Annotated in this window: 49 protein-coding genes and 1 pseudogene (1 of these 50 running past the window's edge); 27 read left to right on the forward strand and 23 right to left on the reverse strand. The window is 66.5% G+C overall.

Annotated elements, in window-relative coordinates; genetic code table 11:
* From ACIPVK_RS12775 to ACIPVK_RS12795, 5 genes and pseudogenes are all read left to right on the forward strand, one after another.
* Positions 1–215, forward strand: a pseudogene (locus ACIPVK_RS12775) (serine hydroxymethyltransferase); the annotation flags it as partial.
* A 157-nt stretch (positions 216–372) separates the two neighbouring features.
* Entirely contained in the window at positions 373–1,782 is a 1,410-nt protein-coding gene (locus tag ACIPVK_RS12780) for an L-serine ammonia-lyase (RefSeq protein ID WP_407612358.1), read from the forward strand.
* Between the two features lie 131 nt (positions 1,783–1,913).
* Positions 1,914–2,435, forward strand: coding sequence for a GNAT family N-acetyltransferase (locus ACIPVK_RS12785; RefSeq protein ID WP_407612359.1), 522 nt, complete (start codon positions 1,914–1,916; stop codon positions 2,433–2,435).
* Positions 2,436–2,930: 495 nt separating this feature from the next.
* Entirely contained in the window at positions 2,931–4,289 is a 1,359-nt protein-coding gene (gene mgtE / locus ACIPVK_RS12790; RefSeq protein WP_407612360.1) for a magnesium transporter, read from the forward strand.
* A gap of 199 nt (positions 4,290–4,488) precedes the next feature.
* On the forward strand, positions 4,489–5,634 hold the full coding sequence (locus ACIPVK_RS12795) for a hypothetical protein (RefSeq protein WP_407612361.1): 1,146 nt from the start codon (positions 4,489–4,491) through the stop codon (positions 5,632–5,634).
* 92 nt (positions 5,635–5,726) lie between these two features.
* On the opposite strand, the gene ACIPVK_RS12800 is transcribed toward ACIPVK_RS12795, so the two are convergent.
* The gene (locus ACIPVK_RS12800; protein WP_407612362.1) at positions 5,727–6,866 is read right to left on the reverse strand and encodes a metal ABC transporter solute-binding protein, Zn/Mn family; all 1,140 of its coding nucleotides are present in this window, start codon (positions 6,864–6,866) and stop codon (positions 5,727–5,729) included.
* A gap of 134 nt (positions 6,867–7,000) precedes the next feature.
* Positions 7,001–8,308, reverse strand: a complete 1,308-nt coding sequence (locus tag ACIPVK_RS12805) for a YibE/F family protein (RefSeq protein WP_407612363.1) — start codon at positions 8,306–8,308, stop codon at positions 7,001–7,003.
* A 246-nt stretch (positions 8,309–8,554) separates the two neighbouring features.
* Here ACIPVK_RS12805 and ACIPVK_RS12810 point away from each other — a divergent pair, with 246 nt between their 5' ends.
* Complete coding sequence (locus tag ACIPVK_RS12810; protein ID WP_407612364.1) at positions 8,555–9,214, forward strand: class I SAM-dependent methyltransferase; 660 nt, start codon at positions 8,555–8,557, stop codon at positions 9,212–9,214.
* Here the strand turns inward: ACIPVK_RS12810 and ACIPVK_RS12815 are convergent.
* From ACIPVK_RS12815 to ACIPVK_RS12830, 4 genes are all read right to left on the reverse strand, one after another.
* Entirely contained in the window at positions 9,201–10,685 is a 1,485-nt protein-coding gene (locus ACIPVK_RS12815) for a gamma-aminobutyraldehyde dehydrogenase (RefSeq protein ID WP_407612365.1), read from the reverse strand. The genes ACIPVK_RS12810 and ACIPVK_RS12815 overlap by 14 nt on opposite strands.
* Positions 10,682–11,080, reverse strand: coding sequence for a cupin domain-containing protein (locus ACIPVK_RS12820; RefSeq protein ID WP_407612366.1), 399 nt, complete (start codon positions 11,078–11,080; stop codon positions 10,682–10,684). Before ACIPVK_RS12820 ends, ACIPVK_RS12815 begins: the two co-directional genes overlap by 4 nt.
* Positions 11,077–12,543 (reverse strand): NAD(P)/FAD-dependent oxidoreductase, encoded by a 1,467-nt coding sequence (locus tag ACIPVK_RS12825; protein ID WP_407612367.1) that lies wholly within the window; start codon positions 12,541–12,543, stop codon positions 11,077–11,079. Before ACIPVK_RS12825 ends, ACIPVK_RS12820 begins: the two co-directional genes overlap by 4 nt.
* An 85-nt stretch (positions 12,544–12,628) precedes the next feature.
* Entirely contained in the window at positions 12,629–14,296 is a 1,668-nt protein-coding gene (locus ACIPVK_RS12830; RefSeq protein ID WP_407612368.1) for an amidohydrolase, read from the reverse strand.
* Between the two features lie 133 nt (positions 14,297–14,429).
* Here ACIPVK_RS12830 and ACIPVK_RS12835 point away from each other — a divergent pair, with 133 nt between their 5' ends.
* Complete coding sequence (locus ACIPVK_RS12835; RefSeq protein WP_407612369.1) at positions 14,430–15,128, forward strand: TetR/AcrR family transcriptional regulator C-terminal domain-containing protein; 699 nt, start codon at positions 14,430–14,432, stop codon at positions 15,126–15,128.
* 76 nt (positions 15,129–15,204) lie between these two features.
* Here ACIPVK_RS12835 and ACIPVK_RS12840 read toward each other — a convergent pair whose 3' ends face one another.
* Together ACIPVK_RS12840 and ACIPVK_RS12845 are read right to left on the reverse strand one after the other, a co-directional pair.
* On the reverse strand, positions 15,205–15,690 hold the full coding sequence (locus ACIPVK_RS12840) for a hypothetical protein (protein WP_407612370.1): 486 nt from the start codon (positions 15,688–15,690) through the stop codon (positions 15,205–15,207).
* 10 nt (positions 15,691–15,700) lie between these two features.
* The gene (locus tag ACIPVK_RS12845) at positions 15,701–17,617 is read right to left on the reverse strand and encodes a primary-amine oxidase (protein WP_407612371.1); all 1,917 of its coding nucleotides are present in this window, start codon (positions 17,615–17,617) and stop codon (positions 15,701–15,703) included.
* Between the two features lie 176 nt (positions 17,618–17,793).
* Between ACIPVK_RS12845 and ACIPVK_RS12850 the strand changes: the two genes are divergently transcribed.
* Together ACIPVK_RS12850 and ACIPVK_RS12855 are read left to right on the forward strand one after the other, a co-directional pair.
* Entirely contained in the window at positions 17,794–18,405 is a 612-nt protein-coding gene (locus ACIPVK_RS12850; protein ID WP_407612372.1) for a TetR/AcrR family transcriptional regulator, read from the forward strand.
* A gap of 133 nt (positions 18,406–18,538) precedes the next feature.
* The gene (locus tag ACIPVK_RS12855) at positions 18,539–19,468 is read left to right on the forward strand and encodes a helix-turn-helix domain-containing protein (protein WP_407612373.1); all 930 of its coding nucleotides are present in this window, start codon (positions 18,539–18,541) and stop codon (positions 19,466–19,468) included.
* Here the strand turns inward: ACIPVK_RS12855 and ACIPVK_RS12860 are convergent.
* Positions 19,429–20,061 carry a TetR family transcriptional regulator gene (locus tag ACIPVK_RS12860; RefSeq protein WP_407612374.1) on the reverse strand — a complete coding sequence of 211 codons (633 nt, stop codon included), beginning with the start codon at positions 20,059–20,061 and terminating at the stop codon, positions 19,429–19,431. The genes ACIPVK_RS12855 and ACIPVK_RS12860 overlap by 40 nt on opposite strands.
* 179 nt (positions 20,062–20,240) lie before the next feature.
* On the opposite strand from ACIPVK_RS12860, the gene ACIPVK_RS12865 reads away from it, so the two are divergent.
* The 9 genes from ACIPVK_RS12865 (at position 20,241) to ACIPVK_RS12905 (ending at position 31,157) form a co-directional block, all read left to right on the forward strand.
* Entirely contained in the window at positions 20,241–21,929 is a 1,689-nt protein-coding gene (locus ACIPVK_RS12865) for an amidohydrolase (protein WP_407612375.1), read from the forward strand.
* 83 nt (positions 21,930–22,012) lie between these two features.
* Complete coding sequence (locus ACIPVK_RS12870) at positions 22,013–23,011, forward strand: ABC transporter substrate-binding protein (protein WP_407612376.1); 999 nt, start codon at positions 22,013–22,015, stop codon at positions 23,009–23,011.
* Entirely contained in the window at positions 22,983–23,819 is an 837-nt protein-coding gene (locus ACIPVK_RS12875; protein ID WP_407612377.1) for an ABC transporter permease, read from the forward strand. Before ACIPVK_RS12870 ends, ACIPVK_RS12875 begins: the two co-directional genes overlap by 29 nt.
* Positions 23,816–24,595 (forward strand): ABC transporter permease, encoded by a 780-nt coding sequence (locus ACIPVK_RS12880; protein ID WP_407612378.1) that lies wholly within the window; start codon positions 23,816–23,818, stop codon positions 24,593–24,595. The genes ACIPVK_RS12875 and ACIPVK_RS12880 overlap by 4 nt, the downstream gene beginning before the upstream one ends.
* 59 nt (positions 24,596–24,654) lie before the next feature.
* The gene (locus tag ACIPVK_RS12885; protein ID WP_407612379.1) at positions 24,655–25,443 is read left to right on the forward strand and encodes an ABC transporter ATP-binding protein; all 789 of its coding nucleotides are present in this window, start codon (positions 24,655–24,657) and stop codon (positions 25,441–25,443) included.
* Positions 25,440–27,038 carry a sulfatase gene (locus ACIPVK_RS12890; protein WP_407612380.1) on the forward strand — a complete coding sequence of 533 codons (1,599 nt, stop codon included), beginning with the start codon at positions 25,440–25,442 and terminating at the stop codon, positions 27,036–27,038. The genes ACIPVK_RS12885 and ACIPVK_RS12890 overlap by 4 nt, the downstream gene beginning before the upstream one ends.
* 43 nt (positions 27,039–27,081) lie before the next feature.
* Positions 27,082–28,053, forward strand: a complete 972-nt coding sequence (locus ACIPVK_RS12895) for a formylglycine-generating enzyme family protein (RefSeq protein WP_407612381.1) — start codon at positions 27,082–27,084, stop codon at positions 28,051–28,053.
* Between the two features lie 98 nt (positions 28,054–28,151).
* Positions 28,152–29,645: an APC family permease gene (locus tag ACIPVK_RS12900; protein ID WP_407612382.1), complete on the forward strand. Its 1,494-nt coding sequence runs from the start codon at positions 28,152–28,154 to the stop codon at positions 29,643–29,645.
* Positions 29,646–29,720: 75 nt separating this feature from the next.
* Positions 29,721–31,157 carry an aldehyde dehydrogenase family protein gene (locus ACIPVK_RS12905; protein WP_407612383.1) on the forward strand — a complete coding sequence of 479 codons (1,437 nt, stop codon included), beginning with the start codon at positions 29,721–29,723 and terminating at the stop codon, positions 31,155–31,157.
* Between the two features lie 149 nt (positions 31,158–31,306).
* Here the strand turns inward: ACIPVK_RS12905 and ACIPVK_RS12910 are convergent, their stop codons facing one another.
* Positions 31,307–31,900 (reverse strand): hypothetical protein, encoded by a 594-nt coding sequence (locus ACIPVK_RS12910; RefSeq protein ID WP_407612384.1) that lies wholly within the window; start codon positions 31,898–31,900, stop codon positions 31,307–31,309.
* Positions 31,901–32,370: 470 nt separating this feature from the next.
* On the opposite strand from ACIPVK_RS12910, the gene ACIPVK_RS12915 reads away from it, so the two are divergent.
* Positions 32,371–32,868 carry a hypothetical protein gene (locus ACIPVK_RS12915; protein WP_407612385.1) on the forward strand — a complete coding sequence of 166 codons (498 nt, stop codon included), beginning with the start codon at positions 32,371–32,373 and terminating at the stop codon, positions 32,866–32,868.
* A gap of 82 nt (positions 32,869–32,950) precedes the next feature.
* Here the strand turns inward: ACIPVK_RS12915 and ACIPVK_RS12920 are convergent, their stop codons facing one another.
* Positions 32,951–34,324 carry an aspartate aminotransferase family protein gene (locus ACIPVK_RS12920; RefSeq protein WP_407612386.1) on the reverse strand — a complete coding sequence of 458 codons (1,374 nt, stop codon included), beginning with the start codon at positions 34,322–34,324 and terminating at the stop codon, positions 32,951–32,953.
* 34 nt (positions 34,325–34,358) lie between these two features.
* Positions 34,359–35,852: a CoA-acylating methylmalonate-semialdehyde dehydrogenase gene (locus ACIPVK_RS12925; protein ID WP_407612387.1), complete on the reverse strand. Its 1,494-nt coding sequence runs from the start codon at positions 35,850–35,852 to the stop codon at positions 34,359–34,361.
* Between the two features lie 119 nt (positions 35,853–35,971).
* Here ACIPVK_RS12925 and ACIPVK_RS12930 point away from each other — a divergent pair, with 119 nt between their 5' ends.
* Positions 35,972–37,618, forward strand: coding sequence for a PucR family transcriptional regulator (locus ACIPVK_RS12930; protein WP_407612388.1), 1,647 nt, complete (start codon positions 35,972–35,974; stop codon positions 37,616–37,618).
* A gap of 86 nt (positions 37,619–37,704) precedes the next feature.
* Here the strand turns inward: ACIPVK_RS12930 and ACIPVK_RS12935 are convergent, their stop codons facing one another.
* From ACIPVK_RS12935 to ACIPVK_RS12945, 3 genes are all read right to left on the reverse strand, one after another.
* Positions 37,705–39,054 (reverse strand): purine-cytosine permease family protein, encoded by a 1,350-nt coding sequence (locus ACIPVK_RS12935; protein WP_407612389.1) that lies wholly within the window; start codon positions 39,052–39,054, stop codon positions 37,705–37,707.
* 272 nt (positions 39,055–39,326) lie between these two features.
* The gene (locus ACIPVK_RS12940; protein WP_407612390.1) at positions 39,327–41,324 is read right to left on the reverse strand and encodes a hydantoinase B/oxoprolinase family protein; all 1,998 of its coding nucleotides are present in this window, start codon (positions 41,322–41,324) and stop codon (positions 39,327–39,329) included.
* A 2-nt stretch (positions 41,325–41,326) separates the two neighbouring features.
* Positions 41,327–43,381: a hydantoinase/oxoprolinase family protein gene (locus ACIPVK_RS12945; RefSeq protein ID WP_407612391.1), complete on the reverse strand. Its 2,055-nt coding sequence runs from the start codon at positions 43,379–43,381 to the stop codon at positions 41,327–41,329.
* A gap of 190 nt (positions 43,382–43,571) precedes the next feature.
* Between ACIPVK_RS12945 and ACIPVK_RS12950 the strand changes: the two genes are divergently transcribed.
* Positions 43,572–45,134, forward strand: coding sequence for a PucR family transcriptional regulator (locus ACIPVK_RS12950; protein ID WP_407612392.1), 1,563 nt, complete (start codon positions 43,572–43,574; stop codon positions 45,132–45,134).
* Here the strand turns inward: ACIPVK_RS12950 and ACIPVK_RS12955 are convergent.
* The 8 genes from ACIPVK_RS12955 to ACIPVK_RS12990 all read right to left on the reverse strand — a co-directional run bounded on the left by ACIPVK_RS12955 (position 45,089) and on the right by ACIPVK_RS12990 (position 52,930).
* Positions 45,089–45,340, reverse strand: coding sequence for an FCD domain-containing protein (locus tag ACIPVK_RS12955; RefSeq protein WP_407612393.1), 252 nt, complete (start codon positions 45,338–45,340; stop codon positions 45,089–45,091). The two genes, ACIPVK_RS12950 and ACIPVK_RS12955, sit on opposite strands and share 46 nt — an antisense overlap.
* 117 nt (positions 45,341–45,457) lie before the next feature.
* Positions 45,458–46,750 carry a M20 family metallopeptidase gene (locus ACIPVK_RS12960; protein WP_407612394.1) on the reverse strand — a complete coding sequence of 431 codons (1,293 nt, stop codon included), beginning with the start codon at positions 46,748–46,750 and terminating at the stop codon, positions 45,458–45,460.
* Positions 46,751–47,065: 315 nt separating this feature from the next.
* Positions 47,066–47,938, reverse strand: coding sequence for an ABC transporter substrate-binding protein (locus ACIPVK_RS12965; RefSeq protein ID WP_407612395.1), 873 nt, complete (start codon positions 47,936–47,938; stop codon positions 47,066–47,068).
* Between the two features lie 163 nt (positions 47,939–48,101).
* Complete coding sequence (locus tag ACIPVK_RS12970; RefSeq protein ID WP_407612396.1) at positions 48,102–48,776, reverse strand: RraA family protein; 675 nt, start codon at positions 48,774–48,776, stop codon at positions 48,102–48,104.
* 51 nt (positions 48,777–48,827) lie between these two features.
* A complete protein-coding gene (locus ACIPVK_RS12975) occupies positions 48,828–49,652 on the reverse strand; it encodes a carbon-nitrogen hydrolase family protein (RefSeq protein WP_407612397.1) in 825 nt (274 codons plus the stop codon).
* Positions 49,649–50,482: a creatininase family protein gene (locus tag ACIPVK_RS12980; protein ID WP_407612398.1), complete on the reverse strand. Its 834-nt coding sequence runs from the start codon at positions 50,480–50,482 to the stop codon at positions 49,649–49,651. The genes ACIPVK_RS12975 and ACIPVK_RS12980 overlap by 4 nt, the downstream gene beginning before the upstream one ends.
* A gap of 230 nt (positions 50,483–50,712) precedes the next feature.
* A complete protein-coding gene (locus ACIPVK_RS12985; protein ID WP_407612399.1) occupies positions 50,713–51,639 on the reverse strand; it encodes a LysR family transcriptional regulator in 927 nt (308 codons plus the stop codon).
* Between the two features lie 628 nt (positions 51,640–52,267).
* Positions 52,268–52,930, reverse strand: a complete 663-nt coding sequence (locus ACIPVK_RS12990; protein ID WP_407612400.1) for a GntR family transcriptional regulator — start codon at positions 52,928–52,930, stop codon at positions 52,268–52,270.
* A 167-nt stretch (positions 52,931–53,097) separates the two neighbouring features.
* Here ACIPVK_RS12990 and ACIPVK_RS12995 point away from each other — a divergent pair, with 167 nt between their 5' ends.
* The 6 genes from ACIPVK_RS12995 to ACIPVK_RS13020 form a co-directional block, all read left to right on the forward strand.
* The gene (locus ACIPVK_RS12995; protein WP_407612401.1) at positions 53,098–54,138 is read left to right on the forward strand and encodes a Rieske 2Fe-2S domain-containing protein; all 1,041 of its coding nucleotides are present in this window, start codon (positions 53,098–53,100) and stop codon (positions 54,136–54,138) included.
* Positions 54,139–54,143: 5 nt separating this feature from the next.
* On the forward strand, positions 54,144–54,593 hold the full coding sequence (locus ACIPVK_RS13000) for a hypothetical protein (protein ID WP_407612402.1): 450 nt from the start codon (positions 54,144–54,146) through the stop codon (positions 54,591–54,593).
* Positions 54,590–55,633, forward strand: coding sequence for a succinylglutamate desuccinylase/aspartoacylase family protein (locus tag ACIPVK_RS13005; protein WP_407612403.1), 1,044 nt, complete (start codon positions 54,590–54,592; stop codon positions 55,631–55,633). The genes ACIPVK_RS13000 and ACIPVK_RS13005 overlap by 4 nt, the downstream gene beginning before the upstream one ends.
* A 67-nt stretch (positions 55,634–55,700) precedes the next feature.
* The gene (locus ACIPVK_RS13010; RefSeq protein ID WP_407612404.1) at positions 55,701–56,627 is read left to right on the forward strand and encodes an ABC transporter substrate-binding protein; all 927 of its coding nucleotides are present in this window, start codon (positions 55,701–55,703) and stop codon (positions 56,625–56,627) included.
* Positions 56,628–56,643: 16 nt separating this feature from the next.
* Complete coding sequence (locus ACIPVK_RS13015) at positions 56,644–57,579, forward strand: amino acid ABC transporter permease (RefSeq protein ID WP_407612405.1); 936 nt, start codon at positions 56,644–56,646, stop codon at positions 57,577–57,579.
* Positions 57,576–57,671, forward strand: partial view of an amino acid ABC transporter ATP-binding protein gene (locus ACIPVK_RS13020; RefSeq protein WP_407612406.1) — the 5' portion only. It continues 708 nt past the right edge of the window; 96 of the gene's 804 nt are visible here — the first part of the coding sequence; its start codon is at positions 57,576–57,578; the stop codon falls past the right edge of the window. The genes ACIPVK_RS13015 and ACIPVK_RS13020 overlap by 4 nt, the downstream gene beginning before the upstream one ends.

The raw sequence follows: 57,671 nt of genomic DNA on the forward strand, positions 1-57,671 counted from the left end.
CGATGGTCACCTCCGGGCTGCGCATCGGCACCCCGGCGCTGGCCACCCGCGGCTTCTCCGAGGCGGCGTTCGTGGAGGTCGCGGACATCATCGCCGAGACCCTCATCGCCGGAACCCAGGCAGACAACGAGGCGACGCTCGCGGCCCTGAAGGACCGCGTCCACGCCCTGGCCAACGCACACCCGCTGTATCCGGATCTGGCCAAACTGGTCTAGTCCCGGACTCCATGCATGAAGCCGCGAGCCCGGGGCCCGAACGGTCCCGGGCTCGCGGTCTCTGCACCGTCCGTCGTGGCGCGCATCACACGCCCGGTCGTTCCTCCCTCCATCACCGAGACCCACCACTGCAGTACTTATGAAGGAAGTTCGTTCAATGGCTATCAGTGTTTTTGATCTTTTCACCGTCGGCATTGGGCCATCGTCATCACACACGGTGGGACCCATGCGCGCCGCCCACGCCTTCGCCGCGAAGCTGGTGCGCGAGGAACACCTCGGGCAGTTGGCCTCGCTGCGGGTTGATGTCTACGGGTCGCTGGCCGCGACCGGCCGCGGCCATGGAACCTTCACCGCGATCATGCTGGGGCTCGAAGGCTACGAGCCCGAGGCCATCCTGCCCTCCGAGGTCGATGAGCGCCTGGACGACATGGCGGCGACCGGCAAGCTGCAATTGTGCAAGGCCCTGGGTGGCGGCAAGGAAATCGACTACAAGGTCGAGGACATGATCCAGCACCCGCTCACGGTCCTGCCGCGGCACACCAACGGCATGAAGATGGCCGCCTTGGATGCCGAGGGCAACGTCCTGGCGGAGGACACCTATTATTCGGTGGGCGGCGGCTTCATCGTGCGCGAGGGCGCCGAGGAAAAGCTTGCTGCCAACCTTGAGGAAGCAGTCAACGCCCAGCCCTACCCCTTCCGCACCGCGGCCGAGCTGCTGGAGCACTGCGCCACCACCGGCATGTCCATTGCCGGGGTGATGGCCGCGAACGAGGAAACCTACCGTTCCAAGGAGGAGATCCGCTCCGGGCTGATGCACATCTGGCAGGTCATGGAGGATTGCAAGGATGCCTCGCTGGAACGCGAGGGGATCCTGCCCGGTGGCCTCAAGGTCCGCCGCCGCGCCCCGGAATGGCACAAGCGCCTGGCCAAGGAGGACAAGGACCGCGACCCGGTGTACTGGCAGGAATGGGTGAACCTGGTGGCGCTGGCCGTCAACGAGGAAAATGCCTCCGGCGGACGGGTGGTCACGGCCCCCACCAACGGAGCGGCGGGCATCATCCCGGCCGTCATGTTCTACGCAACCCACTACGCGCCCGGCGCCAAGTACTGGAACCAGGAGGAGCGCGAGGACGTGATCGTGCGCTTCCTGCTCACCGCCGCTGCCATCGGCGTGCTCTACAAGGAGCAGGCCTCGATCTCCGGCGCGGAGGTCGGCTGCCAGGGCGAGGTCGGTTCGGCCTCCTCGATGGCCGCCGGCGGCCTGGCCGAGATCCTCGGCGGCACCGTGGACCAGGTGGAGAACGCCGCGGAAATCGCGATGGAGCACAACCTCGGGCTGACCTGCGACCCCATTGGCGGCTTGGTGCAGATCCCGTGCATCGAGCGCAACGCGATCGCCGCCTCCAAGGCCATCAACGCCGCCAAGATGGCGCTGATGGGCGACGGGCAGCATCACGTGACCCTCGACGAGGTCATCATCACCATGCGCGAGACCGGCAAGGACATGAGCGACAAGTACAAGGAAACCGCCATGGGCGGGCTGGCCGTGAACGTGATCGAGTGCTAGCGGCATAGCCGCGCCTGCGAGCGGCCCGGTGTGCGCCAGGTCCCGGGATTCCCCGGGTGCCCCGGCACTCGCCGGGCCGTTGCGTGTATCCGGTGCCGGAGGGAAGGAAACGGGCTGGTAGCCTTCAAAGCATGCTTGAGATCCGACCGTTCACCGCCGCCGACGCCGCGGCAGCCCTTGATGCGCGCACCGAACTGGACGCCGACGACTTCGACTTCCTGCTCGGGTACTCGTCCCGGCGCGGATTCGATTCCTACCTCGAGCAGCTCGCGGCCCACGAACAGGGACTGGGCTTGCCTGCCGGCTGGGTCCGCTCCGCGCTCTGGGGCGCCTTCGACGACGGCATCTTGGTGGGCAGGACCTGCATCAGGTTCGAGCTCAACGAGCACCTGCTCTCGGTCGGCGGGCACATCGGCTACGCGGTCCGCCCCGAACACCGCAGGCGCGGCCACGCCACGGGGATCCTGCGCCTCTCCCTGGCGCAATTGGCGCAGCGCAACATCGCCTCGGCCCTGCTGACCTGCCGGGAAGACAACGTCGGCTCGGCCCGCACCATCGAGGCCAACGGGGGAGTGCTGGAGAACGTCGTCGAGGCCTCCGACGGTCCCACCCGGCGATACTGGGTTCCCACCCGTCCGGCCCCGCGAAGCTGAGCACCCCGCGTACCGCGGGCGCGGACCCGCATTGGCCGTTTGCCTTGCCCGTGGCCTAGCATGGGACTAACGCCCGGGCCCCGGTGCGGCAACGCGCGAGAGCGATGCCGGCCAGGGGATGTACCGGCCCCAGCACGGATGGAGGTGACCGCACGCATGGACGACGGACCTAGCCGATCTACCGCGCCGCGCGGGCAACACCTCAGCGCCCGGGAATCCCTCACCATTTAGCCATGACCGTCCTTTCCTCCGGCAGGTGCCAAGCACCGGGTCCGTGAAGGCAGGCAAGTCGCGCCCGGCGCCCCGCGCCGGGAACGGATCCGCTTCGGCGGGTCCCTGCTGCACGTCCGTGAGGAATTCCCCGAAGGGTTTGGCAGGTGCTGCGCGGCTGCGGTTCCACGCACTGCCCAAGCACACATCACCCACTGCAGGCACGCGCCGCCGGTACCCGCCGGTGCGATGCTCGCGTGCGTGTCCACCGGAGGGAACCGGAACATGATCAAGACTCCCGCGAGCTCGTTCGACACCAGCTCGGAGCAACTGGCCAAGGCCCTGGCAGCCAACGACATTGCCGCAACGTCACGGGTGTTCCACGCCCTGGGGACCACCGAAACCCTTGAGCAGCTCGAGCGACTGAACACCATTGACAGGGCCCTGGCCTACCGCACGCTCCCCAAGGACCGTGCCATGGGGGTCTTCGAGCGCCTTGATGCCTCGCTGCAGGCCGACCTGGTGTCCGGCCTGCAGGAGGAGGACGTCGCCGAGGTCTTTGCCTCCCTGAGCCCCGATGACCGCGTCGCCCTGGTCGACGAGCTGCCGGCAGCGGTCGCCAACCGGCTGATCCTGGGCCTGGACGCGAAGGAACGCGCACTGACCGGCACGGTGCTGGGCTACCCGCAGGGCGCGGTGGGACGCTGCATGAGCCCGGAGTTCGTGACCACGCGTCCCGGGAACAACGCGGGGCAGACCCTGGCGCGGGTGCGCGCCCTGCTCGATGACGCCGAGAGCGTGTACACCATCCTCGTCACCGATGCGGGCCGCCGCCTGGTGGGAGTGGTGTCGTTGCGTGATGTCCTGCGTGCCGAGCCCGGGGAGCTCGTCGAGGGGATCATGAAGAAGCCCATCTCCGTGGGGGCATCCCTGGATGCGGAGGAAGCCGCCCGCTACTGCGCCGACGCGAAGGTCCTGGTGCTGCCGGTGGTGGACGACGAGGAGCGCCTTGTGGGGATCCTGACGGTGGATGACGCGCTGGGGATCCTGGAGGAGGCCGAGTCCGAGGACGCCGCCCGGTCCGGCGGCTCCGAGCCGCTGCGCCGACCATACCTGGCGACCCCGGTGCGTTCGATCGTGCGGGCCCGCGTGGTGTGGCTGCTGGTGCTGGCGCTCGGCGCGACGCTGACGGTGCAGGTCATCGGCGCGTTCGAGGCCACCCTCGAGGCGCAAGTGGTGCTCTCGCTGTTCATCCCGCTGCTCATCGGCACCGGCGGGAACACCGGCAACCAGGCCGCGACCACCATCACCCGCGCCCTGGCGCTGGGGGATGTGCGGCCGCGGGACGTGCTCAAGGTGTTCGTGCGCGAGGTGCGTGTCGGTGCCCTGCTGGGACTGCTGCTCGGGGCCCTCGGCTTCTCGATCGCGGCGCTGGCCTTCAGCGTGCCCCTCGGGTTGGTCATCGGGCTGACGCTGCTGGGGGTGTGCACCATGGCCGCGAGCATCGGCGGGCTGATGCCGCTGCTGGGCAAGGCGGTGCGCGCGGACCCGGCGGTCTTCTCCAACCCCTTCATCTCCACGTTCGTCGATGCGGCGGGGCTGGTCATCTACTTCCTGGTCGCCACCGCCGTCCTGGGACTGTAGCAACCGGTGCCAACCGGGGTGCGACGTGCGGGTTAAGGTACCCGTCATCGCGGTCCGCGACGGGGCACGGATCGCACCATCGTACCTAATGAAATCCCTTTTGAGCAGACCCTTTCGGCGGGGCGTCCCGCGGTGCTACGGTGAGCAGACGGATCGAATCGGCACGCAGGGGCTTCCCCGCGTGGGAAGGAGTTCCCCCATGGCATCACGCGCAGGTTCCACAGGAATCGACGCCTCGCTCTACCGTCGAGAGGGCCAATGGTGTACCGCCCTCGTCGACGTTTCGCTAGGAACAACCGCGGCACAGGAAGCGGTTGACGCACTCCCCGACCAGGTGGGGAAACTTCTCGGCTCGCAACAGGCCGCCGAAGCAGACATCGGCGCCCTCAAGGGAGCCCTGCTGCCGGCCGACGGACACGCGGCACCGGTTGCCCGCTTCGTGGCGGTGAACAACGGCGAGGTCGTTCTCGACGAAATCATTGATGGCCTGAAGGTCGAAACCGCGGATGTCGACTGCGGCCCCTTCCCGAACCTGGTGGCCCTGGCCCGCGCCCGCGGCGGGCAATTCCCCTACCTGGTGGCCGAGGCGGGCCGCGACGGCGGCGAAGTCAGGCTTTACCACTCCGCGGTCCAGGGCGTCGAGGCCAGCCGCGGCGTCGTCGGGGACCCCGAGGAAGCACACCATGCCCGCAAGGTCCCGGGGCGCTACGACGAACCGAAGAACCGCTCCTCGACCGAGGAGATCTGGCGGCGCAATGCCGATGAGCTGGCCAAGCAGATCGACGAGCTGGCCCGCGAAAACTACGTGAAGCTCATTGTGCTGGCCGGCGACGTCAAGGCCCGGGAGCTGGTCGCCAGCAAGCTCGGGGCGGCGAACAAGCCGATCACCAGCATCCTCGAGCAGCACACGCGCACGGGAGGCGCGGACCAGGCCGCATTCGCCGCGGCCGTGCAGGAACAGGTCGATGAGGTGCTGGGCAGGGACGTGCAGGAACTGTCCGACCGCGTGGCAAACCGCAGCGGTAACGGCCGGACGGAACTGGCCCTGGGCTTCGACGAGGTCGTCGCCGCCCTGCAGCAGGCACAGGCCGAGACGGTGCTGGTGGGCCAGTACCAGGACGATGAGACGCTCATCGCGCTGGACGCGGACCCGTGGCTCTGCGGCGAGGACTCGGAGGAACATTCCGACTCGGTCATCGGGTCCTGGCCGGCACCGGAGGTGCTCCTGCGGGCGACGGCGCTGACCGACGCGACCATCCGGTATGTGCCCGAGGGCGTGCTGCCCGACGGCGTGGGCATTGCGGCGCTGCTGCGCTGGCCCAAGACCACGGAGGCGGGTGCCTGAGCGATAGGCGGCAAGCACAAAAAGTCGGCCCGGTGGCTGGCGAACCAATCGGTTCGCCCGCCACCGGGCCTCTTTTTGCCTGGGGGATCGCGCTACTTGGCCAGGGCCTCCACGGCCTGGATGTTGGAGTCCATCCAGGACACGTAGTCGGTGTTCGGCGGCAGGGTTTCGGTGAAGTCGATGACGGGCACCTTCGCCGCGTCGGCCTGCTTGCGGATGCGTTCGGTCTGCGGGCTTTCGGTCTGGGTGTTGTAGGCCAGCATGTCGATGTCCCCGGCGTCGAAGCGCTTGCCCATTTCGTTGAAGGCCTGCGGGGAGACCTCGCCGCCGCCCTCGATGGATTCGCTCAGGCCCTCGGGGGTCGCGTCGCTCATGCCCAGGTCCTCCAACAGGTGGAAGGGCACCGGCTCGGTCATCGCGAAGTGCTTGCCGTCCAGGGAACCATGCAGCTTTTCGACCTTGGCTTCGAGGTTCTTCAGGTCCGAAGTCAGCGATGCGGCGTTGGCGGTGAAGGTGGCGGCGCCCTCGGGCTTCAGCACGGCGAGGCGCTTGGCGATCTCGTCGGTGAGCAGGCGCATCGATTCGAGGTCGTACCAGACATGCTCGTTGTAGGAGGCGTGGCCGTGGCCCTCGTGTTCGTCGGCGGTGGCTTCCTCGGCGGCGTGGTCGTCGTGCGCTGCGGCTTCGTCGGCGTGTTCGTCGTGCGCTGCGGCTTCGTCGGCGTGTTCGTCGTGCGCTGCGGCTTCGTCGGCGTGTTCGTCGTGCGCTGCGGCTTCATCGGCGTGCTCGTCGTGTGCGGCGGCCTCATCGGCGTGCTCGTCATGCTTGCCGGTGTCCTCGGCCTTTTCCCCTGCGGCAATCGGCGAGGTGTCGACGGCGTTGATGACCGTGGACTCGGACAGCTTGAGGTCCTTGGCCAGGACGTCCATGAAGGCGTCGTATCCGCCGCCGTTGGCGACCACGAGCTGGGCCTTGGACAAGGCGAGCTTGTCCCGGGACGTGGCCTCGTAGGAGTGCGGGTCCTGCGACACGGAGTTGATGACGGGGCTTGCCTCCACCAGGTCCCCGCCGATCCGGCTGACCAGGTCGGCGTAGACGGTGGTGCTGGTGACCACCTGCAGCCTGCCCTGTTCGGCGGCGGATTCCTGGCCGGAAGCGTTTCCGCCGCAGGCCGCCAGGGCGAGCGTGCCGGCAACGGCCAGGGGGATGAGGCGAAGTGTTCGACGATTCATGGGTGAAGCGATCCTTTGAGGGCCAGGGAAGGTTGCGTACGACTACTCAGTCTAAACTAAACAAGAACCATTATCATTAATTTGTGACGAACGCGGTGTTGGGCGTGCACGGACGGAAACCCGTCCGTGGGGGCCTAGTCGACGTCGGCCGAGAGAGGCTGCCGGGCGCGTCGCCCCGACGGCCTGGGGTTGCCGGCCGCGGCGGGGGAAGCGGTGTCCGCCGATCCGTTGCCCGATCCGTTGCCCGAGCCGACGGCCTTGACCACGGCCACGGCGATCGCGGTGGTCACCGGGATGGCCAGGACCAGGCCGATTGAACCGACCAGGATCCGGATGACCTCTTCGGCCATCTGGCCCGTGGTGAGGGTGTCGATCAGGGGGCGGTCGTACAGGCTCACGAGCACCAGGATCGGCAGGGCGGCACCGGCGTAGGCGAAGGCGATGGTGTAGACGGTCGAGGCGATGTGGTCGCGGCCGATGCGCATGCCCGAGGCAAAAAGCTGCCGTGCCGTGGAATGCGGGGCGATTTCCGCCAGTTCCCATACGGCTGAAGACTGGGTGATGGTCACGTCGTTGAGCACGCCCATGCCGGCGATGAGCAGGCCGCACAAGAGCAACCCGGAGAGGCTGAGCTCGGGCACCACGGTGCTCAGGGTCAGGGCGGAATCCTCGGTGGCCCCGGTCAATGCCGCCGCATCGGTGGCCCAGGTGGCGATGGCCGCGGTGACCCCCAACCCGAACAAGGTCCCCAACAGGGCCGTGGAGGTCCGGGCCGAGAATCCGTGGGCGAAGTAGAGGGCGGCAAACATGACGATGGTGGAGGTGGTGAGCCCGACCAGCATGGGGGACTTGCCTTCGAGCAGTGCCGGGATCATGAAGCTGACGATGAAGACCAACCCGCCGGCGAGCCCCGCCAGGGCCCGCAGCCCGCGCCATCGCGCAACCCAGCACACGACCACCGCGTAGGCGATGCCCAGCAGGGCCAAGGGGGTCGAGCGCACGAAGTCCACGAAGACGTAGGGGGCCGAGGAATCGGAGGTGTGCGACAGGTCGAGGTACTTGATCTTGTCCCCGGCCACCAGCGGCCGGGACTGCGTGGTTTCGGGCGGCACTTCCAGCGCGAAGGATGCGCCGCCGGTTTCGGGGGTGACATAGGAAATGTCGCACAGCAGTTCCTGGCCGCCTACCTCGTCCAGCCCCTGGGTGGAGGGACAGGTCTCGCTCACCGTCCGGGTGACGGTTCCGGTGGACAGTTCCACCCCGTTGGCGGTGTCGAAGACGTCGTTGAGGGGCGACTTGGTGATGCCGCCGCTGGGCCAGAGCATGAGGGTTGCCACCAACGCCAGCACCCCCACGGGGGCGAGCAGGATCCAGAGGATGAGGTTGGCGCGCCGGCGCCGGGCCGGGTCAACGAGTACGTCGGCGTGGTGGTGTCCGCCCATGAAAGGTTCAGCTCCAGATCGATTGCGTGCCGTGTCTCCCCAAGAGACCCCCAACCAGAACAGTGTAGCGATTCGGCGGGGGCGCGGGGCCCCGTGGCTTCCGCCGGGGTGTGGAGATTCGTCGCGGCGTGGGTGCGAATTGCGCTCGAAGCGGCCGCAAGCCACGGAGGTGTCGCGCCAAGGGGCCCTCGACAAGGCCTCGACGGTGCGCGGACGCGCCCCGTGTCCGGGATTAGACTCGATGCCATGTCGATTTCCCGCATTCGGGACGCCTACTCGGACCGGGCCGATGAATACATCGAGGCTTTTGGATCGATAGGGGATGTCCATCCGAAAGATCTGGCTCTGGTGCACAGCTTCGCGAAACGCGCCGGCGGCCCCCTTGTCGATGCCGGGTGCGGCCCGGGCCATTGGACGGCCTTGCTGCATGAGCACGGGTGCGAGGTCGAGGGGGTCGATCTTTCCCCGGCATTCATCGAGCGTGCGCGGCAAAGATTCCCCCACGTCCCGTTCAGGGTCGGGAACCTTGAAGCCTTGGGCAGGCAGGACGGGTCAGTGGCGGGCATCCTGTCCTGGTACTCGATCATCCACACGGAACCGCGGGATGTGGGCCCGGTCTTGCGGGAATTCGCCCGCTGCGTCACGGCCGGTGGTCTTGTTCTCCTGGGGTTCTTCGACGGACCCGCCGTGGAGGCCTTCGAGCACAAGGTCGTGACGGCTTACCGGTGGCCGGTCACAGGCCTTTGCGGGGAACTCGAGGATGCCGGGTTCGCCATCCTCGAGGTTCACATGCGAACGGATCCCGGCCACCGGCCCCATGGCGCGATTCTCGCGCGCAGGGCGGGTTCCGGCGAGGCCGGTGAGCCGGCAACGGCCCCGAGGTCTGGAACGATCAACGCTGCCTGAAGACGGTGTCCTGCCATTCCTTGTGCACGTCGGTGTCGTGGGAGATGAGCACGTGCTTGACGTTGGTGTACTCCTCGAAGGAATAGCTGCTCATGTCCTTGCCGAAGCCCGAGGCCTTGTAGCCGCCGTGCGGCATTTCCGAGACGATCGGGATGTGCTCGTTGACCCACACGCAACCGGCCTGGATCTGGGCGGCGGCTCGCATGGCGAGGTTGAGGTCGTTGGTCCAGGCGGAGGCCGCCAGGCCGTACGGTGTGTCGTTGGCCAGTTCGATGGCCTCGTCCTCGGTCTCGAAGGGAAGGGCGACCAGCACGGGCCCGAAGATCTCCTGCTGCACGATTTCGCTGTCCTGGGTGGCGCCGGTGACCAGGGTCGGGCGGTAGAACGCTCCCGGGTGCTCGGGGGCAAGCCCGCCGGCCAGCACACTGGCACCGGAGTCCCTCGCGCGCTGGACCACGGAGGCGACCTTGTCGCGGTGGCCGAGGGAGATCAGCGAGCCCATGTCGGTGTCCGGATCGGTGGGGTCCCCGACGACCATTGCGTCCATGAGTTCGGCGACCCGTTTGGTGAATTTCTCGAACAGCGAGGAGTGCACGTAGGCACGAGTCGCAGCGGTGCAGTCCTGGCCGGCGTTGATGGTGGATCCGGCCACGGCGCCGTGGGCGGCGGCCTCGACGTCGGCGTCCTTGAAGACCACCAGCGGGGCCTTGCCGCCGAGTTCCAGGTGGACGCGCTTGCCGGTTTCTGAGGCCATTTCCATGATGCGCCGTCCGACGGCGGTGGAGCCGGTGAAGGAGCTCATGACCACCTGCGGGTGGCGGACCAGGGCCTCGCCGATCTCGCGGCCGGTGCCGACGACCACGTTGATCACGCCGTCGGGGATTCCGGCTGCGGTGGCGGCCTCGGCAAAGAGCAACGTGGTGCCGGGGGTCAGCTCGCTGGGCTTGAGCACGATGGTGTTGCCTGCGGCGATTGCCGGCAGGATCTTCCAGGCTGCCATCTGCAACGGGTAGTTCCACGGGGCGATGGAGCCGATCACGCCGATGGCCTCGCGGCGGATCATCGAGGTGGAGTTTCCCGCATAGTCGCCGGCGGCCTGTCCCTGCAGGTTCCGGGCCGCACCTGCGAAGAAGTTCACGTTGTCGATGGTGCCCGGCACGTCGAACTCGTGGGACATGCGGGTGGACTTTCCTGTCTGTTCGGTTTCCAGGGCGGCGAGTTCGGCGGCGCGGGTGCCCAGTTCGGTGGCGAAGGCCAGCAGGTGGTCGGCGCGGGCTCCCGGGGTCCGACGCGACCAGGAGTCGAAGGCGGCGGAAGCGGCGCCGACAGCGTCCTCGACGTCGGCGACGGAGGCATAGTCGAGACTCTGGGCGACCCGGCCGGTGGCCGGGTTGATGCGTTCTGCGGTCCCTCCGCGGCCGAGCCGGTATTCGCCGTTAATGAATTGATGGCCTTGGGTGGTGGTGTTCATGACGAGCTCCCGGAAGGTTCGGTGGGTGTGAAATAGATCTTGCGCAGGGGTTCGGTGACGGTCCAGGTGGTCTTCATGCCGGCGCTCAGCCGCATGACGGTGCCGGGGACAAGCCCGGCGGTGCGTGCCGGGTGGCCCTCGAATGGCTCGATGACCACGGTTCCGTGTCCGGCGGTGACGAAGAAGACCTCCTCGGCTTCCACGTCGTACATTGATCCGGTACCCATCTCCCAGATGCCGAACTCGGTGCCTGCGAGGCTGCCCAGCGGCACCGTGCCCGTCGTGGCGGATTCGCCGGCGGCTTGGTCGGCCGGGAGAGGTTCGCGGACCAGTGGCACCCGGTTTACACGAAGGGTCTGGCCGCCGCTAAGCTGCGGGAAGCCGGTGTCGCTCATGAGTCGAACCCCATTCCCACAGCATCCATGGCCTTGAGGAACGGTCCGCGACGGCCCTGGTTTCGATCGGCCTTGACCAGGGCGTTGGTCATGAGCTTCACGCCCAGCCAGGCAGCCGGTTCCGGAGGGAAGGGCAATGGCTTCTTCCTGACCATTTCCAGCTCGGTGAGTTCGGTCTTGTAGCCCGAGAGCAGGTCAAGCATGACGCGGGCGCCGAAGCGCGTGGCCCCCACGCCCAGGCCGGTGAACCCTGCGCAGTACGCGACCTGGCCGGCATGGGAGGTGTCGAAGAAGGAAAAGAAGCGGCTGCAGGTGTCGATGGCCCCGCCCCATGCGTGGGAGAACCTGATTCCTTCCAGCTGCGGGAAGGTGCCCAGGAAGTGCGCGGCCAGCTTCCTGAAGGTCGCATCGTGCCTGTCGTATTGGGCCTTGATCTCCCGGCCGTAGTGGTAGACGGCGTCGTAGCCGCCATAGAGGAGGCGCCAGCCGCCGTCCTTGTCGAGGGTGGGGCGCGAGTAGTGGAAGCGGTTGTTCATGTCCGCCAGTCCCATGTTTTCCTTCCAGCCGATGGCCTCGCGCTGGGCGGCGGTGAGCGGCTCGGTCATCAGGGCATAGTCGTAGACCGGGATGGTGTGCAGCCGATGGCGCTTGAGCAGGGACGGGAAGGCGTTGGTGGCCAGGGCAACCCGCCGGGCGGCAACCTGTCCGGCACCGGTGCGCACCTGGATCCCTGTGCGGGTGGCGCTGAGCTCCTCGCCCCTGGTGTGCTCGAAGACCTTCACTCCCAATTCGAGGCACACCCGCCTCAGGCCCCAGGCGAGCTTGGCCGGGTGCACCAGCACCGTGGTCTCCCTGTCCCAGATTCCGGCCTCGAAGAGCGGGGAGTTGATATGGGTGCGCACCTCGGAGGCGTCCATGGCACCAAGCTCCGGATTCCCTGCTGCCTCTTCTTCCAGCCATGGCACCTGGTGCTTCTCGGTGGCGACGGTCAGCACGCCGCTGGGGGTGAGGTCGCAGTCGATATCGTATTTCTTGACGGTCTTGATGATGCCGGCGAGGTTTTCGGCACCGAGCTCGGTCAGCCGCTTGTTTTCCCTGGGCAGATGCTTTTCGCCGTTGGATTCGCCGTGGACCAGGGAAGCTTCGCAAAATCCGCCATTGCGCCCCGAGGCTGCCCAGCCCACGGTCTCGGCCTCGATGAGCACGACCTCGCGTCCGGGGTCTTTTTCCTTGGCCAGCAGGGCGGTCCACAGTCCGGTGTAGCCGCCACCGACGACCAGCAGGTCGGTGGCGACGTTGCCTTCCAGCGCGGGCAGGGCCATGGGACGGTCCGGATGCCGGAGCCAATAGGGGGAATATGCGGTGCCGGACAGGGAGGCATCGATGGCGGAGCCTGATGCGGCCGCCTCCAGGCGGTCGAAGGAGACGGGGCTGCCGTTGGAGGTGGCAGGGCTGCTGCTCATGGGGGATCCTTGCATGAAAGTGGGGGAAGGGTGCGGGCGCGTGCACATGGCTTGCGGGGATCGGGCGACGGGGAACGGGCGGGGCCTACACGCGCGCGGTGGCACGGGCAAAGACCACGTGCCCGGCGGCGAGAGTGAGTTCCACCCCCACGGCATGCAAATCGCGGGAGTCAAGGGCGAACGGGTCCGAGTCCAGCAGGACCATGTCGGCGCGGGACCCGGGGCCAAGGCTTCCGCCCTCGGCATCGCGGTTGATCCAGGCGCTGCCGGCCGTGTAGCCGCGCATGGCCTCCAGCAGGGTGATGGCCTGGCCCGGCACCAGCGGCTCGGCGTCGGGGTGGTCCGGGTGGCTGCGGTTCACCGCGACGTGGATGGCCTGGAAGGGGTTGGGTGTGGAGACCGGCCAGTCCGATCCCATGACCAGGTGCGCCCCGGCATCGATCAGGGAACGGAAGGGGTACTGCCACCCGGCGCGCTCGGCCCCGAGGAACGGGGTGGTCAGCTCCGTCATTTGGTCGTCGTTGCAGGCCCACAGCGCCTGGGCGTTGATGCTGAGCCCCAGCGCTCCGAAGCGGGCGACGTCCTCGGGGTGGATGACCTGCAGGTGCGCGAGGTGGTGCCGTCCGGAGCCGACGCCGTTGGCGGCGCGGGCCGCTTCGAGTGCATCGAGTCCCATGCGGGCTGCGCCGTCGCCGATGACGTGCAGGTGCAAGTCGAAGCCGGCGGCATCCAGGGCGATCGCCACCGCGCCCAGAACCTCCCGGGAAAGGTAGCGCAGCCCGGTGGACCCCGTGGAGTCGGGTCCGCAGGCGCAGGTGCGCAGGTAGGGATCGAGCATCGCGGCGGTTTGGTTTTCCGCGACCCCGTCGACCATGATCTTGGCGGTGGTGGTGCGGAACCCGGCCGCGGCGTTTTCCTGCCGGCGGGCCAGGAAATCCTCGACCAGGTGCGGCACGTCCCCGAGCGTGGTTTCGCGGGGGACCCAGAGGGCGCCGGCGGCCTGTCCGCTCACGAGCCCCTCGGCGTACAGGGCGCGGTAGGTTTCCGATCCGTCGCGGTACCCGGCGTAGTTCCCCAGGATTGCTTCCTGCCAGCCGGTGATCCCGAATGAATGAAGATACGCCTGGCCGGCGAGCAGCCCCGCGCGCAGGGTTGCGGTGTCGGGGGAGGGGAGAAGCGCGTTGACCAGGTCCATGGCACCTTCGTGCAGCGTGCCGGTGGGATTTCCCCGCCCGTCGCGTTCGATGCGCCCGTCCTCCGGGTCCGGGGTGGACGCGGTGATCCCGGCCAGGTGCAGGGCGGCGGTGTTGACCCAGGCACCGTGGTGGTCGCGGTTGATCAGGTAGGCGGGCGTCCCGCCGGTGACCGGGTCCAGCAGTTCGGCGGTGGGGGTCCCTCCGGGGAAATCGCTCATGGACCAGCCGCCGCCGGTGATCCAGTCCTTCGTGTTGCCTGCGGCGTAGGACTCGACGGCGGCCAGGGTGGCAGCGATGCCGGCGGCGCCGGTGAGGTCGCAGGCCAGCGACTCGACCCCGCCCATCAGGGTGTGGACGTGCGCGTCGGTGAATCCGGGGGACAGGGCACGCCCTTCCAAGGAAACGTCGTGCTCCGGTGCCGGCAGTGCCTGGCGGACCTGCGCCTCGGGTCCCACGGCCAGGATGCGGCCATCGCGCACGGCGACGGCGCTGCCCGGGTCCAGGATGGTCTGGCCGTCAAAGATGGTGCCCGAATGAAATAGCCAAGTCTCGCTCACAGGTGCCCTTTCGGTGTGGAAGCGTGCGGGTGCCGCCGAACGAATGAAGTGTGTTCCAGTTCATAAAATCGCAGTCATGGCCTAAAGTCAACGGTGTTGACTTTAGTGATCGGCGAGGGAGCTGAACCAGGCGATGGACACCAACGAGCCCGCAAACGAGGCGGGGAACACGGCCCCGGCACCGCGCCGGCGCGCGCAGGGACTGGGGCGGGAAGTCATTCTCGAGGCCTGCCTGAAACTTGCCCATGGAACCGAACCCGACGCGCTGTCCTTCCGCAAGATCGGCAAGGAGCTCGGGGCGGATCCCACGGCGTTGTACCGCCACTTCGCCGACAAGGACGAGCTGCTGCTGGCGCTCGCCGACCGCGTCATTGCCAAGGGCATGGAGGGCTACCGCCCGGGCCCGAGTTGGGAAGCGTCGCTGCGGGACCTGATGCTGCGGACCCGGGCGAGTTTCCTGCGCTACCCGCAAGTCGCAACGCTGGCCGCGCTCCGCGTGACGCGGCAGGAGGGCGAGCTGGAATTCATCGAGGCCATGCTCGGCGCCCTGGATCGGGCGGGCTTCGAGAGGCGGGAAGCGGTGCGGGTGTACCGGGCCTGCGGTGACTTCATGTTGGCGTGGACCGGTTTCAGTGCGGGACTGGTGCTGCTGGGTGAGAAGTCGGCCCTGGACGACGAGGCCTGGGTGAGCCGTTATGCGGAGGTCTCGGCGCAGCAGTACCCGTTGGCGGTGTCGTCGGTGGAGATGATGGCCGCGGTGCAGGACGAGGACAACCACCGCTTCGCCCTGGACCTGCTGCTGGGAGGGATCGCCGCGCGGCTGGCCAACTGAGTGCCGAAACGGCATCGGCGGGGTACCGGGAAATTTCCCGGCACCCCGCCGATGCCGACGTCGGATTCTCCGCGGACTACCGGTGCGCCTCGTCGCCGCGGGTGGCGGTGCCGGAGGCTGCCAGCCGCAGGCCGATCCCGCAGAGCAAGACCAGCGCCAGCTCGGCCGCGGCGATGCCGAGCATCGCGGCGGCTCCCGCGCCGGCGGCCGCAACCGCGGTTTCTCCGCCGTGCCGGTGCTCGTGGATGCCCAGCGCCATGAAGGTGTGCGCCAAGGCCATGAGCGAGGACATGGCCAGGAGCTCGATCAGGGCAGTCGGCCTGTTCCAGGACCGGTGCGCGCACTTGAGGCACAACAGAACCATGGCGCCCAGGACGGCGCCGACCCACGGCCCGTGGGGGAACGCAACCATGACCCACACGTGCCCCACGCCCATGCCGACCGCCAGGGCGGCAACGACCCGCGCAAAGAGCTGCGGTCCCGGGGCCCGGCGGGTGCCAGGTTGCACTGACGTCGCGATCCGCGGTGCAGGCCGGAAGATGGCGGCTGGATTCGTGCTCATGGCATGGCGCCTATGAGTGGCAGGATTTGCCGGTTGCCGGGGCCGGGACATCGAGGACCGGCGAGCGGTCGAAGAAGCCCTCGGGACGCAGCTTGAAACCGACGGTGTCCACCGGCATGATGGGCCAGTCCTCGGGGCGCGGGAAGTGCGTAAGCCCGAAGGTGTGCCAGAGTACGATGTCCTGCCCGTCGATGTTGCGGTCGGCCTTGACCCACTCGGGCAGGCCCGCGCCGCCGGTGTGCTGGTTCACGAAGTCGCCGGTCGGGTAGCGCTGGTCCTCGGTTGCCGGGGTGACCCACAGGGCCTTGGCGGCGAAGGTGGCGCGGCGGTGGATCGAGGAACCCTCGTCGGCCAGCAGCGTGGGGTTGCCCTGCGGGTGCAGCTTGTAGCCCACCGGGTGGCCCAGGCGGTTTTCCGATTCCGGGTTGGAGACCACCCAGGTGCGGCCCTTGGCCATGTCCGCGTCGCGGATCGCCTCGGACTCGCGGGTGAAGACCGTGCGCTTGCGGGAGAAGGCATTGCCGCGCAGGTTCTCCGGACCGGTGGCCACACGCACCACATCCTCCTCCTCGACGCGGCCCGGGCCGCCGTCCAGGGCGAAGTCAAGACGGGCGCCGAAGAGGTGCTGGTGGAAGGGGGCGCCGAGTCCCGGTGCGAGTTCGGATGCGTAGGGCGTTTCCCCGTCCGGCAGGGCGCTGGTGAACACGATGCCGGTGGCCTTGGCCTCGAACTCGATGGTGCCGTCGAGGTAGAGGTACCAGTAGAAGCCGTAGTCGTAGTTTCCCACGGTGGTGAAGAAGGAGATCACCAGGCGGCGGTTGCGGCGGGTGTAGTTGATCCCGCTCCACAGATCCGAGTGCTTGGCCAGGATCGAGTGGTCCTCCTCGTGCATGCAGATGCCGTTGCGGATGGTGCGCGCCTCGCCGCGGGCGTTCGCGACCACGGGGGAGATGTAGTGGATTTCGCCCAGGCAGTCGCAGCCCAGCTCGAGCGAGTTGGCGAACTGGCCCACCAGGTATTCGCCGGTGTCGAAGTAGTTCTGCCAGCTGCGCACCGGGGACGGGTCGCCGTAGGGGACGACCATCTCCGCGATGGAGGCGCGGTTCAGGATGCGGCGCGGGGCGCCCTTGTCCTCGAAGGAGATGTTGTGCAGCACCAGGCCCTCGCGCACGTCGAAGCCCACATCCAGGCTCCACTTTTCCCATTCGACGCGGTTGCCGCCGGTGACGGTGAAGCTGGGGCCTTCGGGCTGGGTGATGGAGATCGGCTTCTGCGTGGTGCGCAGCGGGCCGGTCAGTTCCGGGTCGGTGTAGTTGCCGTGTTCGGCAGGGATGGCCACGACGCCCAAGTCGATGACCTGGTCCACGCTTCGGTTGCCCACGTCCACGTAGCCGACCAGCCCGTCGACGGGGTGTGCCCAGGCCGAGTCCTCGGGGTGGTCCTGCACGAAGGCCAGCCCGCGCAGGATGCGGCGGCCCGACTCCTCCGGGTACTCGAACACGCCGGCCGAGAGCGGGGCAACGCGCACCTTCGCCACGTCGAGGTTCCGCTTGGCCAGGGCCTCGAGCCAGCGCGGGTCCTCGGCAAGCAGCTGCTCGACGACCTCGAATTCCTCCTCCAAAACCGGCAGCTCGCCGCTGGTGGTGGTGTCCAGCTCGATGACCGACTCGACAACGCGGTTGGTCACGGAGACCACCACGTCCTTGGGCCGGGCACCTGCCGTGTCCAGGATAAAGACGCGGAAGCGGCGATCCACCTCCACTGCGTCGCGTCGCGGATCCTCGAGACCCAGGTAGGCCACCCGGGCCGAGTCCGGGAAGTGGCCGTTCTCGGCGAGGATGGCGCGAACTGCAGCGATTTCCTGTTCGGTGGCCAGCGAGTAGGCGCTGAGGCCGATCTGCTGGTCGGTGGCGTTGCTGAGGGTCATGGCTTTGCCCTTTCAATGGACGAGGGTGCGAGACGTGCATTACTGGAAGCGGTGACGTGCACCACGTTTTTATTCTCTAGCTGTAGAGAATAACCACGTTTCGCCTCCATGGCAAGGGGTCGTTCATTGGCGGGGCGCTGCGCCCGGGGCGGCGGGGGATCCGTAGGATGGGTGGCATGCCAAAGATTGTCGACCATGATGCCCGCCGCCTCGAACTTGTCGAGGTCACCTGGAGGGTCATCGCCCGCCGGGGCTTCGACGGGGTGACCCTGCGGGACATAGCCGCCGAGGCCGGATTCGCCAACGGGGCCCTGAAGCCCTACTTCCCCACCCGGGCCAGCCTGATGCGGGCGACCTTCACGCACGTCTTCGGTCGCACCAACGAGCGCATCCGGGTTGCCACCGAGGGGCTCGAGGGGCTCGCAGCGTTGCGGAGGTTCGCCATGGAGGTGCTTCCGCTGGATGTCGACCGGCTGGACGAAGCGCGCGTGGTGATCCCGTTTTGGCAGATGGCCATCCATGAGCCGGAGTTCGCCGAGGTCAACGACGAGGCCATGGCCCAGTGGCGGTCGTGGATCGGCCACTGGGTCGACCGCGGTGTTGAGGCAGGGGAGATTCGGCCGGAGGTCGGGTCGGCGGCGGCCGGCGAGGCCCTTTTGACGTTTCTCATGGGAGCGCAGGTGGTGGCGGTCCTTGATGCGGAATTCAACAGCCCCCGGCACTTGAATGAGCAGCTTGAGGCGCACCTGCGCATGCTGGGGACCGACGCGGCCCCGTGTGCGGGGTAAAACCTCCGACCAGAGAAAAAACGTGACTTTGGGGGCCATTCCGCGTACATTGGCAACAATGTGACGCCACTCACCCCGCACTGGTTTGTCCGCCGAGCGGGGCGTGGCCGTATTGGGGAAAGGTCGCTAGCTCGTGTACCAGGTGCAGCATGTTGATTCGTTCAGCTCGTGGAAGACGCTCGTTTCGAGCGCCTTCGTGCCGCTGTGTTCCGAACCCATTGGGGCCCAGCCGTTCGAAGGGACGGTCTCCGGGGCCCAGCTGGGCCAGGTTGGTGTCATGGAGGTCGCGGCCTCGGCCCATGTGATCCGCCGGACGGAAGAGCTGGTCGCGGCGGGGGATGCCCCCCGATTTAAGATCAACCTGCAGCTCGCCGGCCACGGACTGCTCCTGCAAGGTGGCAGGGAGACCGTGCTGCGCCCCGGGGAGCTGGCCATCTACGATACCCAGCGGCCCTACACGATGATTTTCGACGGGGACTTCCGCACGCTGGTACTGATGTTTCCCCAGCACCAGCTGGGGCTTCCGGTCGGCGACGTCGCGGAACTGACGGCTGTGGCCTTCGGCTCGGGGAACCCGCTGGGGCGCGCGGTCACGCCGTTCCTGGCCCAGTTGGCCCAGATGCTGCCGCAATTGGCAGGCCCCGTGGGGCGGCGCCTTGCCGCCAATGCCGTCGACATCGCCGGGAGCATGCTGGCCAGTGAAATCCACGAGCGCAACGCCCTCGGCGACGGCGCCCGGTTGCGCCAGGTCCTCGCGATCCAGGACTACATCGAGGACCATCTTCCGGACCCGGAGTTGACGCCGGGCTCCGTGGCCGCCGCGCATTTCATGTCATTGCGGAGCCTGCACAAGCTCTTCGGCGAGACGGGCCACACCGTGGCCGAACTGATCCGGACCCGTCGTCTCGAGCGGTGCCACCGCGACTTGGAGGACCCCCTGCAGGTGCACGTTCCGGTCGGTGCCATCGGTGCGAGGTGGGGACTGCCCGACGGCGCCCATTTCAGCAGGGTCTTCCGCGCGGCCTACGGCTGTTCGCCCACCGCGTTGCGCTTGAGTATCTGAAAAACCACCGAGTCGATCAGGATCTCGAGCAGCTGCCATGACCGTTCCTCGTTGGGATCCGAGAGGTGCTGGAGGCTGATGCCATCGACGTTTGCGATGAAGGAACGGGCAATGATGTCCATGTCTTGGGGGTCGCCCACCCCCGAGACCCGTGCACCGTCGGTGAAGATCGCGGCCGTCGAGTCGATCCATCCCTGGTACATCGAGCGGTTGATGGCAGCTGCCCGCTCCACCTCGTCCTCGGATTTGAGCCGGTTGCGGCGCAGCAACAGTTCAAACGTCGTGACCTGCTCGTGCGGGGTGTTCAGCATGCGGCGCCAGATCCGCGTGGCGTGGGTCCGGACGGACTCCTCCAGGGACAGGCCACTGTCCATGGGCTCCAATTCACGGGCATAGTCCCGACTCAGGAAATTGTAGACCTCGTCAAGGAGCTCGTCCTTGCTGCGGAAGCAGTAATGCAGCGCAGCAAGGGGCGCGTCGGCCTCCGCGGCGATCCTGCGCGTTGTAGCCGCGGCGATCCCTTCACGCGCAATCACCCGCGCGGCCGCCTCTACAAACTGGTGACTGCGATCTTTTATGGAAACGTGGGCCATTTTGGTGGATGCCTTTCTGAGCAGCTTTCATTCCATCCTACGGATCCCCTCGACGGGACGTGGAAAGAAACTTTTCCAAACTTCTGGTCAAACGACTAAGTCATGCGACATACTCTAGTTGTCACGTTAGCTGAATCACATCCAGATGCGGGAATTCCAGGAAAGGGGGCTGCTGTCACATGACCAAGACCAGCCGCGCCGCAGACATCGTAGTAGTCAACGGGCAGCTTCACGGCGTCGGCCCGGAGGCCGGGAACGCCACTGCCGTTGCCATCACGGGCGAACACATTTCGGCCCTGGGCGATGCAGGGATGGCGGATCTTGTCGGCCCTTCCACCCGCGTCATCGACGCGCAGGGCGGAGCCGTCCTGCCCGGCATCAACGACGGCCACCTCCACTTCGTGGAATCTGCGGTCTCCGAGCACGGAACGCTCTCGGTGGGAAGCAATGTCGCGGCGAACTGGGACCAGGTCGCCGCCATACTCCGGGACGCTATTCCCGGCAGCGACGGATGGATCCGAGCCCACGGCTGGGACGAAGCGGTCCTGGGACACGGCGGTCCCGACTTCATCTTCGGCCTGCGCCCGGATGCCCCGCTGGTCGCCTACGACCAAACCGGGCACCAGTTGCTGCTCAACGAGACCGCCGCACGCCTGGCCTCACTGGACTCCTGGGCGGGTGGATATCCCGACGGAGTAGTCGGCACCTTTGCAGACGGCCGCGTCAACGGCCTTCTCGTGGATGCCGCGGTGGAACTCGCCGGAAGGGTCGTTCCCGCCCTGGGGAAGGCCGAGGTCCGCCAATGCCTCATCAAGCACCAGCGGCGCCTGCATGCGCTGGGCATCACGTCCCTGACCGAACCGGGCCTTGGCCCCGGAGGCGCTGGACTTTTCGGCGGCTCAAGCGCGACGCGCAGCCTGGAACTGCTGGCCGACATGGCCGTCGCCGACGAACTGAGCATGCGCATCAACGTGTTGCTGCTCTTTTCCTCCACCGGGGGCGCCAACGAGCAGGACGTGCGGGCCGGACTCGCCTCGGACCTGCCCGGTTCCCTGGCACGCCGCGGCATCAGCGAGCAGCTTCTGCGCATCGCCGGGGTCAAGGTCTTCGCCGACGGCATCCCGCGTTCCGGAACCGCTTGGATGTCCGAACCCTATGAAACACCATGCGGCCACTCGCACGGTTCCATGGTCATCGCCGGGAACACCGAGGCCGAACGCGAGGCAGAACTGAATCGGATCATCGCCCGCATCCACGAGGCCGGGTACCAGGCCGGGATCCACGCCACCGGGGACGCGACCACCGACGCCGCATTGCGTGCAATCGTCGCCGCCCAGGCAAAGGACCCCCGCGACGCGCGACACTACATCATCCACGGCGCCCTGCGCAGCCCGGAAACCATCGACACCTTCTTGAAGCACGGGGTGGGCCTGAGCACGAATCCCAACATCCGCGCCGAAGCCGGGGCCCTGATGAAAAAGATCCTGGGATCCGCGAGGTTTGACTGGCACCAACCGCTCGCCTCGCTGCTTTCGGCCGGCGTCAGCACCAACATAGCCTCCGACGCACCCGTGACCACGCCGGACTGGAGGGAGACGGTCATCGCCGCGGTCACCCGCGACACCACCGCGGGTCCCGGCGCGGCTTCGGATCCCGAACGCGTGGGATTCGCCCAGGCCCTGGAAATGATGACCTTCCAACCGGCACGCCAGGACCACGCCGAACACCGCAAGGGCAGGCTGGCCCCCGGGTACCTCGCCGACCTTTGCATCCTGGCAAACCCCATTGACCGGGACATCCGCACACTGCGGACCAACCCCGCCATCCACACGATTTCCAACGGCACACTCGTCCACTCGGCCACGTGAATGAACCGTTCGTCCACCGAACCGGGATCAACCAACCAACGCGACCCACAACGTTGTGGCGCACCAAGAATCCAGGAGCAACAATGAAAAAATCCCTCCGTTCCATGGCACTGCTCGCCGTGGGCACCCTGACGCTCGGACTGGCCGCCTGCGGCGCCGGCACCGATGCCGCCCCGACCTCCGGGGACAGCAGCACCTTGAAAGTCGGCACCATCGGGCTAACGTCCGATGCCGCCATTGAAATGGCCAAGACCAAGGGCTACTTCAAGGACGAAGGCCTGGTCGTGGAGACCTCCGTCGTGGCCAACCCTCCCGCCGGCGTCGCCGCGGCACAGAGCGGGCAGTTGGACTTGACCTATACCCCCTCGATCCCGATGTTCAACGCACTGTCCCAGGGCGTGCCGCTGAAGATCGTCGCGGCCGCCGACGGCTACGCCGACGAGGCCCTGGACCAGGGCGACCTGACCCTGATCGACGACACGGCCCTGATCACCGGAAAGGACTCGCCCCTCACCTCGCCGGCACAGCTCGAGGGCAAGACCGTCTCGGTGCCGGCCCGCAAGGCCCAGCTGGAGGTCACCATCACCCGCGCCGTGCAGGAAGCCGGCGGGGACCCGTCCAAGATCAACTGGATCGTCCTCGACTTCTCCTCGGCCGTGCAGTCCCTGGCACAGGGCCGCATCGACGCAGCCGGTCTGGTCGCCCCGTTCACGTCCAAGGCGGTTGCCGCCGGCGGCAAGGTCCTTTCCTCGCCGGGCGTGGAATTCTTTGAGCGCGGCGCCATCGGTCTCTGGGTCGCCGGTGATTCCACCGCCACCAAGAAGTCCGAGCAGCTGCAGGCCTTCGCCCGGGCCATCAACAAGGCCAATGCATACGCCAACGACCACCACGATGAAGCCTTTGAGGTTGCCGCGAAACTGACCGACACCCCGCTGGAGGTCGTGGAGAACTCGGCCCTGACGTACTGGCCCACCGAGGTCCGCCTCGAAGACATCCAGCGCGTCAACACGCGCTTGACCGAACTGGGCTTCCTGGCCAAGGAGGTAAAGATCGATGACAGCCTCATCCTCAGCGACAAGTAGTAGGTTCCCCAACGGCCTGCTGGTCCTTCCGAAACGCGCTTCGCGCCGGACCCAGGGCCTTTACGGTGCCGTCGGCGCCTTCGCGGTGCTGGTCGCCTGGCAGCTTGTGTCCGTGGGAAAGGTCTTCGGAGACGCAGTCCCGTCGGTTCCGGAAACCGCGGCCGAGATGGCATCCCTGGTGGTCAGCCAAGCATTCTGGTCCGAACTTTCCGTCACGATCCTCATTGCCCTGGCCGGGCTCGTGTTCAGCGCGGTGCTCGGGATCGGCCTGGGCATCCTGATCGGCACCTCCGCGCTGGTGCGGACCATGACTTTGGCGGTCTTTGAGTTCCTCAAGCCGATCCCGCCGATCGTCGTCCTGCCCTTGGCCGTCATGGTCCTGGGGCCCACCTGGCCGATGGCCTTCGTGCTGGTGGCGTTCGGCTGCTCGCTGGCGATCGTCATGCAAACGGCGTCCGGAGTCCAGGACACCGACCCGGTGGCCCTGGCCACCGCACGGTCCTACGGAATGGGTCCGTTGGAGATCAAGGCGCGGATCGTGCTGCCCAGCGCCAGCCCCTTCATCGGCACCGCGATGCGCGTGGCGGCACCCACCGCCCTGGTCATCGCCGTGGTGGCGGGGCTGCTGGGCGGGGCCCCGGGCCTGGGCCGCTCCATCTACCAGGCCCAGGCGGCCGGCAACTTCGCCACGCTCTATGCCCTGGTCTTCGTCCTGGGCCTGCTGGGACTGGCATTCCACGGTGCCAGCTCGTGGGCCGAGGCCAAGGCCCTGCACTGGCACCCATCCCACCGGGAGGTATCACTGTGAAAAACAACAAGGCCCCACTGGTTTTCCTGGGAGTGGCCAGCCCGCTGGCGCTGCTGGCCGCGTGGTGGACATTCTCGGCGAATTCGACCAACAGCTTCTTCCCGCCGCTGTCCCTGATCCTGCAGCGTTTCGCCGACTTGTGGCTCTTTGAGCACTTCACCTCCGATGTCCTGCTGAGCATGGGCAACCTTTTCAGTGGGTTCCTGATCGGCATCGCCGCGGGCGTGGTGATTGGCTTCGTGCTGGCAATGGTCCCGCCGGTCCGCTGGATGTTTGAACCGACCATCCACTTCTTCCGCGGCATCCCGCCGGTGGCGATGATCCCGATCGTCATCACGCTGATCGGCTTCGGCACCGAAATGCGCGTGGCCAACATCGCGCTGGCCGCGTTCTTCCCCACCCTCATCGCCACCATGGACGGGATCCGCGGGATCGACGGCTCGCTGAAGGACGTCTGCTCCGTCTACCGGCTGACCCGTTCGGAGCGCATGGTGCGCGTGTACCTGCCGGCGGCCGGCCCGCAGATCTTTTCCGGCATGCAGGTGAGCCTGCAGGTCAGCTTCGTGGTCATGATCGCCTCCGAAATGCTCGGGTCCTCCCAGGGCATCGGGGCGATGACGCTGCTGGCCCAGCAGTCCTTCATGTCCGCGGACATGTGGGCCGGCATCCTGTTGCTCGGCGTGATCGGGTTCCTCGTGAACATCGGGTTCGAGCTCCTCAAGGGCCGCGTGCTGCGCTGGTACATCGGCTCGCGCCGCGTGGAGCGTGCGGCATGAGTGCCCCCGCGTTCCGCAAGCCCCAACACCTTTCGCCTCTCCACTCCTCGGAGGAACCATTGAAAACGACAACCCCACTTCCTCGCCTCGTGGTCCAGTCCCTGGCCAAGAGCTACGGCTCGGGCCCTGCGGCCGCACACGTGATCGGGGACCTCACCTTCTCCATTGACGCCGGAGAAGTCGTCTGCATCGTCGGCCCCTCGGGTGTCGGCAAGACCACGCTGCTCAAGTGCCTGGCCGGGCTGCACCCGAGCACCGGCGGAACCGTCAGCATCGACGGGCGCGAAATCTCCGGCCCGCCCAAGGAAATGGCCCTGGTCTTCCAGGACTACTCGCGTTCGCTCATGCCCTGGCTGACCGTGCGCAAGAACCTGGTGCTGCCGCTGCGGCACCTGCACCTGGATCCGGCAGAGCTGGCGGAGCGCTGCGACACGGCGCTGGCCGCCGTCGGCCTGGCCGGGGCCGAGAACAAGTATCCGTGGCAGCTCTCCGGAGGCATGCAGCAGCGCGTGGCCATTGCCCGCGCGCTGGCCTACCGCCCGGAGATCCTGGTCATGGACGAGCCCTTCGCCTCGGTCGATGCACAGACGCGCTTCGAGCTCGAAGACCTGTGCCTGAAGATCCGCAAGGACTTCGGCATGACCATCCTGCTGGTCACCCACGACATCGACGAGGCCGTCTACCTCTCGGACCGCATCGTGGCCATCGGTTCCAAGCCCGCCCGGGTGCTGGATGTCATCGACGTCGACCTGCCTGCCGACCGCGAGCAGATCGCCACCCGGGCCCTGCCCGCGTTTGCCGAACTGCGCACCCGCACGCTCTCACTGATCCGCCGGGCGCAGTCATGACCAAGCCACGGCCGAACATCCTGTTCATCATCGCCGACCAGCTGCGGGCCGACCACCTCGGGTTCAACGGGAACACCGAGGTGCGCACCCCCAACCTTGACCGCCTGGCGGCAGGATCCGCGGTCTTCGACCGCGCCTTCGTGGCCAACCCGACCTGCATGCCCAACCGCGCCAGCCTGCTGACCGGCCGCTGGCCCTCGGTCCACGGCACCCGGTGCAACGGGATCCCGCTGGATCCCGAAACCTCCACCTTCGTGCGCTCGCTGGCCCGGGCCGGATACCGCACCGCGGCCGTGGGCAAGCTCCACCACCAGAACATGGGGTGGGACTTCGAGCCGGAGCAGTCGGAACAGATCCACGACACCGATCCGCTGCTGCTGGACGCCGCGGTGGAGCGCGCGGTCACCCGCGAGCGGGGCGCCGGCTGGGACCAGTGGGAGAACCGCGAGCGCCACGAAGCCGGGTACGTGCAGATGCCCGAAGACTACTACGGCTACCAGGAAGTCGACCTGGTCATCGGACACGGGGACGCCCCGGGCGGACACTGGGTGCATTGGGCGCGCGAGCGCGGCGTGGACCCCCGGACCCTGGGCGGCCACGCGGCCGGGCGCGACGCGCTGCCGGGCTGGGACCAGGTCTACACCACCTCCATCCCGCTGCAGGCACACCCCAGTACCTACGTCGGGGAGCGGGCCGCAGAGCGGATCAAGGAGGCCGCGGCGGGGGAGGACCCCTTCTTTCTCTTCGTCTCCTTCCCGGACCCGCACCATCCCTTTGCCCCGCCGGCGGAGTACTCCGCGCTCTACGAGCCGGGGTCAGTGGCGCTGCCCAACGGGTTCGAGCAGGACCATAGCGCATCGCCCGAGCACATCCGCACCATGGTCAAGGACCGCGGAACCCCCCACCCGGATGCCACCATGACCTTCGCGGTCAACGAGGAGCAGTACCGCCGTGCGGCCGCAGCCCAGTACGGGCTGATCGAACTCATGGACCTGCAGGTCGGAAAGATCCTCGACGCCCTGGAGGACTCGGGCCAGGAGCAGGACACCATCATCGTGTTCACCTCCGACCACGGCGACATGTTCGGGGACCACGGGCTCATGCTCAAGCACTTCGTGCACTACGAATCGGTCACCCGGGTGCCGCTGGCCATCCGCATCCCCGGCCGCAGTGCCGAGGCCGTCAAGCGCAGCGACGCCCTGGTGTCCACCGCCGACCTGGCCCCCACCATGCTGGACCTGGCGCAGGTGCGTCGGTTCCACGGGATCCAGGGCCTGAGCCTGCGCCCGCTGCTGGACGGTTCGGCAGATACGATACGGGAGGCGGTGCTCATCGAGGAGGACCAACCCTTTTCCATCGACGGGCTGCCGGCACCGGTGCGGATGCGAACGGTGGTGACCCCGGACGGCCGCTTGACCCGGTACTTCGGGGCCCCCGGCGTGGAGGTCTACGACCACCGCAGCGACACGGAGGAACTGCACAACGTTGCAGGGGATCCCCGCTCGGCGGAGCTGCAGCGGTCGCTGGAACTGGCGCTGCTTCAGGAAATGGCGATGGTCTGCGACAACGCACCCACTCCGACGGCCGCCGCCTAGCGGCGCCACCGATCCACCCCCCACCCCAGACAAGGAGCATCACGTGTCCTGCTGCCAGCCACCACCGGCCCCGGCCCGACTCGCGCCCGGTGCCCGCCAGCTGCCCGCGGCACCGGAGCAGGCGGGGGACGCGCCGCGGCACGGGATCGACCAGGTCCACGTGCCGGCCGGGGCATTCCTGATGGGCGACCACTTCGCCGAGGGCTACCCGGGAGACGGCGAGACCCCGGTGCACCCGGTGCAATTGAAGGGTTTCCGGATGGACGCCACCGCCGTCACCAACGCAGCGTTCGCGCTGTTCGTGGCGGAATCAGGGTACGTGACGGAGGCCGAGGCCCTGGGTTCCTCGGCGGTGTTCCACCTGGAGCTGGGTGGCCGGGCCGGCTGGCCCGCCGGCAGCCGGGCGGTGGCGTCGATGCCGTGGTGGGTCGATGTCCCCGGCGCCTGCTGGCGGGAGCCGCTGGGTCCCGGGTCGGTGGCCGCCGACGGGCACCCGGTGGTGCACGTGAGTTGGAACGACGCGCTGGCCTACTGCGCGTGGGCGGGGCGTGCGCTGCCCAGCGAGGCCCAGTGGGAATACGCGGCCCGCGGAGGGCTGGAGGGCGCACGCTATCCGTGGGGGGATTCGCTCACCGAGGGTGGCACGCACCGCTGCAACATCTTCCAGGGCGAATTCCCGTCCCGCAACACCGGGGAGGACGGATACACGGGCACGGCCCCCGTCGAGTCCTTCGAAGCCAACGGGCACGGCCTGTGGCAGATGGCGGGGAACACCTGGGAATGGTGCGCTGACTGGTTCCTGCCGCGCTACTACGCCCGCAGCCCGCTGCAGGATCCGGCGGGGCCGCCCTTCGGGGAGGGCCGGGTCATGCGCGGGGGCTCGTTCCTGTGCCACGACTCGTATTGCAACCGCTACCGGGTTGCGGCCAGGAGCCGGAATACGCCGGATTCCTCGAGCAGCCATTGCGGGTTCAGGACGGTTTCCCGCCCGGCCGAAGGGGAGGCCGCCGCCTAACCCTGCACGAATCGCCAAGTGTTGCTCACGCAAAGCCAAGCCTGTGGTGCCCATCACGGTGCAGGCTGTAGGTACATACGCTTCAAGGAGGAATCCCCATGGCAACATCAACCGATTCGACGGACACCCGGGCACCGGGCCTGGGCAAACGCACGCTCGGCGTGCCGGCGCTGGTGTTCATGATCATCGCGGCATCCGCGCCGCTGACGGTGGTCGCCGGGGGAGTCACGACGGATTTCGCGGTGTCGGGCGTGCTCGGCGTCCCGCTTTCGTTCGTGGTGCTCGGCATCATCTTGCTCGTGTTTGCCGTGGGATACACGGCCATGAGCCAGCATGTGCGGAATGCCGGCGCGTTTTACGCCTACGTAGCCCGCGGCCTGGGCAAGCCCACCGGAATCGGCGCCGCCTGGGTGGCACTGGTCAGCTACAACGCCATGCAGATCGGCATCTACGGCCTTTTCGGCTTTGCACTCTCGTCATTCCTCACGGTCACGTTCGGGCTGGCGGCTCCCTGGTGGCTGTGCGCCCTCATCGGCTGGGCCATCGTGGGCATCCTCGGCGTGAACAGGGTTGATTTCTCGGCCAAGGTGTTGGGGATCATCGTGGCCTGCGAATTCCTCGTTGTCATGGTCTATGACCTGCTCTCGCTCAAGGTCGCGCCCGAAGGCATCTCGGCCGAATCCCTCCAGCCGGCCAGCCTGTTCACCGCGGGTGTCGGCGCGGCCCTTGCCTTCAGCATCGCCGGGTTCATGGGCTTCGAGTCCGGCGCGATCTACAGTGAGGAAGTCAAGGACCCCAAGACCACGCCTCGCCGGGCCACGCTGATCGCCATTGGCATCATCGCCGTCTTCTACGCCTTCTCCGGCTGGGCCATGGCCGTGGGCGAGGGACACAGCGCGGTGATCGGCGCCGCCGCCGAATCGGGACCCGAGCTGGTGTTTGTGTTCCTGGCAGACCACGCCCCGGCCTGGTTCGTCGAGCTGGGTCGACTGTTGTTCATCACCAGCCTGCTCGCCGCGCTGATTGCCTTCCACAACGTGGTGGCCCGCTACCTCTTCTCGCTGGGACGCGAGGGAGTGTTGCCCGCGCCACTGGCAAAGACCAATGCCCGCTCCCACGCACCGGTCGCAGGATCGCTGACCCAGTCGGCTTTAGCCCTCGTGGTGCTGTTGGTATTCGCGTTCGTCGGAGCAGGCCAGGGCGAGATGTTCCCCGTGGTCACGCTGTTCACGTGGCTCACCAACACCGGTGCCTTCGGGCTGGTCATGCTCATGGCGTTGACGAGCTTTGCGGTGATCGGCTACTTCCGAAGCCAACCGCGCGGGCTGGGCAAGTGGACGACCCTGGTGGCGCCGCTGACCGCCGGGATCGCGCTGGTTGCCCTCTTCGGGGCGATCGTGGCGAACTTCGACGTGCTGATCGGACTTGAAGACGCCAGCGTCCTGGGCTGGCTGCTTCCCGCACTCGTGGTGGTCCCGGGCATCCTCGGCTTGCTGTGGGCATTCAGGCTGCGCTCCACCCGACCGGCGATCTACGCGGGCGTTGGACACGGCGGAGACCTCGATGAAGCCGCCGAGACCACGCCGCGCTAACTCCGCGGCCCGTTTACGACCCATTCAACAAACACGATTTCCGGCAAACCCAGAGACAAGAAAAGGGAACGATCCATGAGCACCGAAACCAACACCGTCGCCACCTACGCCACCGCGGACGAACTGCTTGCCGCCATCCAGCCCGCCACCGGGGGACGAGAAATCCTCGACCCGGCCACCGGCGAGCTGGTGGGCCGCGCACCGGAACACGAGGTTGCCGACCTGGAAGCAGCCATCGCCTCGGCCCATGCGGCGCAGCCGGAATGGGACGGACTGGGCCACGACGCACGCCGCGCCCTGATGAACCGGGCGGCCGACGCCATCGAGGCCAACGCCGAGGCGCTGGCCCACCTGCTCTCGCGCGAGCAGGGCAAGCCGCTGAACGGCCCGAACGCCCGCTTCGAGGTCGGGGGCGCCGTGGCCTGGCTGCGTGCCGCCGCGGCCTTCGACCTCGAGGCCGAGGTGCTCGTGGACGACGGAACCACCTACGCCGAAATGCATTACCGCCCCTTCGGCGTCGTCGGTGCCATCGGCCCGTGGAACTGGCCGATGATGATCTCGGTCTGGCAGCTGGCCCCGGCACTGCGCATGGGCAACACCGTGGTGATGAAGCCGAGCGAATACACCCCGTTGAGCGTGCTGGCCCTGGGCCACGTCATCAACCAGGTGCTTCCGGCCGGCGTGCTGCACGTGGTCGCCGGCGGCCGCGACGTGGGCCAGCTGCTGAGCATCCACCAGGACATCGACAAGGTCATGTTCACCGGTTCCACGGCCACCGGCAAGGCCATCATCCGCTCCTCGGCCGACACCGTGAAGCGCCTGACCCTGGAACTGGGTGGCAACGACGCCGGCATCGTGCTGCCCGACGCGGACCCGAAGGCCATCGCCGAGGGATTGTTCTGGGGTGCGTTCATCAATACCGGCCAGACCTGCGCCGCGCTCAAGCGCCTCTACGTGCACGCCGACATCTACGAGGACGTCTGTGCGGCGCTGACCGAGGTCGCGCGGAACATGCCGATGGGCGTGGGACTGGACGAGGCAAACGTGCTGGGCCCGCTGCAGAACAAGGCCCAGTACGACATCGTCGATTCACTGGTGCGCAAGGCCACCGACTCCGGCGCCCGCGTGCTGCTCGGTGCCGACCCGCAGGCAGACCAGCCGGGATTCTTCTACCCGAGCACGCTGATCGCCGACATCGCCACCGACAACGCGCTGGTGGTCCAGGAGCAGTTCGGCCCGGTGCTGCCGATCGTCAAGGTCGACTCGATCGAGCAGGCGGTCCGGTTGGCCAACTCCCTGGACGTCGGATTGGGTGCCTCGGTGTGGTCCGCCGACCGCGATGCGGCGCGCGAGGTTGCGGCACGGCTGCAGGCCGGCACCGTGTGGATCAACAGCCACGGCGGCGTGGATCCGCGGATTCCTTTCGGCGGTGCCAAGTCCTCGGGCTACGGGGTGGAATTCGGCGTTGACGGGCTCAAAGCCCTGGGCCAGCCGCAGGTCATCAACGGCTAGGTCCGATCACGAACGCCCGACCGGTGGCCGGGCAAGCGAACGGCGGCCCAAGGGGTCGGGGTAGGGGGTGCTTTCACCCGGGCGGGAGCACCGCACCCCGACCCCTTTCGTGCGTACACCGCCACAACCGTGGCAGTGTTTGCCGGTGGCTAATCGTCCTTGGCGCGCTGCGCCTTGGCTTGTTCCGCGAGGATGTTCTCGGCTATGCCCTTCAGCTCCGGTGCGAAGGCGGTGATGCTGCCGGCGTCTTGGGACACCCACCATTTCCCGCATAGGTGGGTGGTCAGGTTTTCCTGGCCGGTGGGCCACCACTCGGCGGCCAGCAGCGGCGTTTGGTATTGGGAGTCCACCCTCTGGGCGATTTCCTGCATGGGTGCAGGCTCCTCCAATTCCAGCCCCGCGACCAGCTCGGCCACGGATGGCTTGCCGGTTTCAGCGATGGCAACGCAGCCCCGGGGCAGCTGGCCGGGGTGGTCCATGCGCAGGATGCGCTCGTTTCCCGTGGTGCGCACGAGCTCCTTCAGGTTCGTGGCCTCGTCGGGGACCCAGGTCGGCAGCACCTTCCTTTCCTTGCCTTCGGCCCCGGTGGCAAATTCGTGGCTGGCGCTCTTGTCGTACCTGGTCTCGATACCCAGCGCGCCGCAACCGCCCAGGGCCAGGCAAGCCAGCACGGCGGCCGAGGCCAGGACCAGTGCCCCGGGGCGTGCGGACGTCGAAGACCGGGGACGTGCAGTCGGTGTCATGCCTCCAGCCTATGAAACCCAGCAGTGGCCGCGCATCGGATGAAAGGCTCAGGTTTGGGGCATCCGTCTAGGCCTGCAGGTGGAGGGCGGCGAGCGAACCGGAGAACCAAGATGCCGTCGCGGGCGGCCTAACGCCGGTCCAGAACGTGCTCCACCTCGTTCTTCGGGTCACGAGGCGGCGTTCTTGTTGTTTCCGGCCGGGCCGCCAACCGAAATGCATGCCAAGGCAGCCGCGAGGCCAATCGCTGCAATGCCGGATTCAACGGCGGGGCGGACCAATGGCGTCACGAAGTCGAATGGCTGGTACATCGGCCCATGCCAGCGACCCGGTCGCCGTGGTCTCATCATCACTCAGGCGAATCTGGAGTGAGGGACCCAATTTGCGCGTAGGTGCCATATGCTCGTTCAAATGAGCGCGCGGACACCGGCGTTCCGCCACTGTCGCCAGGGAAACGGAAAGACGGAGACCCATGAGGAACAACAAGCCAGTGCCGGCCCGGACACTCTTCGCACTGTTGTGCCTTGCCACCCTGTTGTCGGGATGCACGACGCTGACCGAGGACCTGCCTGCCCCCTCGGCGTCCGAGACGGTTCCCGTGCGATCCGGAGCCGCCTCCGGTCCCGCCGCTTCCGCCCACACGGATGCGGCTGGGTGGGAAGCCATCGTCCTGGGCGCGGCTTCGGGCGAGAAAGCGGTGTTCAGGATGGAAGGCACCGGAAGCGGCACCGGCGGCGGAGACTCCCTGGGGAAGGGGGAGACGTTCGTTTCCTGGATATGCGAGGGAGCCGGACCCATCGAGGTCGCGCTCAGCGACGGCAGCACCTACGGTGCCGACTGCACTGAAACAGTCCCGGGCCAGGTCAACCGGAACAGCTTTGTCAATGAGTCCGCCACGGAGCTTGAAATCTCCGTGCAGACGGGGCCCGGGATCAAGTGGCAGGTGCTGGTCACACAGGCGGCCGACTAGCCGGGGTGCCGGCTTAAGCCAAAGACGGCGGGGCCCGGGACATGGTTCCCGAACCCCGCCGGCAACGGCAGTGCGAAAGTCGTTACGCCGTCACGAAGGTATCGGCGACCGAGAGTGCCTCGTCCAGCATGGCCAGGCCCGCGCGCAGGTCCTCGTCCGTGATGTTCAGCGGCGGGACCACGTGGATGCGGTTGAAGTTCACGAAGGGCAGCATGCCGGCCTTCTTCAGCGCACCGGTCACCGCGGACATGGCCGGCGAGGATCCGCCGTAGGGTGCCATCGGTTCGCGGGTCTCGCGGTTGGTGACCAGCTCCACGGCCCAGAAGCAGCCGGTGCCGCGCACATCGCCCACGGAGGGGTGCTTGGCCTTCAGCTCGCGCAATGCCGGGCCGATGATGTCCGCGCCGATGCGGGCCGAGTTCTCCACCATGCCCTCGTCCTTCATGGCGTTGATGGTCGCCACCGCAGCGGCGCAGGCCAGCGGGTGGCCCGAGTAGGTCAGCCCGCCCGGGTAGGCGCGCTCGCGGAACGTCTCGAAGATGGCATCGGAGATCGCCACGCCACCCAGCGGGACGTAGCCGGAGTTCACGCCCTTGGCGAAGGTGAGCAGGTCCGGAACCACGTCCCAGTGGTCCACCGAGAACCACTTGCCGGAGCGGCCGAAGCCGGCCATGACCTCGTCTGCGATGAAGACAATGCCGTACTTGCGGGTCAGCTCCCGCACGCCCTCCATGTAGCCTGCCGGCGGCATGTAGATGCCGGCGCTGCCCGGGATGGATTCGAGGATCAGCGCTCCCACGGTGGCCGGGCCCTCCAGGATGATGGTGTCCTCGAGGTGGCGCAGTGCCCGCTCGGTTTCCTCGGCCTCGGTGGCCGCGGAGAAGTAGGAGCGGTAGTGGTAGGCGGGCATGAAGTGCACGACCCCGTCGGTGGCGTGGTCCGAGGCGAAGCGCCGCGGGTCGCCGGTGGCGTTCACTGCCAGGTGCGTGCCGCCGTGGTAGCTGCGGTAGGCGGACAGGACCTTGTGCTTGCCGATGTGCAGTCGGGCCATGCGGATCGCGTGCTCCACCGCATCGGCCCCGCCGTTGGTGAAGAACACGTGGTCCAGGTCGCCGGGGGTCAGCTCGGCGATCAGCCGGGCCGCCTCGGAGCGCGCGTCGTTGACGTGCTGCGGGGCAATGGTGCACAGCTTGCCCGCCTGCTCCTGGATGGCGGCGACCACCTTCGGGTGCTGGTGCCCGATGTTGGTGTTCACCAGCTGGGAGGAGAAGTCCAGCAGCTTATTGCCCTCCCCGTCCCAGACGTGGGCGCCCTCCGCCTTCAGGACGGTCATGGGGGCGAACGGTCCCTGGGCCTGCCAGGAATGGAAGACGTGCCGGCGGTCCAGCTCGTGGGCGCGGGCCCCGGCGGCAATCTCCTGGTCCGTGATGGCCTCGGTGCTCACTTCGATGCTCATGGTGGGTGGTGTCCCTTCCTGGGAGTGGTGGCTGCTAGGCGTTCTGCGGGAAGCCGAGGTTCAGGCCGCCGTGGCTGGGGTCCAGCCAGCGGGAGGTGACGACCTTGCCTCGGGTGAAGAAGTTGATGCCCTCCGCGCCGTAGGCGTGGGTGTCCCCGAAGAGCGAGTTCTTCCAGCCGCCGAAGGAGTAGTAGGCCATCGGGACCGGGATCGGCACGTTGATTCCCACCATACCGACCTGGATCTCGTTCTCGAAGCGGCGGGCCGCGCCGCCGTCGTTGGTGAAGATCGCGGTGCCGTTGCCGAACGGGTTGGCGTTGATGGTCTCGATGCCCTCCTCGAAGGAATCCACGCGCAGCACCGAGAGGACGGGGCCGAAGATCTCGTCGGTGTAGATCGACATGTCGGTGGTGACGTTGTCAAAGAGCGTCGGGTTCAGGAAGAAGCCCTCGCCCTCGGCATCCGGGTTCACGTGGCGGCCGTCCAGCACCATGGTGGCCCCGGCGGCCTCGCCCGCGTCGATGTAGCCGGCGACCTTGTCGCGGTGTGCCGCGGTGACCAGCGGGCCCATGTCGCAGCCGCGGGTGCCGTCGCCAACGCGCAGCGTGGCGGTGCGGTCGGCGATCTTGGAGACCAGTTCGTCGGCGATCGAGTCGATGGCGACGATCGCGGAGATGGCCATGCAGCGCTCGCCGGCCGCTCCGAACCCGGCGTTGACCGCGGCGTCGGCGGCCAGGTCCAGGTCCGCGTCCGGGAGCACCAGCATGTGGTTCTTGGCCCCGCCCAGGGCCTGGACGCGCTTGCCGTGCGCGGTGCCGGTGGCGTAGACGTACTGGGCGATAGGGGTGGAGCCCACGAAGGAGACCGAGGAGACGCGAGGGTCGGTGAGCAGGGTGTCGACCGATTCCTTGTCGCCGTGGACCACGTTGAACACGCCGTCGGGAAGCCCCGCTTCCTTCCAGAGCTCGGCCATCCACTGGGCGGCGGTCGGGTCCTTCTCGCTGGGCTTGAGGATGACGGTGTTGCCGGCGGCAATGGCGATGGGGAAGAACCACATCGGCACCATGGCCGGGAAGTTGAAGGGGGAGATGATGGCCGCCACGCCCAGGGGCTGGCGGATGGAGTGGACGTCGATCTTGGTGGAGGCGTTCTCCGTGTAGCCGCCCTTGACCAGGTGCGGGATGCCGCAGGCGTACTCGACGACCTCCAGTCCGCGGGCGATCTCGCCCATGGCGTCGTCCAGGACCTTGCCGTGCTCGGCGGTGATGATCGCGGCCAGCTCGGCCTTGCGCTTGTTCAGCAGCTCGCGGTAGTTGAACAGGATCTGCGAGCGGCGGGTCAGCGAGGTGTCGCGCCAGGCGGGGAACGCCGCGTGCGCCACGGCGATGGCTTCGCCGGTGGTGGCGGCGGAGGCCAGGGCCACGCGCGAGGAGACCTTGCCGGTGGCGGGGTTGGTCACGTCGGCGAAGCGGGAATCGGCGGGGGCTTCCAAGGTGGTTCCGTCGATCCAGTGGGAGAGAGTCTGCATGGTGCGGTGGTTCCTTTCAAGGCGGGGAAAATCGGTATTGAGTCCATTGTGTCGTCCGGGACACACTCGCAACACCGCCAACCTGTAACATCTTGGGCAAAAAGCAATACACTTTGTCCATGAGTGAGGTCACCAGCCACCAAAAGCCCGCGGTTGCCGGGACCCTGAGCATTGCCCGCGTCCTTGAATTGCCCGTGGTTGCCGCGGGGGAGCCCGAAGTGCTGGGCGGCAAGGACCTGCTGGGCAACCCCGTGCGCTGGGTGCACGTGGCAGAAACCCCGGACCTGGCCGAACTGCTCTCCGGCGGGGAGCTGGTGTTGACCACCGGGATGGCCTTCGGCGAGGCCGGGGCCGGAGTCGCGGGGTTCCTGGCGCAGGTGCGGGCGGCCGGTGCCGCCGGGCTCATCGTCGAGCTGGTCCCCGGGGCGGGCCGGGAACTCGATGCCTCCATTGCCGCGCTGCGGAGGGTGGCGGGGCGGGAAGGCTTCCCGGTCGTCCTGCTGCACCGGCGCGTGCGCTTCGTCGAGATCACCGAGGTGGTTCACCGCATGCTGGTCTCCGACCAGCTCGCCGCGCTGGAACGCTCCCGGATGATCCACGAGGTCTTCACCGCGCTGAGCCTGCAGAACGCGACCGAGGAGGGGATCGTGGCGCGCGCCGCAGAACTCATCGGCGCGCCGGTGGTGCTGGAGGACGTGGCCCACCTGGTGCTGGGCTTCGATGCCGGACCGAACCCCGATGCCGGGTTGCTCGCGCACTGGCCGGAGCGCTCGCGCCGGGTCGGCTACCTGGAAACCACGGGCCGCGGGGCCGGGGAGGAAAGCTGGCTGCAGACCCCCGTCGGCATCCAGGGCCAACGCTGGGGCCGGCTGGTGGTTCCCGGCGGACTGGAGGCCGACGGGGATGCGGCCATGGTGCTCGAGCGCGCCGGGCAGACGCTGTCCATCGCGCGCCTGGCCGGTCGCGACCAAAAGGAATTGCTGCACCAGGCGCGGGCGGGGCTGCTGCACGAATTGCGCCAGCAGCATGCCCTGGGGGAGGGCGAGGTGTTGATCCGCGCCGGTGCGCTGGGGCTCGCCGAGTCCCCGCACTACGTCCCGGTGGTGTTCCGGCTGGACGAACGGCCGGGGCAAACGCCCACCGGCGTGCAACTGCGCGAGCGCGCCTTGCTCGATGCCCTCAACGCCGTGGTGGAATCGGCCAGGGCCACCGCTCTGGCGGCCAGCCTGCAAAGCGGCCAGATCGGCATGGTGCTTGGCGTTGGGGCCAAGCAGCTGGAGGAGCCGCTGCTGGAACGGATCTGCCGGCAGCTGGCCCAGGGCCAGGACGCCGTCGACTGGTCGGCGGGCGTGGGGCGCGGGCGAAAAAGCGTCAAGGACGCGGCCCACGGGTTGGAGGAGGCCGTCCAGGTGGCCGAGACCGTGGCAACCTTCGACACCCGTGCCCGGCCCTTCTACCGCTTTGCCGACGTGCGGCTGCGCGGACTGCTGGCGCTGATGCACGAGGACACGCGCCTGAAGTCCTTTGCCGAGGCCGAGCTGGCCGGCATCCTGGACCCGCTCGACGAACCCGCCCTCGAGTTGCTCGGCCTCTACCTGAAGCACGGCGGCAACAAGTCAGCGCTGGCCCGCACGGGCTTCCTGAGCAGGCCCGCGCTCTACGCCCGGCTGGAAAAGCTCGAGGACAAGCTCGGGGTCAGCCTGGACGACGCCGAGTCACGGACCTCGCTGCACGTTGCACTTCTTTGGCGCGGGCTGATCCGGTGACGGGGGTGGGCGAGGAAGCAGGGGCCGGTGCACCTTGCCTTCAAAGACGCGTTGCACCGGCCGGCCGAGATGTCTCGACATAGGCCCTAGCGACGGACAGAAACCTTGGAGCGGTCGCTGGCGAGATCCGGCGAGAGGCGAATCAGCGCGGCGTAGATCAATGCAGCCAGGACCGGCGTGGTCAGTGAACCGACGTTCGAACCCCAGGCGCTGCCAGCTTGGATCAGGGTGATACCGGCAATGGCGGAGATGACCCATGCCGCGACCCCCGCTCGGTTGAGCGCAGGGAATGCGGAGTCCGGAAGCGATCCGTCGGGTACCGGGCCGCCACGCCGTTCCTGGAAGAAGATGTGCACCAGGGCGATCGCCACCCACCCGGTGACCAACGCACCCTGCCACGATAGGGCCAACAGCAGGTACTTCACCACGGGCAGAAGCATCAGCAGATAGATAATGAGCGCACCGATACCAACCCAGGCCAGCGACGGCAATCGCAAGCGCAGCGCGCGCTCGCCGAACTCACGCAGGTTGGCGATGCCCAAGGCATAGTTCGCGGTGTTGATGCGGGTCTGCGACACGAAGATCACCAGCAGTCCCAACGGGCCCATGAGCGTCACCAGGGCGCCCGCGACACCTGTCTCGGTGGCCTCCGCACCGGGAATGGTGAAGGTGAGGTAGATGCCGATCAGCGAGTTGGCACCGAACGCAAGGGTGTAGAAGAGCCAGCCAAAGGTGTATCTCTGGTGGAACTTCACGTCTTTTGCGCGCCCCAGTGCGGCGAAGTCCATGGTGTACATCATCAGGATCCAGACGCCCATGAAGGCGGCGCAGGTGGCCAGCCAGCCGGGCCCGCCGGCGACGAAGGGCAGTGACCCCGTCGAGTGGGTTAGCCAGGCACCGCCGTTGGGGTGCGCGATGGAAGCCCAGATGACAGCGGTGACCAGACCGCCCCAGTAGATGGGCAGCAGCCAGCCGTTGATCTTGTCCAGCCAGCGTTGGATGCCGCCTGCAATCAGCGGAACCGTGTAGAGAACGACCATTGCGTACCAAAGCTGGATCGGCCCGCCGAACTGTGCCTGGAAGGCATAGCCGAGGATGGCGCCCTCGAACACGGCGTAGTAGATGGCGGTGGCGGCAAAGACCAGGGTGGCCAGCAAAGCGCCCTTGCTTCCTAGCAGGGTGCGGGAGAACTGGGCGACGGTCAGGGAATGCCGCAGCGCGTATCCGGCTAGTACTCGGTTGATGGCACCGTAGACCACGATGGTGATGGCCAAGCCGATGAGGGTGTCGATGGTTCCGTACGCCTGGGCCAGGGAGGCGCCGATGTAGATGAAGAACATGGCCGAGACCAGGCCGTACCAGGCCATGGACAGAGAGCCCGCGCCCATCTTGGTATCGTCGGTGCCTTTGTCGGTACCCATTGGTTGTGTTGACACGAGACTTCTCCTGAAAACGGGCACGGCAGGTCTGCGGGGCGGGCCCGCGCATGCATTGTGCCTAGCGAGTGTGGCAGGGAATGGGGCTGGAAGCGATCGGGAGCGGCTCTGTGGCCCGGTGAAGGATATCGAACCGATGCGGTGCATTGACGGCGGGAACGGGAACCCATGGGAGCACCCATTGTCTGTCCCGCCCGCGGTGCCGGGGGTTCGAAGCGGCCGGGAAAACCGGCCGATGCTCCGAACCCCTGGCTACCGGGCCAAGGGGAAAATCAGGCCCAGTGCGAGGACGAGCGGCGCGCCATCAACTGACGGTACTCGGTGGTGGTGTTCTCGAAGAGTTCGCCGGTTCCCCAATCGAGGATCACTCCGTGGCGCCGGATCACATCGAGCATCGGGATGCTGCCGTTGCGGTAGCCCTCGGCGACGTCCTTTGGGTCCTCGGTTAGCCATCCGGCCCGGGAAGCGCGGATTTGTGCCCGCAGGGCCTCGGTGGCTTCCTCATCGATCTCGAACTGATCGAGCTCTGCATCGATCTCGCGGATGACCACGCCGTAGTCCTTCGCTGCACGTTCCAGGGAGACGTAGCCGTCGATGACGTCTTCACGGACCTCGTCCGCGGTGCGCAACAACGGGTCGCCGTAGCCTCCGCCGCCTGCCGAGGGGCGGGTGAAGGAGTCGCCTGACTGCACCGGAACCGACGAGAAATTCGATCCGAGGAAGCGTTCCTCGTCGGTGCCCTTGTTTAGCCAGACCCCGTGCGGGATCGAGGGAAGTCCGCCCTCGATGCCCCACGTGATGGAGCGGGCGCGGTCGCAGCAATAGCTCATCACGGTGTCGAACGCGTCGGTGAGCACGCCGCCCTTTTCGATGCCCAGGCCGCCGCGGTAGCGGCCCGGTCCGGCTGAATCAATTGCAATCTCGTGGCGGGTGGTCAGCACGGGGGAGAGGCGCTCCTGCCCTTCGACCGGCTGCACCGCAAGGCCCGGTCCGAAGACAGGTGCGGTGGCTGAAGATCCGTCCTTGGAGGCACGTCCTCCCCAACCACCGGCCATCCAGTCGTACCACATGAAGTACTCGTTGGCCGGGGTCCGGGCGTCCTTCCCGCCGACCAGCAGGTATTCGAGATTGAACGCGCACGCCATGGCGCGCTCCGGCATGATCTGGCTCCAGAGCTCGAAGATGCCGTTCATGATCTTTTCGTACGGGCCGGAGCAGAAGCCTGTCACCGCAAACGGCCAGCCCGCGTTCACGACCGATCCCTCAGCACCGATCTCGGCCTGGACGGCGGCGTAGAAGCCGGAGTTCAGTGGCACATCGGGGAAGAACGTCTTGGTGCCGGCATAGATGGCCGAGTGGGTGGTGCCGTAGCCGGAGTTCAGGAACGTCGCCACGGCCGGGGCCGACTCGGAGAGGTCGTAGTGGATTCCGGTGCCGTCGAGCTTGAGCTTGATCTTGATCGGCACCAGGCCCTCGCACTTGCCCGGGTCCGCGTCGATGTAGTCTGTGGTTTCCCATTCGCCCTGCGGCAGCGACACCAGCCGGCGGCGCACGATGCGCTCCACATAGTCCTGCGTTTCCTGCATGGCCTCCACCACGGTGTCCTTGGAGTACTTATCCACCAGGCGGTGCAACTCCCGCTCGCAGACGGCGGTGGCCTCGGACTGGGCGTGCAAATCGCCCATGGCCTGGCGGGGAGCGCGGGTGTTGGAGACCAGCAGCTGGGCGACGTCGTGCAGGAAGACGCCCTTGGACCAGATGCGCACCGGGGTGATACGCAGGCCCTCGCCGAAGTGCTCCTTGGCGTTCACGTCGAAGGAACCCGGAACGTTGCCGCCGATGTCCGCCCAGTGGCCCTTGTTCTGTGCGAACGCGATGACCTCGCCGCCGGCAAAGATGGGGCGGATGAAGGACACGTCGTTGAAATGCGTTCCGCCGCGGTACGGATCGTTGATGGCAAATACGTCACCGGGGTGGATGTCGGTGCCGAATTCCTCGATCACGGCCTTGCATTGGAAGTGCAAGGTGCCCACGTGCACCGCAATGTCCCCGGAGCCCTGCATGACGGTGTTGCCGGCCGCGTCGCAGAGTGCGGAGGAGAAGTCGCGCGAATAGATCACGAAGGAGTAGCAGGTGCGCAGGATCTGTTCGCTCATCAGGTCAACGGACGTGGCGAATGCATTCTTCAGTACCTCGAAGGTCACCGGGTCCAGAGTGGAGCGTTCCGGGCGTGTGTCCAGGGTTTCTGTGTCCAAGAGTGTATTGGTCATGGCTAGGATTCCTTGGTGGATGGAAGGTCGTGCAGGTGTATGCGGATGTTGCCCCAGCCATCGATCTCGGCGGTGGTGCTCGGGGGAACCACCGTGGTTGAGTCCAACTGGTCGATGATGGCGGGCCCGGCGAACGTGGCGCCGGCGGGCAACAAATCGCGGTCGTAGACCGGGGTCCGAAGCCAGCCCGAGTCGCCGAAATAGACCTCGCGCGTGGACGAAGGGGAGCCGGGGTCGGCATTCAGCTCCGTGGCTGGGATGAAGGAGGGCTTGGGGGTCTTGCCGATGGCGCTGAGCAGCAACTGGTAGATCTCCACCGGCTGGTCGTCCTGGCGAAAAGCGAACTCTCGTTCGTGCTCCTGGTGGAAGGTTTCGATGGCGGTTTCGAGGGCGCCGCGGCCTGACCCGATCGGAACGGAAAGCGAGCGCCACTGTCCGGCGTAGCGCATGGAGATCTCGCGCTGCAGCACGGCGTTGTCGTCGCTGACGCCCTCGTGCCGCAACCGCGAGGAAGCTTCCTTTTCCAGGGCGGTGAACCGGGTCTCGATGTCGAACGGATCCGTTTCGGATGCCAACCCGGTGAACATGGCTGAGAGGTCGTGGCGGATGTCAACGAGCAGGCAACCAAGCGCGGAAGTGACGCCAGGGTTTGCGGGGACCACGACCGTTGGAATGTTCAGTTCGCGGGCCACTTCGGCCCCGTGCAGGGCACCCGCCCCGCCGAACGCGATCAGCGCGAAGTCGCGCGGGTCATAGCCGCGTCGGATGGAGATCAACCGGACTGCGTCGGCCATGTTCGCGTTGGCGACCTGCAGAACAGCATGCGCGGCCTCGGCTTCGCCCATGCCCAGTGGTTCGGCAATGACACGGTTGATGGCTTCGCGGGAGAGCTCCCTGTCCAGGGTCTTGGCACCTCCGGCCAGCGAAGTGCCTAGCCGGTTGAGCGTCACGTTGGCATCGCAGTTGGTGGGCTGGTCGCCGCCCGTGCTGTAGCAGGCCGGACCCGGTGCCGCGCCTGCGGACTGCGGGCCGTTGCGCAGTGAACCGGCGATGTCGATGTGGGCCAGCGAGCCGCCACCGGCCCCGATGGTGAGGACCTCGATGGATGGGAAAACGATTGGGTGCCCGTATTCAACCTGCCATTCCTTGGTGATGCGCAATTCGCCCCCGGACACCAATGCAATGTCGGTGGAGGTGCCGCCCATGTCCAGTCCCACTGCGTTTTCGAAGCCGCACTGCTGGGCAACGTGCTTTGCGGCGATGGCGCCGGCGGCGATGCCGGAGGCCGCCAGCCGGACCGGGTAGCGCTTGACCATGCGAGGAGTCATCGATCCGCCGCCGGAGTGCAACAGCAAGAGGTCCCCGGTGTAGCCCCCGTCCTTGAGCTGCTCGGCCAGACGGTCCACGTATCCGGTGACGAGTGGTGCCAGCACGGCGTTGGAAACGGCGGTGTTGAAGCGGTCGTGTTCAAAGATCTCGGGAAGGATCTCCGCGGACGTCGAAACAGCCGCCCCGGGCAGTTCCTCCTCGAGGATCTCCCGCATCCTGATCTCGTTGGCCGGGTTCGCGTAGGAGTTGATGAAGCAGACCGCCACCGTGGTGGTTCCGCGCTTGCGCAGCAGCGCGGCGAGACGCCGGGCTTCGGTTTCATCCAGAGCAGTGACGACCTTGCCGGAGAAATCTATTCGCTCGGTGACCTCAAAGCGGTCACGGCGGCGGATGTAGGGGCCCGAAACATCGTTGTAGGCATCCCAAAGATCATCCTTGGTGCCGTCGCGGATTTCGATGACGTCGCGGAAACCCCTGGTGGTGACCATGGCTGCGGCGGGGAATTTCCGTGTGATCAGCGCGTTGGTTGCCACGGTGGTGCCGTGGGAGAACAACGAGACGTCGGCCAGATTGATCTCTGCGCGTTCCACCCCGCTCATGACTGCGAGCATGGGGTCCTCTGGCGTCGAGGGTACCTTTGTGACGCGCATTTTCTGGGATTCTTCATCGAAGATGCAGACATCGGTGAAGGTGCCTCCGACATCCACGGCGACTCTTACATTGGCCATCATGGGCTCCTTGATCGTTCGGGGTTTTTGCTTCCCCCAACCATGCAATGTGACGCCCATCTCTGTCATTAGACGAAATCAAAGGACGCTCCCATATGATTGTAATTTCTACAATGACTCATGTGGGTCGCGGTAATTTTGGGCTCCCTGTCTGGCGCCAGGGGTGTGGGAACAATGAAGGCGAGACGACATGTTGAGTTTGAATGACGTACTGGCGGAGAAGTCACTGGGGTTGGCTCTCGTCGTCGCCGGCGCGCGGGATCCGGAAATCACCGGGGCTCACAGCTCTGAGATTCATCATCCGGGACCCTGGTTCGAGCCGGGAAACATCATGCTCACCACCGGCATGCGCTTTGTTGACGAGAAACAGCCGTCCGTAATGGCCCTCGAGCTAGTCGGGGCGTTGTGCCGGGCCAAGGTGGCCGCATTGTTCTTCGGTATCGGCGTCTATTTCGATTCGGTGCCCGAGGAACTGAGGCGGTGCTGCAGCGAAGCGGGTCTTCCCCTCGTCGTTGTGGCTCCGGAAATACCATTTCAGCACATCGAAAACCACGTCAACCGCAGGGCGCCCGCACCGGAGAGCTACGGGATCAAGCGCATGCTGTGGCTGACCAACGACCTGCTGGACAGCATTTCCTCGGAAAACCCCACCAAGTCACTGATTGCTCGGCTGGGGACAGCTTGCCGTGGAACTGCCGTGCTGTATGAAGACTCCGGTGTCATAGTCGAATCGACGGGCGAGGGCCCCACAAACCTCATATTTTCGGCTATCCACGGACAGCCTGCTCGCTTTGACCGCGTGGCCGTTGGCCGCTGGGAGGTCATGTACCGTTCCATGGTGTTGCGCGGCCGTGGATACCATCTCGCCATTGCCACGCGGCAGGGCTCACTGCTGGATGACTTGGGGGATGTCCTGCTGGAAACGACCCAGCGGATGCTCGGTGCCATTAAGGGCATCAGCCACCTGGACACCTCCAGGCAGCGACATGAAAATGCCCAGCTGCTCACGAGCCTGCAGGACGGCATTGGCGTCTCCCGCGAGCTGCGCTATTGGGAACTATTGAAGCCCCTCGGGTTCAAGGGATTCGAACCGGTCCGTTCGCTGGTGGCCACAACGCTGGGTGATGAATTGTTGACGCCGGCCAAGGTGGACGCCTTGATTGATTCGGCGGAGCGCATGGGCTTGCCACTGCTCTTTGCCGAGAACGGAAAGACGCCGGAGGTGCCGCCCGGGTTCCACGCATTGCTACCGGACTCCAAGGCAGGTGATCAGTGGCTTGCTGCCGGCGCGCAGGGCCTGGTGATCGGTCTGAGCGAGGCCTCCGGATCGCTGTCGCAGATTCCCGAACAGTTTCAGGATGCTGAGCTTGCCGCGAGCGTTGCCCGGAGACGTTCCGCGGGTGCTTCAGGGGTGCATGGGAACCTGGTCCGGATGGATGAGGTCGATCCTGCGAGTTGGTTCCTGGCACGGCTCAAGAGCCCGGCGGATCGCAAGCGGCTCACCAAATACGTCCGGCCGCTGCGGGATGAGAATGAAGTGGTGGAAACAATCCAAGGCTACTTGGCCATGGATCAGGATGTTGCCCGGGTCGCGGCTTGGCTTTACGTCCATCCCAATACCGTGCGGTATCGGATCAAGAAGGCCGGGGAGATGCTGGGTGGGAACCTGAATGAGGCAGGGCTGCTTGCCAATCTGTACCTTGCTTATCAGGAGGAGATCCTGCGGATCCGGGCCGGCGTCGTCCGGGGATAATCCCGGAGGTGGAATTCCTTGCCGAGGCGGAACTGTTCCTCCGCGTCGGTGGGTTCCACCGTCTCGAATTCGTCGATGAGCGCCCGCAGCCGCACCAGCTGTGCGGGGGTGTGCCTGCCAAGGGCCTGCGCCATCGCCAGCTGCTCCAGGTGGTAACGCACCTCGACGACGTTGTGCACATCCTGGGCGGTGAGGTCGTTGACCACCTAACCGATCCCGGGCACCAGCGTGGCCAGGCCCTCCATCGCAACCTGGGCCAGCGCGACTCACCAGCAAGGTAGCCCATATGCTTATTTTCTGCACGCAGTGGGTCAACAACGGCCCTATCGGTCGTTGACTCCGGCAGGGATCAGGTTCATGGCCAGTGCAGCTTCCGTACCCGAGGCAACCTTCGTGCTTTCTGCGGAATGATCCGAGCGCCGGAAGGCCAGCTCGGCCAGGGCGGCCGACGCCGTGGGAAGCAGCGAGTCGTCGAAAGCGGCACGCGGGGAGTGGTTCATGGGCGCCTTCATCGGGTCCTCGCCAAGCGTGGTGCCAAGCATCATGAAGGCACCGGGAACTTCCCGCAGCACGTGGGAGAAGTCTTCGGAACCGGTCAGCGGGTCAGCCATTTCGTGGAAGCGGTCGGCACCGAACATGTCGGTCAGGGTGTCGGCTACGTACTGGTATTCCTGCGGATCATTGACGGTAACGGGATAATCGGGTGCCTGGGACAGCTCCACGGTCATGCCGTGGGCGTCGGCAATTCCTCGCAGCAGGCGTTGAACGTCGGCAATGACCTTTTCCCGGTTAGCGGGAGAAAAGATCCGCAGGGTCAAATCGAAGCTGGCAGTGTCCGGGATGATGTTGCCCAAGGTGCCGGCTTCAAGCCTTCCCACGGTTGCAACGACAGGATCGAAAACATTGAACCCGCGGGTTACCAGGGTCTGCAGTCCCAGCACCATTTCGCAGGCCACGGGGACAGGGTCTTTGGCAAGATGCGGCTTGGAGCCGTGCCCGCCTTCTCCGCGCACCGTAACAAAGAACTCTTCACAGCCTGCCATCAGCGTGCCGGGACGGGAGTAGAAAACACCGTGCTCGAACATGGCGGAGGAAACGTGCAGTCCAAAGGCCGCCTCGACCCGCCGTCCGGCGGCATCCAAGACCCCGTCCTCGACCATGAAGCGCGCCCCGTTGTAATCCTCTTCGCCCGGCTGGAACATGAAGACCACGTCGGCGCACAGCTCGGCGCGGCGCTGGTGAAGAATCCGGAGCGCGCCGTATACGGCAGCGACATGCATGTCGTGCCCGCACGCATGCATGGCGCCCGGAATCTCGGACTCGAAGTCGAGGCCGGTCTGTTCGGTGACGGGCAGGGCATCCATATCGCCGCGAAGCAGGACCACGGGTCCGGGAGTTCCGTCCGGTCGCATCTTTCCCCCGCGCAGGACGACCGTGACCGAACTTTGCCGTGCACCCAGTGAAACTTCTATGTCTTCAAGGTCGCTGATTCGTTCCAGCAGCAGTTGCTGGGTCCGTGGCAAGTGAAGGCCGATTTCGGGGATGCGATGCAACTGCCGCCGAAAGTCGATGATCTCGTCCTGGAGGGAATCCGCGAGAAGTTGTAGCGAAGTCATGAGGGCCTTTCAAGGTCGGAACAGCCGAACTGACGATCTCTTGTATGCAGTGTATACGACAGGTTCTAGGTGGTCACCGGCCGTTTTTCGCCCGCCGAACCCCGCCGGGATGTCGCATCCTTTGCCACCAAGAACTCAAAAGTGTCTGGAGGCACCTCGTTTGTGATTCGCCCTCTTCGGCCGATTTTATGGGACGCAGTAAGTGGTCCACGCAACCGGGACATGGACACGCATTATTCCGTCAATGTCAGGTCGGCTCCCGGAATGAACGCCAAGAGCCGACCCTTCAGGAATTTCAAGCGGTAGTGCTTGCCTTCATTTCGCGACCACCAAATCGGTAGTGAGCGCCGCGCTGTTCGGCACGCCCCATTTTTCATTCATTGCCGCATATTCCGGGCTGGCGACAAGGACCTTCATGGCTGCTTCGATGGCCGGCTGCAGGTCCGAGTCCTTCTTGAGTGCGGGGCCGGAGTACTTCGGCTCGTACACATCGCCCGGGGCCAATTCGAACTTGAAGTTGGCCAGCGTCGCTTGGTAGTAGAGCGAGACGCTTCCGGACATCACGCCGTCGACGCGTTCCGACATCAGCGCCAGGTTGGCATCCGATGAACCGGGAAACTGCTGGATGTTGATTGGCTTTTTCCCGGCGTCAACGCATTCCTTGGAGAACTGCGGCAGGTACTCGAGGCCCTGGATGCTGCCCTTTGTCGCGGCGATCTTGTTTCCACATAGTGTCATCACGTCCATGGACAGCTTCTTCGGATTGCCCGGTGCAACGGCAACACCTGTGCCACCGGCCAACGAAGGCACGAAGTCCACGGACTTCTTGCGTTCCTCGGTGATCGAAATGCTGGAAATGCCCATATCGTGTTTGCCGGAGGTCAGCCCCGGAAGAATCGTGTCGAAAGTGGCGGGAACGTGTTCTGCCTTGAGGCCCAGGACGGCGGCCAGTTGGTCGCCAAGTTCAATGTCCCAGCCGATCATGGTCGTGTTGTCGGTGTCGTAATACTCGAAGGGAGGATACGTCGGGTCCGAGGCGATCGTCAGGATACCGGCCTGCTTGACCCGGTCGGGCAGCAACGCGCGTGCTTCTTCATTGACCTGAACGATCGATGGCGCGGAGCTCTCGACTGGCGAGGATTCGGTGCCGACACTGGCTTCAACCGTTGTGCAGGCGCTGACCGCCAAGAGCGTGGCGCCGGTGAGCAGAGATATTACCGTCTTGTGGAACAGTCGCATGAGCGTAGACCTTCGCAATAGTGGATGGTGGTTGGGGATGATGGGTGGGGGAGCTCCTGCAGGTGGGATTCCGTGCCGGCGGGCTGCCGTCCAGAGGCGGTGAGGCGCCGATTTACACTCTCACCGCGGGAACTTCATTGGCTTCAAACACTTCACGGGCCCGTGTCCAATTCGAAAGTTGGTCACCGGCGCTGATCTTTAGTTTCAGCGGGCCTTCACGTTCCTCCTTGGCTCTCAGCTTGGCTACGATCTCCCAAGCCTCGTCGGGGGAAATAACGGCAATACCGTCGGAGTCGGCCATGATGGCATCGCCGGGGTTTATGATCGCACCGCCGATCGTCACCGGCACGTTGATGGCCCCCTCGATGCCGGCGATCCTCGTGGTCAACGAGGAGATGCCCCGTGAGAACACCGGGAAACCCAGTCCGTCCAGGTCGTCAATGTCGTTGATGCAGCCTTCGATCACTGCGCCCACGGCGCCACGGGCATGGGCCGTGTGCGAAACCATTCCGCCAAAGCACGAACGGTTTTCATCGCCGTTCTGCTCCACGACAATGACGTCGCCGGGGCGAAGCGAGTCGGCGGCGACATGCACTGCCGTGGAGTCCAGGTGCGGGATCCTGACCGTTACGGCCGTTCCCACAAATCGCAGCGGGCGGCGCACCGGGGAGAGCCCACGGGGAAACCCGTGGTCCCTCATGTGGCCCAGCGTTGAAGTTCCAAGCGTGCCCAAGGCCGCGACCAAGGCCGGATCTAGCTGCTCGGGCATGGGATTTCGAATAAACATGGTTGTCCTTCAAGAAATTGTGGTGTCGCCGGGTTGGCGTCCGGCAGCCAGTCAGGCAGGGGAGCCCGCCGGCACGGCCTGCGCGAAAAGTGACCGGCGATGTTGCAGCGACGGCACGGTTTTCCTGACGTCGTCGATCCGGGATCGCGTGACGTCGGCGGTGATGATGGTTGGAGACATCTCGCCGGCATCGGCCAGCTGGACTCCCAACGGGTCGTAGATGGCGCTTCGGCCCACCGAACGCGGACCGGCATCCCCGCTGCCGAAAACGTAGGCGGTGTTCTCGATGGCCCGGGCGCGCAGCAGGGTCATCCAGTGCTCCTCCTTCAAGATGCCTCGGACCCAGGCGGCCCCGTTGGCCAGCACATCCACCGACTGGTCGGCGAAGTGCCGGAACATCTCGGGGAAACGGAGATCGTAGCAAGTGCTGAAACCGATCCTGAACCCATCGACCTCCAGGACCGGTGGCAGGTCGTCGCCCGGAACAATGTAGTCCGATTCCCGGTACGTGAACGCGTCGTAGAGATGCAACTTGTCGTAGGCCGCGCGCAGGGTTCCTCGATCCAGGATCACCTGCGTGTTGTAGACCTTCCCGCCATCGGTGTCGCCGGTGGCCGGTCGGAACGATCCCGCGGCAATGAGCAGGCCGTGTTCGGCAGAGATTTCCGCCAGGGCGGTGACGAACGGCCCGTCCAACGGCTCGGCCGCGTCGATGACTTCCTGGGTGCTTGGCTGCTTGGGATGGAACAGGCTTGCCTCGGGGGCCACGAGGACCCGGGAGTTCTCGGCACTGGCCCGGGCGGCCAGCATCCGGAGGGTTTCGATGTTCTGCGACTTGTCGTCGGTGGGGGCGAACTGGGCCACGCTGATTTTCATTTGGCCATCACCTCGCTGCGTGCCCACTCGGTGTTGAGGGTGTTCCGGTCGTATTCATTGACGAAGCCGAGGCAGACGCCCAACACGCGTTCGACCCACAGTTCCCCGCGTTCCTTGGTGGCCATGCGTGGATCACCGGTGACGCCGTTGGGGCTGATCTCCGAGAAGTCCCAGTACAGGGTGCCCGGTTCGCTCTGTCCCGGAATGGCCGCTTCGTTGTAGTTGGTCGGCTGCCACCCCTCGAAGGGCTGCAGCTCTCCGTCTTCGATGAGCTGCGACTGGACGAGTTCGGGGAACATCGCCAGCATGGCGGAGTGCTCGGGCTCGGCGCCGTGGCCGAATTGCCGTGCGGGGTCCGAATACAAATCACGCATCACCTTGTATCCGATGGACCAGGGGTACACGGTGCCGATCAACACGCCGTGCTTGCGGCGCATCTCCCAGGCGGCCTGGGCGATGGGACTCTGGTTGCCGCCGTTGTTGTTGATCACGACGATGCGCCGGAAGCCGTGCTGGATCAAGCTCTCCATGATGTCCTGCATGACCATCTTCAGCGTGTTGAACTGCAGGTTCAAGGTGCCCGGGTATCCGGCGAAGGAGGGGGAATGCCCGTAGGTGGCCGTTGGCGTGACCAAAACCGGTCCATCGGCACGCTCGGCGATGCGCTCGGCGACCCATTCGGCGGTGATCGCGTCCTCGTTGAGCGGCAGGTGGGGGCCGTGCTGCTCCACGGCGCCGGATGGAATGAGCACCACGGGATTCAATGCTGCGGCATCACGTGCCTCGGTCCAGCTCATCTCACCCAATCGGTGGGTGCGGAATGCGGTCATGGTGTGCCTTTCGACCTGGTCGGCGACGGCGGAGAAGTCCTGCCGTGCGGCCGGGATGGTGGATGTCCAAGGATTCCTGGACGGTTCGATTGCCGCTGTCATCTGCGGCGTTGGACCCACCGTAGGGTCGTGGCCGTGGTCGCGGCAATGGAGAAGCCCCTTGGTTTTGTTCTTCGTATGCTGGGTGTCGTGAACGCTTATGCTGATCGCCGCCAGGAGCGGGGCGCCGCCTATTCCGGGCTGTCCGGGGAGGCGGGATCCGCGAGCTCCAGCGGTGCCCGTGCGATGCAATGTTCGATGAACAGTCCCGTCGACGGGTTAAGCAGGGGCTCTGACCAGCTCATGAAGTAATCAAGCGAAATCCCCGGGCTGCGCAACGGCCGGTAGACGACGTTGGGCATGTCAAGGCGGGCGATGCCGGCCGGGATGATGCCCACGCCAAACCCCGCCGAAACGTAGCTGATGTGGTCAAGATAGGAGCCCTTGACCACCATGGTGTTGGGTGAAAATCCTGCCTGCATGCAGGCAGCGACGAGCGTGTCATAGCTGGCGGGCGCCCCCGCGCGCTGGCTCATGATGATGTTCTCCATGCCCAGCTCGCCCAGGTCGACGGCTTCGGACTTCGCGGCGGGGTGGTCGGTGGGAAGGGCGACAACAAACCTGTCCTCGAAGACCTTCATGCTTCTGAGTTTGCCGTCCTCGATCCGGGCAAACGTGATGGCGACATCGAGCAGCCCCTTGCCGAGCATGCCGGTGAGCGTCAACGTGTTTTCCCGCTCCATGGAGATGCTCACGGCTGGGTGAATCCGGGCGAAGCCGCGCACGAGTGCCGGGATCCTGCTGTAGAGCAGCGCCGGGATCACCCCGAGCCTGATGCTGCCGCGCATCCCTTCCTGGTGGTGTTGGGATATGTCCTCGATCTTGTTCACGTGCTCAAGGATGATCTTGCTTTGCACGTAGATGTCGCGACCGGCGGGCGTGATGCTGAACGGCCGCACCGTGCGGTCGATGAGCATGACTCCGACTTCCCGTTCCAACTTGCCTATTTGCTGGCTGAGAGCCGGTTGCGAGATGAACAAGCGACTCGCGGCCCGCGAAAAGCTTCCGTCGTCCACGAGGGTGACGAAGTACTCCAGCCTCCTGGTTTCAATGTCCACGTTTGCAGTCCGCCAATCCATGCCGGCAGCCGGGCTGCCCAGGGGCCGCCATACGGTTTGGGTGGCGGCGCGCGGCATCCGGCACCGTGTGGCATCCACTCGCAGCTTGTGGGGCGGGACAGCTTTGCGGGGAATGAATTCCGGTCACCGGCCGGAACCTCCGGAGTCGAGTGGTGCGTGCGGCACCTGCTTCCTGGGTGGGGATCATCGGATCAGAATATGGGTCGCGACGGCGAGCGGTGGCCGGAATGACGGAAATTGCGTCTATGCGTCTTTCGCGGAGAGGCCCCGGGCATGCACAAGTGTAGCGAATCAACCATGGCAGCTGGGCAGTTCCATGGACATGTCACGGGCCCGTCCCATGGACATTGCAGTTGTTCGTCCAGGCCTCGGAGAACCCGTCGGCGACCGATGGGGCGGTATCCGTGATGTGCAGCGGAGGGCGACGGGGACGTGGTTGAAGTTCTCATACGGCAGCACTTTGGCCTTCGTCAACGTATGGCCCTTCGGTTTCGCGGCAGGGCAAGATCCTGTAAGGGGAGCCGGCGACTCGCTGTCCTCGTTGCACGACGCATTGCGGTGGCGCGAAACCGGGCCGCCGCCAGGGGAACGCGGATTCTCCGAAAAATTACACGCGCGTGGGAAGCGACTGCGGGTCGATGTCGCCGGCGTCGTGGCAGTAGCCCAGGATCCGGATGATCGTTTCCAGGTCACCGGCGGGGAGGGCCGCCAGGATGTCCCGGTGCGCCTGCGCAATGGAGGCCTGGTGCTCGGGCCCCAACTGGTAGGCGCGGGTGATCCGCCGCTGGATCGGGTGTCCCCAGATGCTCCCCAGGGTCTCGCGCAGGTATTGGTTGGGGCAGGGGTCGATGAGCCTGAGGTGGAATTCCTTGCCGAGGCGGAATTGTTCCTCCGCGTCGGTGGGATCCACCGTCTCGAATTCGTCGATGAGCGCCCGCAGCCGCACCAGCTGCGCGGGGGTGTGCCGGCCAAGGGCCTGTGCCATCGCCAGCTGCTCCAGGTGGTTACGCACCTCGAAGACGTTGTGCACGTCCTGGGCCGTGAGGTCGTTGACCACGTAGCCGCTCCCGGGCACCAGCGTGGCCAAGCCCTCCATCGCGACCTGGGCCAGCGCATCGCGCACCGGCGTGCGCGAGACGCCGTATTGGGCGGCAACCTGTTCCTGGACCAGGGCGGTTCCCGGCTTCAGCGCGCCGCTGACGATTTCGGACGCGATTTGTTCGTGGACGCGCACCGCCAGCGGCCTTGCGTCGTGGACTCCCGTAGCCATGCGTCTCCCTGAAATGTTTCGTCGCGGTTCCCAGCAGTCTAGCGTGCGGTTTTCACTCTCCGACGAGGCACTGGTGGTGCGGGTCACAAAAAACCCTTGACCCATCTGTATCCACTGTATACGGTGAATACAATTCATAGCGTTCCACCTTCCGAAAAGGAAAAAACATGTATGTCTTGAACACCTGGTACGTGGCGGCCTGGAGCAACGAGGTCGACCGCAAGCCGGTCAAGCGGGTGATCTGCGAACAGCCCCTCGTGCTCTTCCGTACCCAGGACGGCACCCCCGTGGCGCTGGCCGACCGCTGTGCCCACCGCGCCTTCCCGCTCTCGGAGGGTCGCACCATCGGGGATTCCATCGAATGCGGCTACCACGGGTTCACCTACGGCGCGGACGGCATGTGCACCAAGGTCCCGGCGCAGAGCACCATCCCCGAGCGCGCGAAGGTCCGCAAGTACCCGCTGGTGGAAAAGGACGGCTGGATCTGGGCCTGGATGGGCGACGCGGACCTGGCCGACCCGGCGGACGTGCCGGACACACACTGGATGAACGACCCCGAGTGGGCCACCGTCACCCACTCCTTCCACTTCAAGTGCCGCGCCGGGCTGATCCACGACAACCTGCTGGACCTGACCCACGAGTCGTTCCTGCACAAGACCACCGTGGGCGACGACTACATCTACGAGCACGGCATCACCGTTGAGGTCGAAGGCTCTGTAGTCAGTGTGGACCGCCTGATGCCGTCGGTGGAGGCGCCGCCGCTGTACGCCGACACCATGGACGCCCGCGGGCTCTTCGACCGCTTCCACTGCACCGAGTTCTTCGTGCCCAACCTGCACGTGCTGCACTCCGGGATCACCGGGGAAGGCAAGCCGCGCGCCGAGGGCTACCTGATCAAGGTGCTCAACGGCATCACGCCCATCGACGAGCACAACTCCTGGTACTACTACGCCTTCAGCCGCAACTTCGCCGTCGACGACGCGCAGGCCACCGAGGACCTGCGGGTGGGCCTGAACACCGTGCTGCAGGAGGACGCCGACGCCCTGGAGGCCCAGGAGATCGGCATGCAGTCCCGCCCGGCCGGGGAGTTCGACGTGCTCATCGCCCAGGACGGCGGCGTGGCCAAGGCACGGCGCATCCTTTCCACGCTGCTCAAGCGCGAACAGGTCGCCGCCGCGGACCGGCCGGTCGCCGGTGTAGGGGCCTAGCCGCCATGTGGATGCTGGTACGTGCCGATTCGCTGGACGACTACTGGGAGGCCGGACAGGGGCAACGCACCCTGGCCGCCTGCCCCGACACCGACGAGCGCGGGGACCCGTGGCGCTGGACCGCGCGGCTGGCCGAGCACGCCACCGGGTCCGAGGTGCTCATTGACGCGGACCCCGACTACATCGGGGTGCAGACCTCCGTGTACGCCAACGGGCACACCGGGGTCGTCGAACGCCCCGCCGGGCACCAGCTGGTGGTGACCTCGCTGCACGGACAGGTGCTCATCGCCGCGGTCGACGGGCCGTGGGAACGCTGGCTGAACCCCGGCGACGTGTTCATCGTGGAGGGGGAGGAGAACGAATCGCTGCGCCTTTCGCTCACCGCCCCCGACGCCCGCGTCTCGGTCACGATGCTGGCCCCGCGCCGCGCCGCGGCCCTGAGGTGGGTCCCGTGAGCGCCGGGACGGCGCCGACGCGCCCACTTGAGGCGATCTGCGCAAACTTCACCGGGATCGACTTCTCCGCCACCGGGAAACAACTGGGCTACGGACACGTGGTGCATTCGGACAACGTGTACGACGGCTCGGTCATCCCGGTTCCGCTGGCGGTGATTTCCTCTGGACCCGGACCGGTGGCCCTGCTGGTGGCCGGCACCCACGGGGACGAATACGAGGGGCAGGTCCTGGCCCACGAACTGATCCGCGAGCTGGATCCGGAGCGGCTGAGCGGCACCGTGATCGTCGTGCCGGCGGCCAACTCCCCGGCCGTGCGCGGCGCGGCGCGGGTATCGCCCATCGACGGGGGAAACCTCAACCGCAGCTACCCCGGAAATGCCGACGGCGGCCCCACCGAACAGGTGGCCGCGCTGATCGCCGGGGACCTGCTGCCGCGCGCCGACTTCGTGATCGACATGCACTCGGGCGGATCGAACTCGACCTACCTGCCCTCCGCGTTCATCTACCGCGGACCCGACGAGGAGCTGTGGGGAGCGAAACTGCGCGCCGTACGGCTGCTGGGCCTGCCGTACGTCATGGTGGTCGCCCCGCTGCTGGAGCCCGGATCGCTCTCCAGCGCCGGGGACCTGGCCGGGGTCCTGACCATCTCCACCGAGCTGTCCGGGTCCGGGACCGTGGACCGGCACGCGCTGGCGACCATGCGCAGCGGCATGCCGCGCCTCCTGGCCGACCTGGGGATCCTGCGCGACGAGGCCCGGGCGCCGGCGCCCGCCGAACCGCAGTGGCTGGAACTGGTGCCCGAGTCGGCGGTGACCTCCACCGCCGCCGGGCTCTTCGAACCGCTCGTCGACCTGGGGGAGTCGGTGCGCGCCGGGCAGCCGGTGGCCCGTGTGCACTTCATCGACGAGCTGGACCGGGCGCCGCGTTCGTACCATGCCCCGATCGACGGGGTGGTCGCGATCATGCGCCGGTCCACGCGGGTGGACCCGGGCGCCCACCTGATGCACATCGCAGCGCCGCTCGATCCCGACTCCCTCTAGTCCCGCCCGTTCTCCCACCACGTCCGGAGCCGCTCGCGGCCCGGACACCACCCACAAAGGACCGAACATGATCTCGCACCGCACCACCCGTTTCCTGGCCGCCGGCATGATCCTTGCCCTTGCCGCCACCGGTTGCACCACCGTGTCCCAGGCAGAACCGAACCAGGGGGCCGGTGCCCCGGCATCCGGATCCGCTGCCGCATTGGGCGTCAACGAGGACGCCCGTGCCCTGCTCCCGGCGGACATCCGGGAGGCGGGCGTACTGAGGATTGCCTCGGACCCCACCTACCCGCCGTTCGAGTACTACGACACCGACAACAAGACCATCATCGGGTGGGACGCCGACATGGGGGACGCCATCGGCGCGGTGCTGGGCCTGAAGGTCGAGCATGTCCCGGCAACCTTCGACACCATCCTGCCCGGCCTGCAGTCGGGCAAGTACGACCTGGGCATGTCCACCTTCAGCGTCACGCCCGAGCGCCGCAAGGCCGTGGACTTCGTCCCGTACCTGCAGGGCGGCACGGGCCTGGCCGTGGCACCGGGCAATCCGCAAAAGCTCAGCGTGGACGCGGCGGCCCTGTGCGGCACGGCGATCGCCGCACAGAAGGGCTCGATCCAGTCACTGGACATCCTGCCGGAGTTCTCCAAGGAGTGCACCAAGGCCGGAAACGAGGCGATCGACATGCAGTTCTTCCCCACGCAGAACGACGCGAACCTGGCGCTGACCTCCGGCCGCGTCGCGGGCGTCATGGCCGACTCGGTGTCCCTGGCCTACCAGGGCCAACTGGCCGGCGGGAAGTTCGAGGTGGCCGAGGGCCCCGACTACGATTCGACCCTGACCGGAACGGCGCTGGGCAAGAAGAGCGAGCTGCTGCCGGCCATCCAGGCCGCCACCGCCGCGGTGATTGAATCCCCGACCTACGAGGAAATCAACACCAAATGGGCGCTGCCCGCCAGCACCGAGATCACCTCGGCCGACGTCGTCCTGAAGTAGCAACGGAGAGTCCATCATGACTATCGTGACCGAACCAAAGAAGACCGCGGCGGCGGTCGACGAGTACAGCATCGTCAAGGCGCGGCACCCGGGGCGCTGGATCTCGGCGGCGGTGATCCTGTTCCTGGGGCTGCTGCTGGCCCGCTCGGTGGTCACCAACCCGAATTTCGGGTGGGAGACCGTGGGGATGTACATCCGCGACGTCTCGATCGTGCGCGGCATCGGGGTCACCCTGCAGCTGACGGTGATCTGCATGCTCATCGGCATCGTGCTGGGCGTGGTGCTGGCCGTGATGCGGATCGCGGCGAACCCGGTGGTGCGCACCGCGGCCTATGGCTACGTGACCTTCTTCCGCGGCACCCCGGTGCTGGTCCAGCTGCTGTTCTGGTACAACCTGGCCGCGCTCTACCCCTCGATCACCTTCGGGATCCCCGGGGTGGACCTGGACGCGAACGCGATCATCACGCCGCTGACCGCCGCGATCCTGGGCCTGGGTCTGAACCAGGCGGCCTACATGTCGGAGATCGTGCGGGCCGGGATCCTGTCGGTGGACCACGGGCAGTCCGAGGCCGCCGGGGCGCTGGGCATCAACCGGCTGCAGACCATGCGGCGGATCATCCTGCCCCAGGCAATGCGGGTGATCATCCCGCCGACGGGCAACGAGACCATCGGGATGCTCAAGGCCACCGCCCTGGTCTCGGTGATCTCCGTGCCGGAGCTGCTGTATTCGGCGCAGATCATCTACGCACGGAACTTCGAGACGATCCCGCTGCTGATGGTCGCGAGCATCTGGTACATCGTCGTCACCTCGATCCTGAGTATCGGGCAGTACTACGTGGAACGCCACTACGCCAAGGGCGGGCAGCGCAGCCTGCCGCAGACCCCGTGGCAACAACTCAAACGGTTCGTGCGGGTGCACGACCCGCTGACCATCAAGGGAGCCAAGAAATGAGTGCGACCATCCTGGAGACCGGCACCGCCGCCACGGCGCCCGGGCCGATGATCAAGGCCGACGCAATCCGCAAGAGCTACGGCCGGCTGGAG

The sequence above is a fragment of the Paeniglutamicibacter sp. MACA_103 genome (assembly GCF_045798555.1).
In the GTDB taxonomy this organism is placed as follows: domain Bacteria; phylum Actinomycetota; class Actinomycetes; order Actinomycetales; family Micrococcaceae; genus Paeniglutamicibacter.

Coding starts and splice junctions, on each gene's coding strand:
- ACIPVK_RS12870 (WP_407612376.1), top strand. CDS start 22,013: ATGAAAAAATCCCTCCGTTCCATGGCACTGCTCGCCGTGGGCACCCTG.
- ACIPVK_RS12845 (WP_407612371.1), bottom strand. CDS start 17,617: ATGACCCTCAGCAACGCCACCGACCAGCAGATCGGCCTCAGCGCCTAC.
- ACIPVK_RS12930 (WP_407612388.1), top strand. CDS start 35,972: ATGAGTGAGGTCACCAGCCACCAAAAGCCCGCGGTTGCCGGGACCCTG.
- ACIPVK_RS12990 (WP_407612400.1), bottom strand. CDS start 52,930: ATGGCTACGGGAGTCCACGACGCAAGGCCGCTGGCGGTGCGCGTCCAC.
- ACIPVK_RS12875 (WP_407612377.1), top strand. CDS start 22,983: ATGACAGCCTCATCCTCAGCGACAAGTAGTAGGTTCCCCAACGGCCTG.
- mgtE (WP_407612360.1), top strand. CDS start 2,931: ATGATCAAGACTCCCGCGAGCTCGTTCGACACCAGCTCGGAGCAACTG.
- ACIPVK_RS12890 (WP_407612380.1), top strand. CDS start 25,440: ATGACCAAGCCACGGCCGAACATCCTGTTCATCATCGCCGACCAGCTG.
- ACIPVK_RS12910 (WP_407612384.1), bottom strand. CDS start 31,900: ATGACACCGACTGCACGTCCCCGGTCTTCGACGTCCGCACGCCCCGGG.
- ACIPVK_RS12900 (WP_407612382.1), top strand. CDS start 28,152: ATGGCAACATCAACCGATTCGACGGACACCCGGGCACCGGGCCTGGGC.
- ACIPVK_RS12850 (WP_407612372.1), top strand. CDS start 17,794: ATGCCAAAGATTGTCGACCATGATGCCCGCCGCCTCGAACTTGTCGAG.
- ACIPVK_RS12940 (WP_407612390.1), bottom strand. CDS start 41,324: ATGACCAATACACTCTTGGACACAGAAACCCTGGACACACGCCCGGAA.
- ACIPVK_RS12860 (WP_407612374.1), bottom strand. CDS start 20,061: ATGGCCCACGTTTCCATAAAAGATCGCAGTCACCAGTTTGTAGAGGCG.
- ACIPVK_RS12865 (WP_407612375.1), top strand. CDS start 20,241: ATGACCAAGACCAGCCGCGCCGCAGACATCGTAGTAGTCAACGGGCAG.
- ACIPVK_RS12805 (WP_407612363.1), bottom strand. CDS start 8,308: ATGGGCGGACACCACCACGCCGACGTACTCGTTGACCCGGCCCGGCGC.
- ACIPVK_RS12975 (WP_407612397.1), bottom strand. CDS start 49,652: ATGAAAATCAGCGTGGCCCAGTTCGCCCCCACCGACGACAAGTCGCAG.
- ACIPVK_RS12925 (WP_407612387.1), bottom strand. CDS start 35,852: ATGCAGACTCTCTCCCACTGGATCGACGGAACCACCTTGGAAGCCCCC.
- ACIPVK_RS12820 (WP_407612366.1), bottom strand. CDS start 11,080: ATGAGCGACACCGGCTTCCCGCAGCTTAGCGGCGGCCAGACCCTTCGT.
- ACIPVK_RS12785 (WP_407612359.1), top strand. CDS start 1,914: ATGCTTGAGATCCGACCGTTCACCGCCGCCGACGCCGCGGCAGCCCTT.
- ACIPVK_RS13000 (WP_407612402.1), top strand. CDS start 54,144: ATGTGGATGCTGGTACGTGCCGATTCGCTGGACGACTACTGGGAGGCC.
- ACIPVK_RS12970 (WP_407612396.1), bottom strand. CDS start 48,776: ATGTTTATTCGAAATCCCATGCCCGAGCAGCTAGATCCGGCCTTGGTC.
- ACIPVK_RS12945 (WP_407612391.1), bottom strand. CDS start 43,381: ATGGCCAATGTAAGAGTCGCCGTGGATGTCGGAGGCACCTTCACCGAT.
- ACIPVK_RS12995 (WP_407612401.1), top strand. CDS start 53,098: ATGTATGTCTTGAACACCTGGTACGTGGCGGCCTGGAGCAACGAGGTC.
- ACIPVK_RS12800 (WP_407612362.1), bottom strand. CDS start 6,866: ATGAATCGTCGAACACTTCGCCTCATCCCCCTGGCCGTTGCCGGCACG.
- ACIPVK_RS13010 (WP_407612404.1), top strand. CDS start 55,701: ATGATCTCGCACCGCACCACCCGTTTCCTGGCCGCCGGCATGATCCTT.
- ACIPVK_RS12915 (WP_407612385.1), top strand. CDS start 32,371: ATGAGGAACAACAAGCCAGTGCCGGCCCGGACACTCTTCGCACTGTTG.
- ACIPVK_RS12835 (WP_407612369.1), top strand. CDS start 14,430: ATGGACACCAACGAGCCCGCAAACGAGGCGGGGAACACGGCCCCGGCA.
- ACIPVK_RS12810 (WP_407612364.1), top strand. CDS start 8,555: ATGTCGATTTCCCGCATTCGGGACGCCTACTCGGACCGGGCCGATGAA.
- ACIPVK_RS12815 (WP_407612365.1), bottom strand. CDS start 10,685: ATGAACACCACCACCCAAGGCCATCAATTCATTAACGGCGAATACCGG.
- ACIPVK_RS12795 (WP_407612361.1), top strand. CDS start 4,489: ATGGCATCACGCGCAGGTTCCACAGGAATCGACGCCTCGCTCTACCGT.
- ACIPVK_RS12920 (WP_407612386.1), bottom strand. CDS start 34,324: ATGAGCATCGAAGTGAGCACCGAGGCCATCACGGACCAGGAGATTGCC.
- ACIPVK_RS13015 (WP_407612405.1), top strand. CDS start 56,644: ATGACTATCGTGACCGAACCAAAGAAGACCGCGGCGGCGGTCGACGAG.
- ACIPVK_RS12960 (WP_407612394.1), bottom strand. CDS start 46,750: ATGACTTCGCTACAACTTCTCGCGGATTCCCTCCAGGACGAGATCATC.
- ACIPVK_RS12950 (WP_407612392.1), top strand. CDS start 43,572: ATGTTGAGTTTGAATGACGTACTGGCGGAGAAGTCACTGGGGTTGGCT.
- ACIPVK_RS12825 (WP_407612367.1), bottom strand. CDS start 12,543: ATGAGCAGCAGCCCTGCCACCTCCAACGGCAGCCCCGTCTCCTTCGAC.
- ACIPVK_RS12840 (WP_407612370.1), bottom strand. CDS start 15,690: ATGAGCACGAATCCAGCCGCCATCTTCCGGCCTGCACCGCGGATCGCG.
- ACIPVK_RS12980 (WP_407612398.1), bottom strand. CDS start 50,482: ATGACCGCATTCCGCACCCACCGATTGGGTGAGATGAGCTGGACCGAG.
- ACIPVK_RS12780 (WP_407612358.1), top strand. CDS start 373: ATGGCTATCAGTGTTTTTGATCTTTTCACCGTCGGCATTGGGCCATCG.
- ACIPVK_RS12905 (WP_407612383.1), top strand. CDS start 29,721: ATGAGCACCGAAACCAACACCGTCGCCACCTACGCCACCGCGGACGAA.